57 protein-coding genes, 1 tRNA gene and 1 pseudogene are annotated in these 57,340 nt (G+C 45.8%); 25 read left to right on the forward strand and 34 right to left on the reverse strand.

Features of this window, described 5'->3' with window-relative positions; all coding sequences use genetic code 11:
* The first annotated feature begins 89 nt into the window (after positions 1-89).
* The 3 genes from QUB14_RS18685 (at position 90) to QUB14_RS18695 (ending at position 3,297) form a co-directional block, all read left to right on the forward strand.
* Positions 90-551, forward strand: a complete 462-nt coding sequence (locus QUB14_RS18685; protein WP_190656764.1) for an SH3 domain-containing protein — start codon at positions 90-92, stop codon at positions 549-551.
* 447 nt (positions 552-998) lie between these two features.
* On the forward strand, positions 999-1,175 hold the full coding sequence (locus QUB14_RS18690) for a hypothetical protein (RefSeq protein WP_333218596.1): 177 nt from the start codon (positions 999-1,001) through the stop codon (positions 1,173-1,175).
* A 529-nt stretch (positions 1,176-1,704) separates the two neighbouring features.
* On the forward strand, positions 1,705-3,297 hold the full coding sequence (locus QUB14_RS18695) for a peptidoglycan-binding protein (RefSeq protein ID WP_333218595.1): 1,593 nt from the start codon (positions 1,705-1,707) through the stop codon (positions 3,295-3,297).
* A gap of 177 nt (positions 3,298-3,474) precedes the next feature.
* Here the strand turns inward: QUB14_RS18695 and QUB14_RS18700 are convergent, their stop codons facing one another.
* From QUB14_RS18700 to lipA, 3 genes and pseudogenes are all read right to left on the reverse strand, one after another.
* Positions 3,475-4,002: a transcriptional repressor gene (locus tag QUB14_RS18700; protein ID WP_333218594.1), complete on the reverse strand. Its 528-nt coding sequence runs from the start codon at positions 4,000-4,002 to the stop codon at positions 3,475-3,477.
* Positions 4,003-4,423: 421 nt separating this feature from the next.
* Positions 4,424-5,689 (reverse strand): RNA polymerase sigma factor SigC, encoded by a 1,266-nt coding sequence (gene sigC, locus QUB14_RS18705; RefSeq protein WP_333218593.1) that lies wholly within the window; start codon positions 5,687-5,689, stop codon positions 4,424-4,426.
* Between the two features lie 786 nt (positions 5,690-6,475).
* Positions 6,476-7,351: pseudogene (gene lipA / locus QUB14_RS18710) on the reverse strand (lipoyl synthase); the annotation flags it as partial.
* Positions 7,352-7,442: 91 nt separating this feature from the next.
* Between lipA and QUB14_RS18715 the strand changes: the two are divergent.
* Positions 7,443-7,516 (forward strand) — tRNA-Pro (locus QUB14_RS18715).
* A 477-nt stretch (positions 7,517-7,993) separates the two neighbouring features.
* Positions 7,994-9,115, forward strand: a complete 1,122-nt coding sequence (locus QUB14_RS18720; RefSeq protein WP_333218592.1) for an EAL domain-containing protein — start codon at positions 7,994-7,996, stop codon at positions 9,113-9,115.
* Between the two features lie 169 nt (positions 9,116-9,284).
* On the opposite strand, the gene QUB14_RS18725 is transcribed toward QUB14_RS18720, so the two are convergent.
* The 3 genes from QUB14_RS18725 to QUB14_RS18735 all read right to left on the reverse strand — a co-directional run bounded on the left by QUB14_RS18725 (position 9,285) and on the right by QUB14_RS18735 (position 12,502).
* The gene (locus QUB14_RS18725; RefSeq protein ID WP_333218591.1) at positions 9,285-10,160 is read right to left on the reverse strand and encodes an SDR family oxidoreductase; all 876 of its coding nucleotides are present in this window, start codon (positions 10,158-10,160) and stop codon (positions 9,285-9,287) included.
* A gap of 147 nt (positions 10,161-10,307) precedes the next feature.
* Positions 10,308-11,093 carry an exodeoxyribonuclease III gene (xth, locus tag QUB14_RS18730; protein WP_333218590.1) on the reverse strand — a complete coding sequence of 262 codons (786 nt, stop codon included), beginning with the start codon at positions 11,091-11,093 and terminating at the stop codon, positions 10,308-10,310.
* The gene (locus QUB14_RS18735) at positions 11,090-12,502 is read right to left on the reverse strand and encodes an NB-ARC domain-containing protein (protein WP_333218589.1); all 1,413 of its coding nucleotides are present in this window, start codon (positions 12,500-12,502) and stop codon (positions 11,090-11,092) included. The genes xth and QUB14_RS18735 overlap by 4 nt, the downstream gene beginning before the upstream one ends.
* 324 nt (positions 12,503-12,826) lie before the next feature.
* Here QUB14_RS18735 and QUB14_RS18740 point away from each other — a divergent pair, with 324 nt between their 5' ends.
* Positions 12,827-13,363, forward strand: a complete 537-nt coding sequence (locus QUB14_RS18740; protein WP_333218588.1) for a DUF6232 family protein — start codon at positions 12,827-12,829, stop codon at positions 13,361-13,363.
* Positions 13,364-13,389: 26 nt separating this feature from the next.
* Positions 13,390-13,770, forward strand: a complete 381-nt coding sequence (locus QUB14_RS18745) for a hypothetical protein (protein WP_333218587.1) — start codon at positions 13,390-13,392, stop codon at positions 13,768-13,770.
* Positions 13,771-13,855: 85 nt separating this feature from the next.
* On the opposite strand, the gene QUB14_RS18750 is transcribed toward QUB14_RS18745, so the two are convergent.
* From QUB14_RS18750 to QUB14_RS18770, 5 genes are all read right to left on the reverse strand, one after another.
* Positions 13,856-14,083, reverse strand: coding sequence for a hypothetical protein (locus tag QUB14_RS18750; RefSeq protein WP_445250970.1), 228 nt, complete (start codon positions 14,081-14,083; stop codon positions 13,856-13,858).
* Positions 14,073-14,411, reverse strand: coding sequence for a DUF6972 family protein (locus QUB14_RS18755; protein WP_333218586.1), 339 nt, complete (start codon positions 14,409-14,411; stop codon positions 14,073-14,075). The genes QUB14_RS18750 and QUB14_RS18755 overlap by 11 nt, the downstream gene beginning before the upstream one ends.
* Before the next feature lie 437 nt (positions 14,412-14,848).
* Positions 14,849-15,277 (reverse strand): heavy metal-responsive transcriptional regulator, encoded by a 429-nt coding sequence (locus QUB14_RS18760; RefSeq protein WP_006632299.1) that lies wholly within the window; start codon positions 15,275-15,277, stop codon positions 14,849-14,851.
* A 103-nt stretch (positions 15,278-15,380) separates the two neighbouring features.
* Entirely contained in the window at positions 15,381-15,674 is a 294-nt protein-coding gene (locus QUB14_RS18765; protein WP_333120947.1) for a hypothetical protein, read from the reverse strand.
* 354 nt (positions 15,675-16,028) lie between these two features.
* Positions 16,029-16,199: a hypothetical protein gene (locus tag QUB14_RS18770; RefSeq protein WP_172186391.1), complete on the reverse strand. Its 171-nt coding sequence runs from the start codon at positions 16,197-16,199 to the stop codon at positions 16,029-16,031.
* A 167-nt stretch (positions 16,200-16,366) separates the two neighbouring features.
* Between QUB14_RS18770 and QUB14_RS18775 the strand changes: the two genes are divergently transcribed.
* The 3 genes from QUB14_RS18775 (at position 16,367) to speA (ending at position 21,009) form a co-directional block, all read left to right on the forward strand.
* Entirely contained in the window at positions 16,367-16,957 is a 591-nt protein-coding gene (locus tag QUB14_RS18775; protein WP_333218585.1) for a DUF3611 family protein, read from the forward strand.
* Positions 16,958-17,147: 190 nt separating this feature from the next.
* Positions 17,148-18,299: a helix-turn-helix domain-containing protein gene (locus tag QUB14_RS18780; protein ID WP_333218584.1), complete on the forward strand. Its 1,152-nt coding sequence runs from the start codon at positions 17,148-17,150 to the stop codon at positions 18,297-18,299.
* A gap of 700 nt (positions 18,300-18,999) precedes the next feature.
* Positions 19,000-21,009, forward strand: a complete 2,010-nt coding sequence (gene speA, locus QUB14_RS18785; RefSeq protein WP_333218583.1) for a biosynthetic arginine decarboxylase — start codon at positions 19,000-19,002, stop codon at positions 21,007-21,009.
* 101 nt (positions 21,010-21,110) lie between these two features.
* Here the strand turns inward: speA and QUB14_RS18790 are convergent, their stop codons facing one another.
* The 8 genes from QUB14_RS18790 to QUB14_RS18825 all read right to left on the reverse strand — a co-directional run bounded on the left by QUB14_RS18790 (position 21,111) and on the right by QUB14_RS18825 (position 28,241).
* Complete coding sequence (locus tag QUB14_RS18790) at positions 21,111-22,271, reverse strand: NDP-sugar synthase (protein ID WP_333218582.1); 1,161 nt, start codon at positions 22,269-22,271, stop codon at positions 21,111-21,113.
* A 317-nt stretch (positions 22,272-22,588) separates the two neighbouring features.
* The gene (locus tag QUB14_RS18795) at positions 22,589-23,404 is read right to left on the reverse strand and encodes a segregation/condensation protein A (protein ID WP_333218581.1); all 816 of its coding nucleotides are present in this window, start codon (positions 23,402-23,404) and stop codon (positions 22,589-22,591) included.
* A 66-nt stretch (positions 23,405-23,470) separates the two neighbouring features.
* The gene (locus tag QUB14_RS18800; RefSeq protein ID WP_333218580.1) at positions 23,471-23,860 is read right to left on the reverse strand and encodes a LapA family protein; all 390 of its coding nucleotides are present in this window, start codon (positions 23,858-23,860) and stop codon (positions 23,471-23,473) included.
* 200 nt (positions 23,861-24,060) lie between these two features.
* Positions 24,061-24,885, reverse strand: coding sequence for a DUF3153 domain-containing protein (locus QUB14_RS18805; RefSeq protein ID WP_333218579.1), 825 nt, complete (start codon positions 24,883-24,885; stop codon positions 24,061-24,063).
* A gap of 242 nt (positions 24,886-25,127) precedes the next feature.
* Positions 25,128-26,432, reverse strand: coding sequence for a metallopeptidase TldD-related protein (locus tag QUB14_RS18810; RefSeq protein WP_333218578.1), 1,305 nt, complete (start codon positions 26,430-26,432; stop codon positions 25,128-25,130).
* Between the two features lie 197 nt (positions 26,433-26,629).
* Positions 26,630-27,235, reverse strand: a complete 606-nt coding sequence (locus QUB14_RS18815; RefSeq protein ID WP_333218577.1) for a hypothetical protein — start codon at positions 27,233-27,235, stop codon at positions 26,630-26,632.
* A gap of 77 nt (positions 27,236-27,312) precedes the next feature.
* Positions 27,313-27,834: a tetratricopeptide repeat protein gene (locus QUB14_RS18820; RefSeq protein ID WP_333218576.1), complete on the reverse strand. Its 522-nt coding sequence runs from the start codon at positions 27,832-27,834 to the stop codon at positions 27,313-27,315.
* 47 nt (positions 27,835-27,881) lie between these two features.
* Positions 27,882-28,241 carry a single-stranded DNA-binding protein gene (locus tag QUB14_RS18825; RefSeq protein ID WP_190663675.1) on the reverse strand — a complete coding sequence of 120 codons (360 nt, stop codon included), beginning with the start codon at positions 28,239-28,241 and terminating at the stop codon, positions 27,882-27,884.
* 330 nt (positions 28,242-28,571) lie between these two features.
* Here QUB14_RS18825 and QUB14_RS18830 point away from each other — a divergent pair, with 330 nt between their 5' ends.
* The 3 genes from QUB14_RS18830 to mreD all read left to right on the forward strand — a co-directional run bounded on the left by QUB14_RS18830 (position 28,572) and on the right by mreD (position 31,036).
* Complete coding sequence (locus QUB14_RS18830) at positions 28,572-29,579, forward strand: rod shape-determining protein (protein ID WP_006632285.1); 1,008 nt, start codon at positions 28,572-28,574, stop codon at positions 29,577-29,579.
* 87 nt (positions 29,580-29,666) lie between these two features.
* Positions 29,667-30,473, forward strand: a complete 807-nt coding sequence (gene mreC / locus QUB14_RS18835) for a rod shape-determining protein MreC (protein ID WP_333218575.1) — start codon at positions 29,667-29,669, stop codon at positions 30,471-30,473.
* Positions 30,470-31,036, forward strand: a complete 567-nt coding sequence (gene mreD / locus QUB14_RS18840; protein ID WP_190663673.1) for a rod shape-determining protein MreD — start codon at positions 30,470-30,472, stop codon at positions 31,034-31,036. Before mreC ends, mreD begins: the two co-directional genes overlap by 4 nt.
* Before the next feature lie 91 nt (positions 31,037-31,127).
* Here mreD and QUB14_RS18845 read toward each other — a convergent pair whose 3' ends face one another.
* Complete coding sequence (locus tag QUB14_RS18845; RefSeq protein WP_190738043.1) at positions 31,128-31,919, reverse strand: HAD family hydrolase; 792 nt, start codon at positions 31,917-31,919, stop codon at positions 31,128-31,130.
* A gap of 246 nt (positions 31,920-32,165) precedes the next feature.
* Here QUB14_RS18845 and argB point away from each other — a divergent pair, with 246 nt between their 5' ends.
* The 5 genes from argB to QUB14_RS18865 all read left to right on the forward strand — a co-directional run bounded on the left by argB (position 32,166) and on the right by QUB14_RS18865 (position 34,794).
* Positions 32,166-33,077: an acetylglutamate kinase gene (argB, locus tag QUB14_RS18850; protein WP_333218574.1), complete on the forward strand. Its 912-nt coding sequence runs from the start codon at positions 32,166-32,168 to the stop codon at positions 33,075-33,077.
* A gap of 235 nt (positions 33,078-33,312) precedes the next feature.
* On the forward strand, positions 33,313-33,429 hold the full coding sequence (locus QUB14_RS28770; RefSeq protein ID WP_445251854.1) for a DUF4926 domain-containing protein: 117 nt from the start codon (positions 33,313-33,315) through the stop codon (positions 33,427-33,429).
* 478 nt (positions 33,430-33,907) lie between these two features.
* Positions 33,908-34,081, forward strand: a complete 174-nt coding sequence (locus QUB14_RS18855; protein ID WP_333218573.1) for a type II toxin-antitoxin system VapB family antitoxin — start codon at positions 33,908-33,910, stop codon at positions 34,079-34,081.
* 78 nt (positions 34,082-34,159) lie between these two features.
* Entirely contained in the window at positions 34,160-34,453 is a 294-nt protein-coding gene (locus tag QUB14_RS18860) for a DUF433 domain-containing protein (RefSeq protein WP_333218572.1), read from the forward strand.
* Positions 34,450-34,794: a DUF5615 family PIN-like protein gene (locus QUB14_RS18865; RefSeq protein ID WP_333218571.1), complete on the forward strand. Its 345-nt coding sequence runs from the start codon at positions 34,450-34,452 to the stop codon at positions 34,792-34,794. Before QUB14_RS18860 ends, QUB14_RS18865 begins: the two co-directional genes overlap by 4 nt.
* Positions 34,795-34,862: 68 nt before the next feature.
* Here the strand turns inward: QUB14_RS18865 and QUB14_RS18870 are convergent, their stop codons facing one another.
* Together QUB14_RS18870 and QUB14_RS18875 are read right to left on the reverse strand one after the other, a co-directional pair.
* Positions 34,863-37,217: a dynamin family protein gene (locus QUB14_RS18870; RefSeq protein ID WP_333218570.1), complete on the reverse strand. Its 2,355-nt coding sequence runs from the start codon at positions 37,215-37,217 to the stop codon at positions 34,863-34,865.
* A 114-nt stretch (positions 37,218-37,331) separates the two neighbouring features.
* Positions 37,332-37,544: a hypothetical protein gene (locus QUB14_RS18875; protein WP_190738034.1), complete on the reverse strand. Its 213-nt coding sequence runs from the start codon at positions 37,542-37,544 to the stop codon at positions 37,332-37,334.
* Between the two features lie 227 nt (positions 37,545-37,771).
* Here QUB14_RS18875 and QUB14_RS18880 point away from each other — a divergent pair, with 227 nt between their 5' ends.
* A complete protein-coding gene (locus QUB14_RS18880) occupies positions 37,772-38,272 on the forward strand; it encodes a DNA-binding response regulator (protein WP_333218569.1) in 501 nt (166 codons plus the stop codon).
* A gap of 216 nt (positions 38,273-38,488) precedes the next feature.
* The gene (locus QUB14_RS18885; RefSeq protein ID WP_445251880.1) at positions 38,489-40,231 is read left to right on the forward strand and encodes a cellulose-binding protein; all 1,743 of its coding nucleotides are present in this window, start codon (positions 38,489-38,491) and stop codon (positions 40,229-40,231) included.
* Between the two features lie 17 nt (positions 40,232-40,248).
* On the opposite strand, the gene QUB14_RS18890 is transcribed toward QUB14_RS18885, so the two are convergent.
* The 4 genes from QUB14_RS18890 to msrA all read right to left on the reverse strand — a co-directional run bounded on the left by QUB14_RS18890 (position 40,249) and on the right by msrA (position 42,462).
* On the reverse strand, positions 40,249-40,830 hold the full coding sequence (locus QUB14_RS18890; protein WP_333218567.1) for a DUF948 domain-containing protein: 582 nt from the start codon (positions 40,828-40,830) through the stop codon (positions 40,249-40,251).
* A 37-nt stretch (positions 40,831-40,867) separates the two neighbouring features.
* The gene (locus QUB14_RS18895; protein ID WP_190663664.1) at positions 40,868-41,209 is read right to left on the reverse strand and encodes a YtxH domain-containing protein; all 342 of its coding nucleotides are present in this window, start codon (positions 41,207-41,209) and stop codon (positions 40,868-40,870) included.
* Between the two features lie 121 nt (positions 41,210-41,330).
* Positions 41,331-41,570 (reverse strand): hypothetical protein, encoded by a 240-nt coding sequence (locus tag QUB14_RS18900; RefSeq protein ID WP_333218566.1) that lies wholly within the window; start codon positions 41,568-41,570, stop codon positions 41,331-41,333.
* A 238-nt stretch (positions 41,571-41,808) separates the two neighbouring features.
* On the reverse strand, positions 41,809-42,462 hold the full coding sequence (gene msrA, locus QUB14_RS18905; protein WP_190731749.1) for a peptide-methionine (S)-S-oxide reductase MsrA: 654 nt from the start codon (positions 42,460-42,462) through the stop codon (positions 41,809-41,811).
* A 317-nt stretch (positions 42,463-42,779) separates the two neighbouring features.
* On the opposite strand from msrA, the gene QUB14_RS18910 reads away from it, so the two are divergent.
* On the forward strand, positions 42,780-42,917 hold the full coding sequence (locus tag QUB14_RS18910; protein WP_333218565.1) for a hypothetical protein: 138 nt from the start codon (positions 42,780-42,782) through the stop codon (positions 42,915-42,917).
* 123 nt (positions 42,918-43,040) lie between these two features.
* On the opposite strand, the gene QUB14_RS28775 is transcribed toward QUB14_RS18910, so the two are convergent.
* Entirely contained in the window at positions 43,041-43,229 is a 189-nt protein-coding gene (locus tag QUB14_RS28775; RefSeq protein WP_445251853.1) for a DUF6999 family protein, read from the reverse strand.
* Positions 43,175-43,651 (reverse strand): 3-oxoacyl-[acyl-carrier-protein] synthase III C-terminal domain-containing protein, encoded by a 477-nt coding sequence (locus QUB14_RS18915; RefSeq protein WP_333218564.1) that lies wholly within the window; start codon positions 43,649-43,651, stop codon positions 43,175-43,177. Before QUB14_RS18915 ends, QUB14_RS28775 begins: the two co-directional genes overlap by 55 nt.
* Positions 43,652-43,792: 141 nt before the next feature.
* Here QUB14_RS18915 and QUB14_RS18920 point away from each other — a divergent pair, with 141 nt between their 5' ends.
* Positions 43,793-44,809: a hypothetical protein gene (locus tag QUB14_RS18920; protein WP_333218563.1), complete on the forward strand. Its 1,017-nt coding sequence runs from the start codon at positions 43,793-43,795 to the stop codon at positions 44,807-44,809.
* Between the two features lie 41 nt (positions 44,810-44,850).
* On the opposite strand, the gene serS is transcribed toward QUB14_RS18920, so the two are convergent.
* From serS to QUB14_RS18945, 5 genes are all read right to left on the reverse strand, one after another.
* Positions 44,851-46,131, reverse strand: coding sequence for a serine--tRNA ligase (gene serS, locus QUB14_RS18925; RefSeq protein ID WP_333218562.1), 1,281 nt, complete (start codon positions 46,129-46,131; stop codon positions 44,851-44,853).
* A gap of 368 nt (positions 46,132-46,499) precedes the next feature.
* Positions 46,500-48,134 carry an iron uptake porin gene (locus tag QUB14_RS18930; protein ID WP_333218561.1) on the reverse strand — a complete coding sequence of 545 codons (1,635 nt, stop codon included), beginning with the start codon at positions 48,132-48,134 and terminating at the stop codon, positions 46,500-46,502.
* A 45-nt stretch (positions 48,135-48,179) separates the two neighbouring features.
* Complete coding sequence (locus QUB14_RS18935) at positions 48,180-49,184, reverse strand: ABC transporter permease subunit (protein ID WP_333218560.1); 1,005 nt, start codon at positions 49,182-49,184, stop codon at positions 48,180-48,182.
* A complete protein-coding gene (locus QUB14_RS18940; RefSeq protein WP_333218559.1) occupies positions 49,181-50,725 on the reverse strand; it encodes a sugar ABC transporter ATP-binding protein in 1,545 nt (514 codons plus the stop codon). The genes QUB14_RS18935 and QUB14_RS18940 overlap by 4 nt, the downstream gene beginning before the upstream one ends.
* 181 nt (positions 50,726-50,906) lie before the next feature.
* The gene (locus QUB14_RS18945; RefSeq protein WP_333218558.1) at positions 50,907-51,887 is read right to left on the reverse strand and encodes an ABC transporter substrate-binding protein; all 981 of its coding nucleotides are present in this window, start codon (positions 51,885-51,887) and stop codon (positions 50,907-50,909) included.
* Between the two features lie 931 nt (positions 51,888-52,818).
* Between QUB14_RS18945 and QUB14_RS18950 the strand changes: the two genes are divergently transcribed.
* Positions 52,819-54,012 carry a glycosyltransferase family 4 protein gene (locus QUB14_RS18950; protein ID WP_333218557.1) on the forward strand — a complete coding sequence of 398 codons (1,194 nt, stop codon included), beginning with the start codon at positions 52,819-52,821 and terminating at the stop codon, positions 54,010-54,012.
* A 106-nt stretch (positions 54,013-54,118) separates the two neighbouring features.
* Entirely contained in the window at positions 54,119-54,499 is a 381-nt protein-coding gene (locus QUB14_RS18955) for a hypothetical protein (RefSeq protein ID WP_333082950.1), read from the forward strand.
* 166 nt (positions 54,500-54,665) lie between these two features.
* Here QUB14_RS18955 and QUB14_RS18960 read toward each other — a convergent pair whose 3' ends face one another.
* Positions 54,666-54,914 (reverse strand): chlororespiratory reduction protein 7, encoded by a 249-nt coding sequence (locus QUB14_RS18960; RefSeq protein WP_006632267.1) that lies wholly within the window; start codon positions 54,912-54,914, stop codon positions 54,666-54,668.
* A gap of 297 nt (positions 54,915-55,211) precedes the next feature.
* On the opposite strand from QUB14_RS18960, the gene sir reads away from it, so the two are divergent.
* Complete coding sequence (sir, locus tag QUB14_RS18965) at positions 55,212-57,203, forward strand: sulfite reductase, ferredoxin dependent (protein WP_333218556.1); 1,992 nt, start codon at positions 55,212-55,214, stop codon at positions 57,201-57,203.
* Positions 57,204-57,340 lie beyond the last annotated feature (137 nt).

Raw genomic sequence — 57,340 nt, forward strand, 5'->3', positions numbered from 1 at the left:
TTCCTTCTTCCTTCTTCCTTCTTCCTTCTTCCTTCTTCCTTCTTCCTTCTTCCTTCTTCCTTCTTCCTTCTTCCTTCATTTGCGGTTTTATGAACAGTGTATATAGCGTTTTCAAATTTTTAGTGGGTTTTCTGCTCGCGATCGTCCTGATGGCAGGTGCTAGCGTGGCTGCTGCACTTTACTTTGCCGCTAAGCTAACTACTGTGCCCGAAAAACCTGTTTTTCCCAACGACAAAACAGCAGTTCAGGTTGCCGGCGCTGGGCCCAAGTCAACAGCCCAGGCTAGCCCAGTTTCTACATCTAGCGATGCCCCGTCTCCGAAACCCCTGGAACCGGGAGCTTACCGAGCTGTGGTGACTCAGCCGATCGGCTTAATTCTCCGGGATACTGGTAGCCGAGACTCGAACCGCATTGGCGGTGTTGGTTACAAGGAAAAAGTCGTAGTTTTGGAAGAGTCGCCCGACAAAGAGTGGCAGCGAATTCGGATTGAGGATGGCAATCGCGAAGGTTGGGTCAAAGGTGGCAATACTGAAAGAGTTGAGGGCGAATAGGACTTAGACAAAAAATATACTCCTCTGATTGTGAGGGCAGCGAAGCAATCGTAGTGTGCAGGTTGTTTACCAACCCCGGGTTTTTCCCTGTCTCTGGTTCCAAATAGCGAGATACATATTTATAAATAAAAGTCAAGTTAAATTTATTTACGATATTTGCGATAGCAGTTTGAGGCGCTGACACTGCGGGTGCGATCGCCCCTGCAAAATCCTGAATTTGACATAAAAGCCCAGCAGACAAAAGGTTTCAACAGCTAAAACTCAACAGAAAAACTCGAAAATACATAATCCTAACTTATGTTATTCAGGAGAGTATGTTAAGAAACTTAGCAAAATTTTAAGGTTAGTTGCAAAACCCAGGCTGTTGTCACTGGCGCAGAGGCAAGAGTGGTAGCTTGGATTACAAGATGTAAGTTTTCAGCTTAACAGCTACCAACAATAAAAAATATGTACGACAAACGTCCCGATCGAGATTTGGCGACTGCTGCTGTTACTGCGGCTTTGGGAGCTGGGGTCGTTACCTCTTTTGCGGTGAGCAGAGGGCAAAACCCGCTGGTAGCCATCGCAATTACTGTTTTTGCAGCGGCAGTAGCTGTAATTTGCGATCGGTTCGGCTTAATTTAAGCGATGGTCGATTTTTTAATACAAAGTCAACTTATCAAGAAATCCCCGCCCTATTTGCAACTAGCAAAAGTGGGGATTTTTAGTGGCTAGTTTTTTGGTTAATCAGCGGTACTTTCCTAGACGCAATCGCCACATGAAGAAGCCGCGTTTCTTAACAAAAAACCTGCGATTTCAGGCTCTTTACCAGACCACAAATTAAGGTGATGACCGCCTGCTCGCAAGTCTTGTGGTAATTTCAGCGGCAGCCAGATAAAATATTAGCCAGCACTACCCCACAACTTATTCTCCTTTGACCTTAAAGGCTAAGACTATACCTGCAAACTTTTTTGCTGAGTCTCGCGTCTCTAGAAGCAGCGATGCTATCTTGGTTATTACCTGTAATTATTTTTGACGGTATTTAAAAAAAAAAACGGGTGCTTCGCGCTTTTCATGTAGAACTTAGCGTTGGTAGAATCCAAGCCAAGCGTGCCAAAAATCATTTTTGGCAGCTTGCTCACACAACCCACCCACAATTTCACACTAAAAAATTATGGAATCTCTTGCTTACCTCGAACTTGCTCTTGTTTGCGAAGCACCCGCAGAGTCGAAAATTTTTGATGAGCTCAAGTGGCAAAACCTATCGAGTCAGACTTACGTCCGTTTGCTGTCTCTGGCTTTGATGCTGTCGGTTTTGAGTGCAGCCGGTTCGGCTTTTGCTCAAATAGATCCGGGATATCCAAATTTGCGCTCTGTTCAAGACAGGTTGCGGGAACTCGGCTATTTTCCCAGATCTTCGACTGGTCAACTCGGCCCGGTTACTAAACAAGCGCTGACTAACTTTCAGCGAGACTATCAACTGTCGCTGACTGGTAGGCCCGATCGAGCTACTGTGATAGCACTCAACAGTTTTGCCAGGGACGATCGACCTTTTAATACTATTTATACAAATTATCGGGAGCTGCGTTTTGGAGACGCAGGTGCAGGTGTTTCTGCTCTCCAGCGCAGGTTGCAGCAGCTAGGCTACTTCAGCGCGCGTCCCACAGGGAGTTTTCGCGAAGTTACTCAAAATGCCGTTAGATACTTCCAGCGAATTAATCGACTGCGGGTGACGGGAGTTGCCGATAGGCAAACTTTAGCTTTGCTGTTTGGTTCCACCCGGCCTGTTCCCCCCGTTACGCTTCCAGGGAATATTTCGGGAAATGGCGGTTGCAAAGGGCTGCGGTTCGGGGACACAGGGGCGACGGTAGACTTGATCCAGCGGCAATTAAAAGCTTTGGGCTATTTTGAAGGCGGCGTTGACGGCAAGTTTCGGGAACGCACTCTCTACGCTGTGACTCGTTTTCAGCAAGATTACAATCTGGTTTCTGACGGCTGCGCTGACACTGCTACTTTGACTGCTATCGATGCCCAGATGAGGGCAGCTCAAATTACCTCATTGACTGAGGAAAATGACCAACAGACTAATTCCGGAGATTTTCTGGAGTTGGGCGACAGAGGCCGACAAGTAGAATTTGTGCAGCGGCGGCTGCAAGAATTGGGTTATTACAGGAGCCAGATTCACGGTTGGTTCGATCGACCAACTCAAGCAGCTTTGATCCGCTTTCAGAGAGATAGCGGGCTGTTCGGGACTGGAAGGGTCGATCGCAGCACTCGATCGGCTTTGCGGCAAGGCAACAGGCAGGCAGCAGCGCCTGTGCCGCAAATCGCCACTGGTCTGCGACGGGGCGATACTGGGCCTGCTGTCCGACAACTTCAGTCTTCGCTCAGAAGTCTCGGCAAAAACCCCGGCCCGGTGAACGGAGTATTTGGAGCCGAGACCGAGTTTGCACTGCTGTCGTTTCAGCAGGAACGCAATTTGTCACCGGCGACGGGTATTGCCACTCCGGCAACTTTGGCGGATCTCCAAAACGGATTAGCTGGGCGGTTAGCTGTTCCTGCTGTTCCTGCTGTTCCTGCTGTTCCAATTAGCAGTAGTTTGAACTCTCGATCGAGCATTCAGCAATTACAAAGGCGGCTGCAAGACCTCGGCTTTTACACAGGCTCGATCAGCGGAGTTTTTGATACTCCGACGAGAGACGCCCTCGATCGAGCTCAGCGCAGTTACGGGGTCAGCAGCGACGATTTGTTGAGCCAAACTTTTTAGTCCCAGCCTTGCGGACGCTACATCAAAGAAATCGGGTTTCTCGTTTCCGACTCATTCCTGAAATGATGTATTTTTCTTAAGAAACCCGGTTTCCCCGTAACTGCGATCGCACTTGGGCTACCGATTTTTGTTAAAACTTGTAACAAGCCGTACTTGAAATGCGAAAATAGTGTACTATCACTCGACTGAATCCGGGGCGCTGCTGCCGTTGTGGGCGATCGACCTCGGACAAGACCAATTGCTGGAAACCAAAGACGGCCATCCCATCCGCAAAGCTTCGTGGCAAACCGTATGAATCGTTAGCTGGCAGTCTAGCAGGTGCAACCCAGACTTTTCAGCTTGCTTCATGCCAATTTTCAGAATCGAGTCGTTGTTAAATTCGATCGTTCTGTTGCACTGAACGCAGACTAGGTGATGGTGGTGGTGGGGGTAAGGTTGATTTATTTCATAGTGTTTGTGACCTTCTGCTAGTTCGAGTTCGCGGAGGAGGCTCATCCTTGCCATTAACTTTAAAGTTCGGTAAATGGTGGACAAGCTAATGTTTTCGCCGCGATTTTTTAACAAAGTGTACAAATCCTCGGCACTCAGGTGATTGCCTTTGGGGAGGTTCTGAAACACGTGCAAGATGGTTTCCCGTTGGGGAGTCATCCGCCAGCCTTTGTCATTGAGTTCGGATTTGAATGAAGACGCGGTGTAAAGTGCCATAGTGACCCTCTCAAGAAAGTCTGCCTATTGACAATAATACACAACGATCGAGATATTTTGCAAATATCGCAGCTTATTGAAAAAAGATTGAGGAAAAAATTTGGTTTTTGATATTTTTTGAATTTTAACCAGCTTTATGACTGAAAGCATCCAGGATACAAGCCCCCGGATTCATCCGTCCAGAAATAAAAAACCTGTATCCGATGAAACTTGCCCCCCGAATTTATGCGTGGGGTCAATGCTTCAATCCTTTAATCTAAAATCTAAAATCTAAAATCTAAAATCGATTGACTTGCTGCAGAGGACAGAGAAGCGGTTTAGAAGTAAATATAGTTACTTCTGCCGAATGCCTCATGCCTTCTGCACAAGTGCGGAATGCCTTGCTCCCTGATTAATAATCGCGCTGACTGACCGGCTCAATTTAAGTTAGAGACTCCAGATAGTCGCGGACGCGGTTGCGACGCTTGGGTTGGCGGAGTTTTTGCAAAGCTTTGGCTTCAATTTGGCGGACTCGTTCGCGGGACAAGTCGAGCGCGCGACCGATTTCTGCCAGCGAATAGGGGTGTCCGTCGCCCAAACCAAAGCGCATCAGAATTACATCTCGCTCGCGGCTGGTCAAATCTGCCAGCAGTTGCTGCAAGTCGCGGTGCAGAGCTTCTCGCATCAGCATTTCTTCTGGGGAGATGCTGTCGGTTTCGAGCAAGTCGCCCAACTCTGTATCTTTTTCGTTGCCCACTTTAGTTTCCAAAGAAACAGAACGGGGGACTCGCAGCAAAACTTCTCGGACTTGGGGCGCCGTCATGTCCAACTCGACAGCGATATCTTCGATCGTAGCTGTCCGACCTTTTTCTTGAGAAATTTTGCGCTGGGCTTTTTTGATTTTGTTAAGTTTTTCGGTGATGTGGACGGGGAGGCGAATGGTGCGGCTTTGAGTGGCGATAGCCCGCGTAATTCCCTGCCGAATCCACCAGTAGGCATAGGTGCTAAACCGATAGCCCCGCGTCGGGTCAAACTTTTCTACAGCTCGCTCCAGTCCGAGAGTACCTTCTTGTATTAAGTCGAGCAATTCTAAACCGCGATTTTGATATTTTTTCGCCACCGAAACCACTAGGCGCAGGTTCGCCTTAATCATGTGGTCTTTCGCTTCGATGCCTTCAGCTTGAATTCTTTCGATCGCCTCGACTGTCATCTCTGCTAACTCTGCCCAGTGGCGCTTGCCTTCGGACATAATTCGCTTGAGTTCTGGCACGTCACCGACGCCGGCGGTTAATGCCCAGCGTTCCAGGGAAGGCTTATGTCCCAACTGTGCTGCTAACCGATCGCGCACTTCAATTAAATGCACGAAGCGCCCAATTAGCCCTTCTTCCTGGGAGGCGACGGTGTTGCGTAATTCCAGCAATTTGATATAGCGCTGAACTTTTTGAGCTTCCGAGACTTCTTCGTCTCTACCCAAGAGACGAACCCGACCTATTTCTTGGAGGTACAGGCGCACTAAATCTGTAGTGCGGCGGCTGGCATTTTTTTGCAATTTTGCTGCTGGGTCTGCATCTTCTGTCTCTGCTGGGTCTTGGTCGAGCAGTTCGTCTCCAGCTTCTTCAGCATCTTCATCCAACACATCACCTTGCAAGGGATTGACTTGCAGTTGTTCGTCGAATTCAGCTTCAGCGTAAAAAGAGGTGGCTGGCATAGTGATTTTCTCAGTTGCTCCGGGTGAAAAGATGCTACGCTTAGCGGTTATTTATAATTAAGATGCCCATTTGGTTAAGACGAAGCATCACCGCTTTGTGTTTCTTTACTAACTTTTCTGACTTTTCTGCTGTTGTTCGATCGAACTTTTGCTGCCCCACTTGTTTTACCAAGATTCTGGAAAACGCTAAGAACTTTCTGATGTAACAGGTTGAAGCCCCGAAAAGTGTGTTGTACTTCTTTGTTTATGTAGCTAGTATAGATAGTGACTGGCTAGAAACAAGTGACGTTAGTCAGAAGTTAAGTTAATCTTCATCACCAATAACCTGGTTCCCGATCACTTCGGAAAATTAGCCATTTTTTTAATAAAACTTTATATAACTCGGCGCTCTTGATTAAATACGCTGTTGTGAGCGCAGAACTTTAATCCATTACAGCATATGAGCTTCAGAGTTGCTATAGTCCGCAGTACCGAGTTATTGACTGACGCAAAAACCGGGTTTATTCCTCAAATTTCTGGATTAAAACCTAGAAGTTTGAGGAAGAAACCCGGTTTCGGGATCTCTTTTGCCTAAGTCGCGACTTTGAGGCGGCGATCGACCGATAATTGTTGTGCTGTTGCGTGCTGCTTCGGGCTTAACATCACGCCCCTAACACCAGCATCTGAAACCGGGTTTTTTGCCCAAGGCCTGCATATCAAGCGCAGGTTTTTCCTCGCTGTTACCGGGTTGATCTAGTTTTAGTGAGAATGGTGCGATCGGGCGCGAGTCAACTCAAATTAAAATTGCTAGCGTGGGTAAAGTTTCATTAGTTCCCTCACCTGTTCGGCGTGATAGGAACTGCGAGTTAAGGGAGAAGCGACAACTTGCAAGAATCCCAAAGATTCGCCAAACTTTCTCCAAGCATCAAACTGTTCTGGAGGCACAAAGTTTTCTACGTTCAAGTGCTTTTGAGTCGGTTGCAGGTACTGTCCAACTGTTAAAATATCGCACCCGACAGCCCGTAAGTCCTGCATCGCCTCTCGAATTTCGGTGTCTGTTTCTCCCAGTCCCACCATGATGCCGGATTTGGTGTAAACCCCAGGTGCGAGTTCGCGGCTTCGCTGCAATAGTTCCAAGCTGCGATCGTACTTTCCTTGCGGCCGCACCTTGCGGTAAAGTCGCTTTACGGTTTCGGTATTGTGGTTGAGTACCTCTGGCCGGGCTGCGAGAATGATTTCTAAAGCCTGCCAGTTGCCGCACAAGTCGGGAATCAAAACTTCTATAGTTGTATCGGGCATCGCCGATCGCACTGCTTGAATGCACTCGACAAACTGAGACGCGCCCCCATCCGGCAAATCGTCCCGGTTAACAGAGGTAATCACGACGTGGTTGAGTTTGAGCCGCTGCACCGCTTGCGCCAATCTTTGGGGTTCCGTGGGATCTAAAGGTTGGGGCTTTTTCTCAAAATCGATGTCGCAGTAAGGACAGGCGCGGGTACAAGCCGGGCCCATAATCAAAAATGTCGCAGTACCTGCGTTGAAGCATTCGCCGATGTTCGGACACGACGCCTCCTCGCAAACCGTATTCAGGGATAAATCCCGCAAAATTTCTTTGACGTTGCCGACGCGCTCCCACTGGGGGGCTTTAACTCGCAACCACTGGGGCTTAACTGTCACGTCTGTCTCCGCCTGAGTAGTATTTTACAAATCATTATATACGAGGTTGCTAAATTTTAACTTGAATGTGATAGCCTTAAAATATAGTGACTAATTTCGGGATGTAGCGCAGCTTGGTAGCGCACCTCGTTCGGGACGAGGGGGTCGCAGGTTCAAATCCTGTCATCCCGATTATAAAATTAAATTGGATATGCCCCAACAAGTGAGTGTGTTTTGGGCGATCGTCCGGCTGTGTATATTTGTGGTTGGGATAAATTAATGGAGCGGGCGATTCCCTACGGGATAGCTGCGCTTCATGGGCGTGTTAATTCGCCTTTGCTAAAAAATTAACTGTAGCGACTGTGTTGGCAAAGGGAATTAGAGAATAAGGCGTAAAGAATCACAGCAGCAGTAGAGAGTAGCCAACAAGTCTTTGCCTTCTCCCTCTGTGAGGATTTGGGACTGTCTTTAATCACACGTACTTGCTCAATGCTGAGAACTTTGACCAAGGTTTAAAACCGGAGGCAAGTATAAATACTGCAAGAATTCTTAAATACAAGTTCATCACGATTTACATCTTGAGATAGATGAATTAATAGGTGAATGAGCTTATAATAAAAGTTAATTCTTAGAGTCTCTTAAATTAACCCAAAACCGGAGGATATTCCAATGCAAATAAGTGGCAAAGCCTTCGGCTCCTGCTCTCGCTGCGAAACATTACCCGCCAAAATAGAGGGCAGGGGAGGTCTATACCTGTGGTTTCCAGTATCGCACACGCTGACCAAGGTTATTTCTGCACTAACCAAGGCTGAACTTGAATTTCGGCTGTTAGAAGAGAGCAAGTGTTTGTACATTATGCTTGAGGGAATAGCCAAAGAAAAGTTTAACGCCCTAGCATCATCTGCGCTGACAAATCAAGAGTTGAAAGAGACCAAAGTTTTGTGGATGCACGAAGTTGAACAGCCAAAACTTAGCGATTTTTATCGCAGCACTTCCTTAGACTCTTTTATTAATTTGAGTAACTCGGATTGGCTGTTAGATTTATTGTCCGAAGAACGCATTACTACACATTTTCAGCCAATTGTTTATACCTCAGATACTTCTAAAATTTTTGCCCACGAAGCGCTGCTCCGAGGAATTGACGAGCAAGGAAACTTAATTTATCCGGGTCGGATTTTTGCCCAAGCAGAATCAGCAGGCCTAATTTTTCAACTAGATGTTTTAGCCCGGACTCGCGCTATCCGCGAAGCCCATGTTTACGATATCAAAGAACTACTTTTTATTAATTTTTCTCCGACTTCAGTTTACGATCCCGCTACGTGCCTGCGAAGAACAGTACAGGCTATTGATGAAGCGGGAATTCCTCACAGCAATATTGTTTTTGAAGTAGCGGAATCTCAGCACCCTCCTGATATCGATCACTTGATTAATATTCTGAGGTTTTACCGAGAGGCGGGATTTTTAATTGCCCTGGACGATTTTGGCAGCGGTTCTTCTAATTTAAATTTGATGCACCAACTGCGTCCCGATTTTATTAAGTTGGATATGCAATTGATTCGCAACGTCCATCAAGATTATTATAAGGCACTCATTACGGAAAAGATGTTAGAAATTGCTGCTCAATTAGAAATTAAAACTGTTGCTGAAGGTGTGGAAACTTTGGAGGAGTTTGAGTGGGTGCGGGAACGGGGAGCAACTTTTGTTCAAGGTTATTTGATTGCTAAGCCGACTTCTCCGCCGATCGCAGTTACCAGCTATATTGGTGCTGAACCACTACCTATTTCTGCTTAAATGCTTTCCAGTTGCGATTTGGCGCTACATTTTGTTCGTTTCCATGCAGAGCCGGGAGACGCATATCGGGATGCTTGGCCTCCATTAAAATGAGACAAGAATTTGGAGGCAGAGCCTCCCGATATTCATTACCAGGCAGAGCCTGGTAACGAGAATTACTAGCAGCACTTTAGACGCTCAAATTGCGTCGCAAAAAGCTTTCTAAGGATTCCATTCTCATGCCGTAGGTTGATTCCAAGTTTTGCACTTCTTCGGGAGTGCAGAAATACTCGTTACCCAGCAATACCCGCAAAGTTCCTAAGTCTTTTTGAGCTTGAGGATTCAATAAACCCAAGGCATTTCTCAAACCGTCAAACACAACCAGCGGCGGGTTGATTACCATCGGTTCGCGATTGAATATCCGTCCAAAAATCCGGGGAATGTCGTCTCTTGTCAGCACATCCGGGCCACCGACTCGCAGAATTTGGTTGCGGGCGCCTTCGACTGTTGGCGAGTCTGCGGCAATCTTTGCTAAGTCGTCGGTACTGACAACAGATGTGCGGTTTTTGCCATCGCCAATCAGCAGGTAAAGTCCGGTTTCTCGAAATCTTTCTGCTAGCGGTAACAAGCTGGAAGCAAAACCGGCAGGCCGCAAGATTGTATAATTCAATCCGCTGTTTTGCAGGTATTTTTCTACTTCTCGCTTGGCTTTGAATACTGCGGAATCTTCGTATCCTCGATCGACTCCCAGTACCGAAATAAAGACAAAGTGCAGCACTCCGGCTTCTTTGGCGCAGTCGATTAATTCTATGTTAGCGCGGTAGTGTACTGCTTGAACGTCGCCGCCGGTGCCGTGGCTGCTGATGATGTATTGCACTCCTTGGCAGGCTTTTTTAATATCTTTGTCTTGTTTTAAGTCGCCGATAAAAATCTCGGCGCCTCGGTTTTCTAGTTCAGAGTAGCGAGATGCGAGGCGAACGAATGCGCGGACAGGCTTTTCTTGCTGTCTGATTTCTCGTACAATTCGGCGGCCTAGTGCGCCTGTTGCTCCGGTTACTAAGAACATGATTTTTAGTTGTTGGTTGTTATTAACTGGATCGGGACTTACGCATAGGATCGAGAAACCTGGTTTCTTAAATTTATCGTTGCTAAACCTAAGATTTATGGTAGAAACCGGGTTTCTTTTGCCTTAGTTTTATTTATAACTCATAAATCAAATTTCGACAATTACGGGGGCGTGGTCGCTGGGTTTGATTAATTTTCTGGGAGCAATGTCTATTGTACAGTTTTTTGCTTGTTCGTACAGGGGAGGGCTGAGATAATGGTGGTCGATTCTCCAGCCGTTGTTGCGGGGAAATGCGGCGGCCCGGTAGTCCCACCAGCTATAATGACCTCCTTCTGTGGTGAATTTGCGAAAGGGGTCGTTTAATCCTAATTCTATTATTTCTGTTAGTGCGAGGCGCTCGGCGACAGACAAGCCGACGGAGTTAGCATTGGCTTTGGGATTGTGGATATCTCGATCGTCCGGGACGATGTTGAAGTCCCCGCAAATGCACAAGTTGGGGGATTTATCTAGTGCTATTTTGAGGTATTCTTGCAGCAGTTTGAGCCACTTTAGCTTGTACTCATATTTCTCGCTGCCAACTTCGGAACCGTTGGGAACGTATACGCAAATAATGCAAATATCGTCTATAATCCCCGCTATTAGGCGTTTTTGTTCGTCAAAAATACCTGTGGTTTCGTCGCCGAGAAGGGGGGTAAATCCGGTGCTGATTTGCGTTAGGGGCGATCGGCTGAGAATGGCTACGCCGTTGTAGGATTTTTGACCAGAAATGTAGCAGTTGTAGCCGAGGTTGATGAAGGGTTCTAGGGGGAAGTCTTTGTCTGTAACTTTGGTTTCTTGGAGGCATAGAACGTCTGGGGAGTTTGTTTGCAACCAGCTAGTAACGTGTTCTATGCGGGTGCGGATTGAGTTGACGTTCCAGGTTGCGATTTTCATTTTTTGTTGGTTATATACTCTCTGATTACTGGCGCGATCGTAAAGTGCGATCGCCCATTTTGTTTTACTGTTTCAACTAATGACCGTCGTCCTAAAGATTGCATGACTTTCAAGAGTTCTGGCGGTGATAGTTGCAGGTTTTCTGGTATTTTTGAGATGTCGGCTGGTTCGGGGGTATTGGCTAGCCATGCGATCGCCTGTTGTTCGGATGCGGTTAGGCGAGCGAAATGCTGGTGCAGGAGTGATTCTAAGTCTCCCAAGAATAGGGTATCATAGGAGAGGAATTCGGAAACGCTACCGCCGAATAAGTCTTGAATCAATGTGGCAACTATATTTAACCATAAGGGATTGCCTCGGTAAAGGTCGATCAGTTCTGACCATTTCTCCGGTTCTGCTAAACATTTTTCTCTGAATATTTCTTGTGCTTCGGGGCCTAAGCCGTTGAGTGGCAGAGATTTGCAGGGGCGGTTTTCGCCTTCTAAGGCGGCTATTTCTCTGGGTTTTTCCCAACTCAGGAGGATTAAGCAACTGTTGTGGGATGATTCTGTTATTTGTTTGAAGAATGCGCCGTAATTTTCATATCCAGGTTGGTAATTTCCTGCGAGTTGTCCGCTGCTGAAAATGGTTTGGATATCATCGAGGATGATCAGACAGCGGTGCGATCGTAAATATTCTAGTAGGGGCAATCCCCCCGTGGTTGCCCTTTCTTCTGGATAGGGGGCGGGCAGGGAGGGGGCGGGCACGGGGGCATCGCCCCTACAGAATTTAATTAAGTCGGTTTGGAGTGATGCCAGCGGTGGAGAGTTGCGGAGACTTCGCCAGATGATGTAGTCGAATTCGTGTTGAATTTGTGAGATTAGTTGGAGAGTAAGGGCGGTTTTGCCAATACCGGATAAGCCTAAGATGGTGATGAGGCGGGTGCGGCCTAAAATCCAGTTTTCGAGGGTGGTGAGTTCGGATGTGCGGTTATAGAATAGGTTGGGTTCTGGTGCGTCAGCTAAATCTTGACGAACTTTTGATTTAGTTTGGTTATAAATTGCCTGATTAGGTTTTTCTGTATTTGAGATTTCTGAGGGATGCGACTTGTTCTCACAAACACTGAAATTATCAATTTGTGCATAATAGTTTCCAAAGTTTGATTCAACTATGGATAATTGCAGTCTTTCCATTGTGTATCGAAAGTTGGATTGATTGATATCTTCGCCTAATGTTTCTGATAAAACTTTCCATAATTTTGATGCCATCTTCTTAACATGAGCTTCGCTACGGTAGCAATTTTTGGCAATTTCTGGGTATTTCTGGCGTTGCCAAGTGCCACGCAATATAGCTTCCTGTAGATGATCGAGGTGTTTTCCTGTCTTAGCGAATACGATTTCGTCAGCGATTTTTAAGACTTCCTGAACTTCCATAGGTGGAGTGGGGGGGTTTAGTTTGGCTGATTGCTATCCTACTCTATCCTACCGTTTGATACTTTAGCAACTAAATTATACTATTTGCTACTGATTCACGGTAATAAAAATTAATAAATACCAGCTAAATCCTACTTTGTTTTACTAGACAAAATTTATAAAATCGGGCAAAATGATAATAACTAAACCGTTACCAAATCATTACTTTTACTCAAACTATAGTGGTGCGCTACGCAGGTCAAATTTGAAAAATATTAAGTTGAGTCAGTATATCGGACTTGCAAGATAATAACACCATTAAATAAACTAGGTAGGAGAAAAGGTATGAGTACAAGTATGGGAAACAACATACAGCGGCAAAATGATAAAGTTATTGTAATAGACAAACCAGAAGCTATAGTCGTCACTAAAAAAGTAGTTAAATTTGGCTCTTATGTTTATCAATTTCGTAACGTTACTGGATTTGGATTTGCAAATGTAAAAACGCCTTATAAAGTACATCCTCTAGTTATCTTGATATTCCTTATTTTAGGCACCGGTTTAGTTTACCAAAGCGACAAAACGACACAAGGATTTGGAATACTAATCCTTTTATTAGGATGTGCTGGAGTTATTGACAACCTTTTGCAGCCAAAACGAATAGGGCTTGAATTATACGTAAATTCTGGAGACAATGTAATATTTGTCACTACCGATAAATCAGGCGTCAGAGATGTAATTTCACAACTATGCCAATTTATGGAGAGTGACATAGAAGATATCAAGGTAATTAATATTAACCAAAATCATGCCACAATAGGTGTTGGCTATGCTGAGCAACTGCAATCTGGACAAATAGGTGGCAAAATAGATAATAGATAATAGTTAATACTAGGTAAGGAGAGATTATGACAGAACGCAAAGTAAATATTGATTCAAGTCACGCCTCAATAGGTGTTGGCTACAGTGAAAAAGTAGAGGCTGAGCAAATAGGTGGGACTATTAATAATTACTCACCCGAACAAAAGCAAACTCTAGCCGAAGCAGCAAAAGAAGTTCAGGAGCTTTTAGATCAGTTATCTGAGACATACCCAACAAAAACTGTTGCCGAGAAATCAGCAGTTGCAGCGAAAGCTATCGAAGAAATTGAAAAAAAACCTGATGTGAAGGGAAAGGTGCTTAAAGCTTTGAAAGCTGGTGGAGTAGCAGCACTAATGGAACTTACAAATAATCCCGTCGTGAAAATTCTAACTCCAATGCTTGAAAGTTTACTGGAAGAAAGTAAGTAAGCCTTACTATCCCCATTTTAGAAGAAGAGCGATCGCCCTTACATCCCAAATTGTCAAAAAGCGCGATCGCCCCTACATGAATTATTCAAACTAACTCCGACACACTCAGCCGCCCTTCTACGGGTTCATACTCATCCTCTAAAAGCCAATACTGCGCCTCATCATAACTCTGACTAGAAAACACAACTTTATAACCCTCAGCCGGATCGTATATCCGACAATTTCCCTCAGCGTCACTTAGTAACAAAAGCAGATAAGGCGGTGAAAGATTTGGATCGATCCATACCTCTGTAAATTCCCAGTTATTCTTCACTAAATCGGCTTCGAGGCGTAACGTGGTATCGGTTTTCTGCATCAACTTTTATCTCTCCGTAGTAAAGTAAAAGACGGCTACCATCCGGGTCAACTCTATAACCAATTGATTCAGCAAAAAACATACCATAACGATCGTAGCCCCGAATCGTACCTGTAAATTCTCCATCTTCTATTATGGCTTGAGCTACCTGATTCATAGTAGCCTCATCGTTAAAAATATGAGCAGCACGTCCTTTATTAAGCAGTCTTCTCATTTGTGGCGTGTCTGGCAAGTGTTTAGCAATGTGCCTGCTGTCAAGGGTGATTTGGCGATTAATTCCACTCATTAATTAATTACTGAGCATACAAGTATGATTAAATCATGCGATCGCCCTTACATCCCAAATTGTCAAAAAGCCTGTAGGCGTAACCAGCCGCAGGCAATGGGCGCAGCATCGCTATGTCTGTAGCAAATCCCCATCAGTCAAGAGTTCATACTAGGAAATATCGCTCTCAAAAATACTTGACAGTGAAAATCTGGCGGTGTACTATAGAAGTAGTGCAAACAATGAAAAACATGAGACTAAAAAGTTGGGAGTCTCCCCGCAGCGAGGGTAGAAACTCCAAAGGTAAAGGCGGCTCAGCCAGAGCTCGGCAACTCAAAAAGCAACAGCAAACTCTGCGAAAACAGTTAAAAGCTCAACACGATCGACAAAACCACCAACAAAACCATCAAGGGAAGGAAACCGATAATTCCTTCCCTTTTTTTGTATCTTTCTGCTGCTCAATCCCGCTGAATGTTCGGACAAATCGTGCGAGTAATGCTCGCCTGCGAAGGTTGCTCTTGCCAGCAGTTGAGAATGCCTTGCAACTCCCTCTTCAAAGTTTCTAAGGCTGCAATTTGCACGGAAATTTCCTCTACCTTAGCCGTGAGATGCTGCTTCGCTTCAGAGCAAGGCAACTCCCCCCGATCGCGAACTTGTAAAATATCCTTAATCTCCTGAAGGCTCAAACCCAGAGTCTGAGATCGTTTAATAAACGCCAACCTGTTAAATACCGTTTCGCCAAACAAGCGATAACCAGCGGGCGATCGCTTTACCGCAGGAGACAGCAAGCCCATCTCCTCATAGTAACGAACAGTTTTCACCGACAAACCACTACAGGCAGCTACAGAGCCAATTTTGTACAGTTTCTCGGCAACAGAAATATTCATAAACCAAGCATCCAAGATCGAAAGACTTTCTTGCCCTATCTTTTAGTGCCTCAGATCCAGGGAGTCGATCGGCACATCGCCCAGTCACCATTGCCCCGTAATCTTAATAAGGAGGATTTTTTTTAGACACATTAAGCACGGGCAACTGAGGTCTAGAAGACTGAGGAGGAAGATAGTATTCGGGAGCAGGTGCGGGTTGTTCGGCTCCAGAGCGGTAAAATTGCCACCAGCGGAGAGCCATCGCCACCCCAGCGGTGCCAAGCCCAAAAGCCAATAAAGAGCCACTCGCACCGATGCTGCCGATGGCTGCATCGACAACGCCGACTGTCACAACAAAGCTGGTAATTGGTTCTCTACGGTAAGCTGACCTCAAAAGTCGCGTCCACGAAGCATTCATTTGGTTTTACTCTGTTCTATATTTATTTACAATCTCTAAAACTTAGAGTTGGCGGAACGATCGGGATTTCTAGCTCAAAGACTAGCTTCACCTAAATTAATCTTCTCGCCTGTGGGGAATTGTACGGGAGCGAGGCAAAATTGCCAAGCTTGTCAAATCAAAATTCCACCCCATATACACCTCCAAAAGCCAGCTATTGCATTCGGGAACAGATCTCTCTCGGCAGAAAAGTCGCTGGGCTTGTTTCTAATTAATATTTTAATCAATTCCCGAATGTGTCGCGGTCAGCAGAAGTCACACCCGCTGCCGGAAGAGTCAAGGCAAAGTGTAACGCTGACCGCGCCGTTGCTAAAATTAGTTGAGACCTAACCAGGACAGCAAGCCCTGGCCTGTGACATACTCGATAATTAAAGTTAAAGAAAAACCGATCATCGCGGCTCGACCGTTAAGACGTTCCGCGTAGCTGTTGAAGCCAAACTTTGGCTGTTCCAGTTTGGGAGTGACGGTGGGTTGTAGTTGTGTCATTGCTTTGGGTACCTGGCGATCGACGCTATTCAAATGTGAAATCCAATGTTAGTTACAAATCTTAAACATTGCTACTTCTATTATAAAGAGGGTTAACCGCCGTCAACCGTCCCCGAAGAGAAAAAACTGCTGCCAACTAATGCCAATTAATTATACCCGCTCAAAATATGACTAATCAGTTAGATAACGATAAGCTTCCTGTCGCGGTACAGCGAGTAGCCTTTGCCCTTCGTACAACAGGCTGGGTTTGCTTCTGGGTACAGGTAGTGCTAGGGGTGGTAGCGGCGATCATTTTGCTCTTTGCCATCCCCTTCGCCATCCCCAGGGCTACCGCCGCTGCGGGTTCAACCAGTGCCGGCACGGGCGGCGGCGTATTTTTTGCCATTTGCGGGCTGGCCGTACTCGCTTACAGCGTATATCGCTCTTTCCGCTTCACCCGCTTGTCGAGACAACTGCGATCGCCCGCTAACGCTGTCCGTCCCAAAAAAGCAGACACCATCAAAGAAGTGCGGCTGGCACTTTGGAGCAACTTATCCGGAATGGTGCTGACGCTGATCGGCGCAGAAGCCATCAGCGGCACGCTTTTAGCCAAATCTCTAGCTCAGCCGCAAGCCTTGTTCGGTGCCGCAGTTGATTTGGGCCGATTTATTCAGCCGCTAGATATATTTGTGGTACTCGCCAATACTCACGCCACTGTTGCCCATTTTGTCGGGATTTTCGGGGCTCTTTTTTTGCTCGATCGCATCCACAAACAATAGTTATTGGTGAGGGGCAACCGATGCCCGATGCCCGATGCCCGATGCCCGATGCCCGATGCCCGATGCCCGATGCCCAATGCCCGATGCCCGATGCCCCACTCTCCCACTCTCCCCCAACCCACATCCGGAATCACTGCCAACCTGTCGAAGAACGTACTCAGATACCTTCTACTAAGACAACATGAATATCATGGCACTGAAACCCGAGGCTTATTTTGGGGTGACAGATCACCCAACTATTGAAATTTCTCAAGAAAGTTTTCGTTCTGTCCTAGGTCAAATAGAAACTGAACTCCTCTGTAGCGACACCTATAGCCAAGCTCTAGCAAGCCTGCAAACAATGTTGGGCGAAGCAGCCTCCGCTGCCGAAATTTTAATTAGAGCAGTTAGCAGAGAAGCCGTCAAGCTCGCATTTGACCGATTTCCCAAACAAAACAAAATTGAACCGCAAGTAGCCGAACAGAGTTTTCCTGCTTTAAGTCCCGCCTTTGATACCGTGACAGAAATTCAAGAATTGGAGCCACCAGTAGCTGCTCCTGTTTTCTATTGGCGCAGCGCTAGTGTGGAAGCGCCGCCCCAAACCGAGTCCGACACAGAAAATTCCGATCGAGACACTAACACTTCTGAAGACAGCAAACAAGCGCCCCAAGACGAAATTAAAGTCGAGTCTGCTCCACCTGCAACTGTCACCGTCCCCGGAAAATCCTTCCCAGGGTTCGGTTTTCCCAAGAAGCCGAAAAAACTCACCAAGGAAGAAGAAGCAGCAAAAGCAGTTCAAGAGCGAGAAGAGTGCCTGCGGGAGTTGGGTAGAGAATTGCGTAAGGGACGGCAAGTTCGCTCCCTATCCCTGCAGCAACTCCACAGTCAAACTCTCGTGCCGCTGCACCACATCGAATCGATCGAAAATGGGGAAATCGACAAACTGCCCCAAGATATTTACGTTAGAGGTTTTATCCGCAGACTTGGCGACGCCTTGGGACTAGACGGCAGCGCTATGGCAAATGCTTTGCCCAAACCCGCTCCGAGTCCAATTCCCAGTATGTATGTGTCTGTTTCCGATTCCGACTCAAGCGAAGGCTTTCAAATGCGTCCGGTGCATTTGTACATCGGCTACACCGCTTTGATGGCTGGGGCTGTAGGGGGTTTGGGTTGGCTGTCGCAGCAACCCGTGGTGCCAGGAGCACAGGCAGTACCTCAACCGCAGGTGACACCGCCAGCCTCAGTTGCACCGGCTCAGAAGACCCCAGAAAAAGCACCTCAACCGGGCTTGAAGAAGTCTAATAGTCACGGGAGAATCATTGTGGGGGCTGACATGGCGCCGCCGGAGGTGATTTTTGGTTAGTGTGTGTCGGGCGAGCGATCGTCCGACAACTCTCTTGGTGCAGGTGAACTCGCAAACCCGGTTTCCGAGTTCACCTGCATAGGGATACTTGGTTGAAGAAAGGAGTCCAGCAGAGCTATTACGGTTGAGATTTTTGTTCAATCCCCCACCTTCATCCATCTGTAGAGTCAATTCTAAAATCTAAAATCTAAAATCTAAAATCTAAAATCTAAAATCTAAAATCTAAAATCGCCGGCCCGTGTAGCCAAAGTGATTTTTCAACTGGATCAGGAAACCCGATATATGCGATAAACTATCTATTTGACCACTCCTAAAAGAGGTTTCCGATAAGGTCAGTAACTCAGGGCTAAAGCCACTGAGCTTGTAAGAGAGATCAAGCAAGCTGTGCTGACCAGCCTAAGTCTTAGCTGACTACGTTATTCAGGTCATAACACCGGAGAATGCGACGCTAGTTTTCCGCTCTGTTGTTTACAGTTAAACAGTCTTAAAGTCACTGAGACAGTGCTGTAAGCGTGACAAGCCTTTATAACCTTGGCGAAGCGAACATTACCCCGAAAGGGAGACGGGGCAACCATACCCCGTATTGGAGAGGCAATCATACCTCTCCAACCCCGCAAGGGGATTCAAGGCGATTGAAATCGCCGCGCCGTTTTCCTCTCTTGGCTCAAGCCAGTGAGTTTCCCACTTACCGAGTATTTTTATGAGTTCCCCAGCCACCGCTGCTTTCTCCGATCTCGATCCCCTATCGACTCACTCGCCAACAGTCACGAGTTTGGCGGCACCAGACAGTGCTTTGGTAACGGCGGCTCAACTGCCACAAAAATCTTGGACAATAGAAGATAGTGAGAAACTCTACCGCATTCAAGGTTGGGGCGAACCGTATTTTTCGATCAATGCAGCCGGTCACGTTACAGTTTCTCCCAAGGGCGATCGCGGCGGTTCCCTCGACTTGTGCGAACTGGTAGAATCCCTGAAACAGCGAAATTTGGCTTTGCCCCTGCTGATTCGATTTTCTGATATTTTGGAAGACCGGATCGAGCGCTTAAATTCGTGTTTTGCCAGAGCGATCGCTCGGTACAATTACAAAAATGTCTATCGCGGTGTCTTTCCAGTTAAATGCAACCAGCACCGACAATTAATTGAAGATTTGGTGCGTTTCGGTCAACCCCATCACTTCGGGCTCGAAGCCGGCTCCAAACCGGAATTAATGATAGCTTTGGCGACCTTAAAAAACCCAGGCGCTTTGTTAATTTGTAATGGTTACAAAGACCGCGAATACATCGAAACTGCTATTTTGGCGCAGCGGCTAGGGCAAACTTCCGTAATTGTACTGGAGCAAATAGAGGAAGTAGAACTCGCAATTGTCGCGAGCAAAGCATTAGGAATTAAACCGATTTTGGGAGTGCGAGCAAAACTCACTACAAAAGGGGTTGGCCGCTGGGGAGGTTCCACGGGCGATCGGGCAAAATTTGGCTTGACAATTCCTGAAATTATCCGTGCAGTCGGCGAACTAGAAAAAGCTGGAATGCTCGATTGTTTGCAGTTATTGCACTTCCACATCGGCTCTCAAATTTCCTCAATTAGTGTCATCAAAGACGCCATTCGAGAAGCCAGCCACATTTATGTAGAATTAGCTAAATTGGGAGCTAATATGAACTACTTGGACGTAGGCGGTGGACTCGGCGTTGACTACGACGGGTCTAAAACAAACTTCCACGCTTCCAAAAACTACAATATGCAAAACTACGCTAACGACGTAGTAGCGGGAGTGAAAGATGCCTGCGACGAGCGCAAAATCCCCGTTCCAATTATCATTAGCGAAAGCGGGCGGGCGATCGCTTCTCACCAATCAGTGTTAGTTTTTGACGTACTCGGTACTAGCGATGTCCCCAGAGAAGTACCAGAACCAGTAGATGAAAACGCGCACCAAATTCCGCGCAATCTCTACGAAATTTACCAATCTATCAGTCCCGAAAATTACCAAGAAGTTTATCACGATGCTATCCAATTCAAGGAAGAAGCAGTCAGTTTATTTAACTTAGGCTATTTGGGAATGGCGGAACGGGCGAAAACCGAACAGTTGTACTGGGCTTGCTGCGATAAAATACAGGCGATCGCGCGGCAAAAACAATATGTATCGGAGGATTTGGAAGACCTAGAAAAGGTGATGGCGTCCATTTATTACATCAACTTATCTGTTTTCCAGTCAGTACCAGACAGTTGGGCAATTAACCAATTGTTCCCTATTATGCCAATTAACCGACTCGAAGAAGAACCAACTCAGCGCGGTATTTTAGCCGATATCACCTGCGACAGCGACGGCAAAATCGACCAATTTATTGATTTGCGAGATGTGAAGTCGGTTTTGGAACTGCATAGTCTCAAACCTGGAGAACCTTACTATTTGGCGCTCTTTTTGGGAGGTGCTTATCAAGAAATTATGGGCAACCTTCACAACTTATTCGGCGATGCTAATGCAGTTCACATTCAGCTAACACCTTCTGGCTATCATATCGAACACGTTGTGAAAGGAGACACTATGAAAGAAGTCCTCAGCTACGTACAGTACGATTCAGAAAATTTGGTGGAAAGCATCCGCCGTCAGACAGAAGCAGCTTTGCAGCAAAATAAAATTACTCTTTCCGAGGCCCAACTTTTGCTGCAAAATTACGAGCGGAGTCTCAGCCAATATACTTATCTTCAGTCTTAAAATGTAGGGTGCAACTTAAGCACATTACCAGAATTAAAAGCTGAGATCATCAATGTAAAAGTAGGGTGCGCCTAGCGCACCTTACCTTGAGCAATTAGCAATTATTCAGGACGGAGAATTTCTGCGATCGCCCGCCGCTCCTCTCCGTCTTGAGTCGGTAAAACTTGGCGAGCGTCAGTAATCAGCCAATCGAGAGCCGCCGCTTGCAAATCGATCGCAGCCCCGGTTTTATCAACGCAGTAGCGCCCGAACACCAGTTTGTCAACCAACCGCACCTCCGGGCCCAAACGGGAATACTCAAAAATCACGCTGTTTTCCACAGTGGCGCCACTGCAAAGCCAACAATTTGGGCCGATCATTGTCGGGCCGATAATTGTTGCTCCATCCTCAATGATCGTCATCCCGCCAATGTAAACAGGCCCAGTAATATCAACCTTATCCCAGTTAACAGCTACATTCAAACCAGCGTAAATGCCGGGGCGTACTTCAATTCCGGGAATCGAAACATTTTTAACTTGTCCCAGGAGCACGCTCTGAATTGCCCGCCAATAGTCAGGAACTTTGCCGATATCCACCCACTCAAAGTCCATGCTAATCCCGTAAAAAGGGGCGCCTTCTGCTACTAGCGCGGGGAATAACTGCGAACCGATATCGTATTCCTCACCCGAGGGGATGTAATCGAATATTTCCGGTTCAAAAATATAAATACCAGTGTTAATGTCGGTACTCAGAGCTTCCTCTACAGAAGGTTTTTCTTGGAAAGCTTTTATTTTGCCAGACTCGTCTGTTACCACCACTCCGTAACTGGGAACCTCCTCGCGGGGAACCGATTTCATAACAATAGTAGCGATCGCTCCTTTTTCGCGGTGCCACTTCACAGCAGCAGTCAAGTCCAAGTCAATCAAAGCGTCGCCGCACAGCACCACAAAAGTATCGTCAAAAAACGGCGAGAAGTCTTGAATTCGTTTCATGCCACCAGCCGAACCGAGAGCCTCTCCAATCATTTCTCCGTCCTCAATTCGCCCTTCAAAAGAATAGGCAATTTGTACCCCAAACTTTTGACCGTCGCGGAAGTAGTTTTCAATCACGTCTGCCAGGTGGGAAACATTGACCATAATTTCGTCAAATCCGTGCTGGCGGAGCAATTCGACCAAAAACTCCATCACTGGCTTTTGCAGGATGGGAATCATCGGTTTGGGTATTGTCTGAGTAATGGGACGGACGCGAGTGCCTTTACCGGCCGCCAGAATCATCGCTTTCATTATTAACTTCCTCAACCCTCTGTTAATTGATATAAACTCAACAATTAGATGCTAGCGGTTGCGATCGTTGAATCGATCGAGCACAGCAAAATCCTGACCTGTTTATAGGCGACATCGTACCAGGCTATCAATCATTTATTCCGAATTTACCTGGATTTAAGAAACCAGGTATCGGGAATCACCAAGAACTTCACACTCCCGCTCTCCGCATTCGGGACTCAGCAACAGAATGCCATAGAGCGAGATTCTGTCTGGAATCTTAACCGACGCAGTGCCATAGTTATTAGTTTCCCCCGAGAACCTAATACCCTGCAAGCTCAAAGCGCGCGGATTTTCAGGTCTTGGTAAAACTCCTCTTGAAGCAACTCTACTTTAGACTGAGCCGACAGCAGCAACAACGCCCAAAAGATACCCACGCGGTCGTGATTTGGCAAGTGAACTTCCCCAGTCGATATTGGGTGTTCTGGGTTGACAGGAGAGTGCAAATCGTTATGATGCCAGAGTTCTAGCAATTTGTCCAAGTCCAGCCAACCCTCGTCAATTTCCGAACCCCGCTGAGCCAGAAACCGTTCGAGTTCACTAGCGGTTTCTACGAGATTTTCTTGGTGAGCTAGCTCAAAGATAGCCTGGGCCGCTTGCGATCGCATTTTTGAGGTAGGGCGGCGCCGGGGGGTCACAGTCTGCTCCATTGCTGCTTTCATTAGCTGCAACTGCTCAATCAGTTCTGGGAGAGTCACCGGGCGTTTTTGCGGTAGTTGAGCTACACCGCGACGGCGCAATTGCCGCTCTAAATGCTGCGGCAAGTGTCGCCCGCCTGAGTGCTCTGCGTCTTCTAGCGTCGCCTCCTCGGCCGAGTCGGGATTAGGGGGGGGTTCGGAGAGGACGATACTTTCTGCTTTGAGCAACACCAGCATTGAAGCGTACAAAAACGCTTGGCCGGAGTGGGACAAATCGGAGAAATCCTTACTCTGATCTGCATCGCAGGCGTTCGTAAGCTTGCTCAGACATCGATCGAACACTTCAATTACCTTAACGTCCCAAGGATCAATTTCTCCCCGTTCCGCTAGGTCAATTAAAATTGCGATCCCCTCGGAAATCGTTTCTAAGCCATCTTGGTCTCGGGAAACGGCCATTCGATTTTAGATTTTAGATTTTAGATTTTAGATTTTCCCTCTGAGAAAACGAGAGAGCATATCAAGTTAATTGGCGGTTATTTCAGCAGTTGTGCCCTCAATGGCTGCTATTTCTAAACTTATCGGTTCTGCACTTTCTAACAAAGGTTGTTTGGCTTCTACTTCTGCTTTATAGCGTTCAAGATTTTGTTCTAATTCCTGAATCCGCTGCTCTTTTTCGCGAACTTGGCGGAGCTGTTGGCGCGACGCGAGGGTTCGCTGCATTCTCGACCACAGACTGAACAGCCACGCTAGTGTTGCCCCTAATCCGGTCGCTACAATTAGTTCTACGCACAGCGGAGCTTTAACTTGGACGCCTTGGATAACTTGAATCGCGACGGGCTGTGTATTTTCGATACTGAAAAATACTAGAGCCAAGCAAATCAGAAAGATGAAGAAGAAATTTAGCGCTCGCATTTTCTCTGTTCCTAATTCTCAATTCAGGTTAAGCAAATTCTTGATCATTTGTCAACTGGTTTTTGGCAGATACTGCTAGTTTTTTTGATAAGCTCAAATCTGGTCAATTAACCATAATATCCGGGGAGGGGCGGGTTTATTGGAACTGTGAGAGTTGATTGAAGAGATTGGTTAACCCGCCCCAGCAGGACATATCCTCTTTAGGTTTGACCGATGTTTTGGGGTTTCTTGGCGATTAAGAGTGCTGGCAATATTTGATATTTCAAAGCAATGCCCGCAGCCACAAATAAGGCAATAATCAGCGCCCCAATTCCTACGGGACTGGGAATCCAGAATATCGCCTCCAAATAGTTAACTTCTCCGGGTTTGAGCTTCCAAACTAACTGTTTTCCTTGCTGATAGGTTTCGGGAACCAGCGCACCGGCGACAGTTTCAATACTTTTTGCGCCCCAAGGGGTGTTCAAGCTAAAGTCTAGCTCCAAAAGTCCCCCCGGACTCAGCAGCAGACTGCCATTAGAAGAAAGCAGTGAAAGAGAGCGCAAATCCAATTCCAAACTCAACCGATTTCGCAGCACCAATAACAAATTATTCTGCTTGACACTAAGGTGAGATTCAAACTTGGGCAAATCTGTTTCTAGCGGACTTCCGGTCCGATATTTTGTGGTTGGTGCGATCGGATTGTAAAATTGGTTGAACTTGTCTTGCAACTCTGCTCCATTATTGAAAGGAATCCTCACTAGAACTTCTGTGGGGGAAAGCCGTTTAGTTTTTCCGTCCAGCAACCTCACCCGGCTTTCTACGCTTTTCAACCATTCTGCAACAGTTTCGCTGCTGAAGCTCGTCAACCTTTCCCCCAGTTTAATGTGCTGCACGATTTCGCCGCGAGTTTGACTCTCAAAGTTAACCCCGACATCGTACTGAACGCATCCAGTCACTAGAGTTAAAAGGCAAAAAACCAAAGGTAAAAGAAAGAAAAAGTGCTTTTTCTTCTTCCGAGTTCCATCCTTGACATTTTGCTCTTTCATTGTACCTTTTTCCCTGTTTTTCCCTATTTGCATGAATTAGCAAAGCGTTGAATTGTCGGCACTGTTTCTGTGTTTTTATTTCCACGTCTGGACTTGCGAACCGCATACCAAAAACCCGGTTTAGGGGCTAGCGAAGGGCAGTTTCACAGATTCTTGGTGGCAGAAACCGGGTTTTTTTGATGTGAGTGCTAATATTTTTCTAGCAACAGTATCAGCGTCACCTGGAATTAACCGCACTGAACTTATTGCCTGGAAGCTACACCCAACTGTTGAAACAGCATACTCGGCAAATAGGCTGCACCGCCTACCCATTCGGCTTCGCTACTCAAATCTGCCAAATTTTTAAACGCTTCAAAAATGCTGCCTGCCACCATTGTATTCTTGACGCGACCCACAATTTTGCCTTTTTCTACTTTATAGCCTAAGTCCAAATTGACAGAAAATTCGCCAGCTAACTGATTGGACTGACCGGCACCTAAAACCTGCTCTACTATTAGACCTTCGTCCATGCTAGCAATCAAGTCTTGAGTGGCGGTATTTCCGGGGGAAATGCAAAAGTTAGTCAAATCAGGGCCTGGGCGAGACAATCCGCCACGAAAACCGTTGCCGGTTGATTGTACACCGGCGCGAGCTGCCCACCTGCGATCCCAATAAAATCCGGTGACAGTACCTTTGTCTATCAAGATTTTGCGGGTGGTGGGTGTACCTTCGTCGTCAAAGGGACAAGCAGAAGGGCCTAAAGTGGGGTCTTCAAAAAAGGTAAAGCGTTCGTCAAATAAGGTTTCGCCGATTTTGTCCGCTAGGGGAGAGGCTTTTTGAACTACTGCTTGACCTGAAAGGATGGTATCAAAGAGGCCGCCGAGGGTGCTAGCGGCGGCTCTGGGGGTAAATAATACTGGGTAGGAACCGCTGGTGATGGTGGCTGAATGTTCGGCGAGGCGGTATTTTTCCAGGAGTGATTCGAGGATGCTGTTGGTGTCGAGGGGACGATCGCGCGCTACGTCGTAACTGTATGCTTGCATAAAGTCTTCTCCCTTGACCAAATTTCCCGCGATCGAGCCGCTGATTATTTGGCTGCTTCTTTCGGCATACAAATCTTGCGTGGTGGCAATTTTCACGATGCCGCTGCGGACGTGAAAGCCGACATCTACCATAATATCGGGATTGTAGGCGTGAACTTGCTCGATCAGGTTTTTGCCGTTTTCGACTAATTCTTGAGTTGTGGGCGGAGTGTAGGTGGTTTCCGGGCCTTTTAGGTGGAAGTTGGAGGCGAGTTCAAATTCTGCGGGGTCGCCGATTTCGGCTGTTTGAATTGCTGCATCTACTAAATCGTCTATCCGCGTTAAATCAGTGGAACTGGCAAAACCGATTTTGCCTGAGTGAATCAGCCGGAGTGCTACGCCTTGCAGTGCTTTGGTTTGTAGGGATTTGAGGCGATTGTTTTCAAATTCGATGGGGGTGTCTTGACTCGACAGGTAGTATACCTCAGCCGCATCGGCGCGCTGAGAGGCCAATTTCAAAATCTGGTCTACGGTTGAATCGCTCACAATAATCGCCTTTCTGGTTTGGTCTTTTTTTTATTTTAGCAATTATCGCTATTCAACATCTGACTCCTGCCTCATGCTCGATAATTAATCCGTGTATCCGTGTCTAAATCACTGGTGGTGCCTTCCTTATTCCTTCTTCCTAACCTCAGCTACATCCGTTACATCCGTTAAGTAATCCGTTGCCGAACTTCCTTCTCCTATAATTGTAATTCACACTGTTTAAAAACATAGTTAACGGCTGCAAACAGTCGCTCTAAGTCCTGAATTGTATAGAAAAATTTATTTTGAGTAAACATTTCTAATTTGAGCTTGCCAAACTGCCACATTACCCCATTAGAAACACTACCAAAGATAGTTTGTTCTGGCTCATTGTTAAGTCGCTGCACGGCGATCATTTCTGCCAAACACTGCCCCCATCCTTCATCAAATGCGCTCTCTTTCTTGGCTTCAACTAATATGAAATAGGGCTTGTCAAAAACTACTGTGCCGAGGGGGGAGCGCTTCGCCAATATATAATCTGGAATTCCTGACAGATTCTCATTATAGACTAAGGTTTGGTGACTCCAGAGGATAAAATTACTTCGATAATTTTTCCAAACTTCTTTTAATACAGGATAAATGATATTTTCACAAATGGCGATTTCCGAGTTGTCAAATACTCCCTCATTGAAAATCAATTCTAATTCATTCCGAAAAACTTCGCTGACTGCAAATTCTGTTTCGACAATGAAATTATCCCGCAGGTAATTAATTTGGAATTCTTTGGCGACCGCACTGATACTTTTATAATTGCTAAAAGGCATTGCTTAACTTCTCTCAGTAGGGTTGAGGTGCGCCGAGGCGCACCCAAGAGATAGAGTTTGTGCGAATGAAAAAATGATTAATAACTAATAAATAAGCCGCCTAAAATTAGCCCGATCGCAATTAACGCCACCCAGATAAACCTATTATCTTTTGTATTAACCTGACTCAAATCTACAGGCTCTGGTACGATGGGCTTGGGTTTAGCGTACTTGATATCAGCTTTTGGATTAGCTTGAAAACTGATTGATTGATTTTCATCTAAAGCTGCCAAATCAGGGATTTTCACCATCCATTCAGGAGGGATAGTGAGTTTGGGAGCTTCGAGAATGAACAGCAAGCGCTTTGCTTGCTGGCGAGTTTCTTGGCGGGGATGGCGGGTGAGCGCACGGCAAAGCTCGATCGCCCTTTCTGTATTGCCAGAGGCTTCGTAGGCTGTCACTAACCACATCTGCACCTCACCGCCCAACCGGGAATTTCGATCGACTAAACCGGTAGCTGTTTCTAAACTCTGCACAGCTTGAGCATACCGGCCACTCTCAAAAGCTACTTGCCCAGCTTGGTACTCAGTTTGAACAATTTCTAACTTTTCTGGAGTCACGAGCACCCACCCAATTCACAAATATTAATTCCCAAATTCCCCAAACGCTAGAATTCGCTGTTGTGTTGCGACATACCGGACTCGTTGTCGCGTTTGGAACCCAGCAAATCTAAATGGTCTACTTTAATTACCGGCTTCGAGCGATTTGAACCCGTATTGCGGTCTTGCCAGCGATCGAACTTCAAAGAGCCTGTTACGCCAATTAGAGAGCCTTTGCGAACGTAGTCAGCCGCAATCTGCGCTGTTTTGCCCCAGATTTCCAGATTGAACCAGTCTGGTTGATCGCTGTTCTTGGTTCTGCGATTCACTGCCAGCGTCAAACTACACTTAACTGTACCCGACTCAAAATACTTAACGTCCGGGTCGCCGCCGACGCGGCCTACTAAAGTCACAACATTAAGACTCATAAACTTTTTTGGGAATGTGGTCGATCGGTGATGTAGTTAAACAGTCCACACGCGCATTAGCCTCCAAACTTAACTTGGAACAACGCTTGTGAGGCTTCATCCTGATTGTACACCCAGTTAGGAGAACATATTGATGGTGGATGATTGGCAAGTCTGCGCTCAACCTGAGCTCGACAATGTACATTTCTGACTAGACTCAGGATGAAAAACGTAATAGAATCCACCTCGGTTACACTTTTGTAACAACATTATTGCACACAATAGTATTTTAGTTTTTGGGGGGGGTACGAATCAGTGGGTCTTCTCAATCGATTTTCGTTATCTAGAGATATGGGTATCGACCTCGGTACTGCTAACACGCTCGTTTATGTATCGGGCAAAGGTATTGTTCTGCAGGAACCTTCTGTAGTGGCGATCGACCAAGATTTAAAAATACCGCTGGCTGTTGGAGAAGAAGCCAAAAAAATGCTCGGGCGCACGCCAGGGAATGTCATAGCACTGCGCCCGCTTCGCGACGGGGTAATTGCAGACTTCGATACGGCGGAACTGATGCTCAAAACTTTTATCCGCAGGGTTCACGAAGGCCGAAGCTTAGTTTCGCCGCGGATAATTATTGGCATCCCCAGCGGTGTCACCGGAGTAGAGAGGCGTGCTGTCATTGAGGCGGCGACTCAGGCCGGTGCTAGAGAAGTACGGTTAATTGATGAACCCATCGCTGCGGCGATCGGGGCTGGACTGCCTGTTGCTGAGGCGACTGGCAATATGATTATAGATATAGGCGGAGGTACGACGGAAGTTGCGGTTTTGAGTTTGCAAGGTACGGTGATCAGTGAGTCTGTGCGGGTAGCCGGCGACGAACTCAATGAGGCGATCGTCCAATACATGAAAAAAGTTCACAATTTGGTCATCGGCGAACGCACTGCTGAAGAAATTAAGATTCAGGTGGGTTCTGCATATCCCACTCCAGAGGATGACGATGTAATGATGGAAGTGCGGGGCTTGCACTTACTGTCTGGTTTGCCGCGAACTGTTACTATCAAAGGCCCAGAAATTCGCGAAAGTATGTCGGAACCGCTTTCAGTAATTGTGGAAGCTGTCAAGCGTACTTTGGAACGCACCCCCCCGGAATTAGCAGCAGATATTATTGACAGGGGAATTATGCTGGCTGGTGGTGGCGCGCTGATGAAAGGTTTAGATACTCTGATCAGTCACGAAACAGGAATTGTCACTCACGTGGCAGCCGATCCGCTGTGCTGCGTGGTTTTGGGAACTGGTAGGGTATTGGAAAACAAACAGTTGGAACGGGTTTTCAGCGGGCAGTCGTCGCGTAATATGTAGTTAACAAATTTGGGATTGTGGATTTAGAAATACGGCTGCAATCTCAAATCTAAAATCCTGACTTAACAATTTTAGATTAGTGAAATTATGCTAAAAAATACATTCCGAAAGTGGTGGGATCTGCGGCTGCAAATTGCTCTTTTAGGTTTAGCTGTAACTGCAGCTTGGGGAGTTCGGCAAACACAAGGTGCGGCAGTATTTGAAGTTTACAATTGGGTGACTCGTCCGTTTCACGCCAACGGCTCGGGGCAAGAGGAACTCATCTCGGCGCGCACTCAAGAATTGCAAGCGCAGCTATTAGAATTAGAAAATCAAAATCAGAAGCTAAAAGAGCTTTTAGGTTACGTTTCGGCTAAGAAACCAGCAGGGATTGTAGCTCCTATTGTCGGTCGCAGCGCCGACCACTGGTGGCAGCAAGTAACCTTGGGGCGCGGCAGTAACGATGGCATCAAAACAGATTTTACTGTGATGGGTCCCGGCGGTTTAGTAGGTAGAGTTGTCAGCGTTACTCCTAATACTAGCTTGGTGCTGTTAGTCAGCGACGCTACGAGTCAATTGGGTGTGGGAATTACCCGCAGTCGCCACATGGGTTTTATGCGCGGGAAAGGCGGAAATAAGGCTGTGATGGAGTTTTTTGAGAATGTTCCCAATGTCAAGCCTGGGGATGTGGTTTCAACTTCTTCTTACAGTCAGTTGTTCCCTCCTGGTTTGCCGGTGGGAAAAGTGGTTTCGGTGGATATGAATAAAACTCCGGCTCCAGAAGCTGTTGTTGAGTTCTCTGCACCGATGAATTCTCTGGAGTGGGCGGTGGTTTACCCGCACTCTAAGCAAGCCGAACCGAATGAGTCGCAGAGTCAATCTTCAGCAGCATCTGAGGGAGCACAGCAACAATGAAAGCTTTATCTCGGATGTCTTCGCGATCGCGCCAATTTCTCAACTTCGCAGTTACATTTCTATCTGTGATGCTGTGCATACTGATATTGCCCACTCGGATGCCGGGAATGGAATTGCTCGGAATTGGACCGAACTGGCTGTTAATTTGGTTGGTAGCTTGGAGTATTAAGCGGAAACGTACAGTTTGGGGAGCTGCTAGCATGGGCTTGGTTTTGGGGTTCCTTCAAGATGCGATGACGGCTCCTCATCCCACCCATGCTGTAAGTCTAGTTGTTGTAGGAGTCTTAACAGTTGTTTTGCAAAAAACCTGGTCGATTCCGGTAGATATTGTTGAGAGAGATCCGATCCCGATGGCGCTAATTGTGTTTGGGATGGCGGTGGTAGCGGAAACGGTGATGGGGCTGCAATTTTTTACTATGGGCGATCGGGCTTTACTGGAAATTTGGAGCTATCACCAGCGAGTGGCTTTGTGTTCTGCTATTCTTAGCAGTCTTTGGGCTCCGGTGATTTATTTTCCGCTCAATCGCTTGTGGGAAATGACCAGGAATGTAGAAAAGCCTTAGTCAGCCATTACTCATCAGTCATTAGTCCTTAGTCCTTAGTCAACAGTTAACAGTCAACAGTTAACTGTTAACTAATTACTGTTAACTGTAGTCATTCTACTATTACTTGTTGGCCGGAACCTAATAAGTGATTAACGGCAATAATCAAGTTGCTGAGAATGAAATTAGGCTGGTGCTTTTGGAGTTGATAGCGGCTGCGAATTCCGCAGGTAACGGCAATTGTAGGTATTCCCAATGCTTTTCCTGCGAGGATGTCTGCTTCTGTATCTCCGATCATCCAAGCCGAACCCAGCGATGACTCAAATTCTTCTGCAACTTCAGCCAACAATTCAGTTTTTAAGGCTGTATAGTTGTGATAGGCGGCATCCGCCATCTGAGTTCCGCGAATGCTGGTAAACAGTCTGGCTAAACCGTAATTTTGTAACAGTTGAACGGCTTGATTTCTCGGCCGCAGGGTGACTAAAATCAGCCGCACGCCGCGGGAGTGCAGAAGTCCGATCGCCCATTGCACTCCCGGCTGGATGCGATCTAAGTGCAACAAATCTGGCTGATTGACAATCTGACTGACGCATCCGAGAAAAACGTGAATTTCTTCTCCCCACAAGCCGGAACTTTTGGCTATTTCAGCATCGGGCACTCGGTTTTGTTTCATTTGCCAAAACTGCTGTTTGCTGAGGATTTGAAGGTTGAGGTTGATTCCCCTAGCAAGATAAGCTGCTTGAGTATCGGCTAATCCTTGTTGATATGTGGCATAGTAGCGATCGGACACATCGACGATCGGCCCGTCTAAATCGCAAAATACCGTCATCCGGGGGGACGAGTCAGCCTCTGAGGGTAGCTTGTACTGAAGGTTTTCGGAGTTTTGGGCGACAGCAGTTAACATAAAACGTTAAGTAAATCAAGGGAGCTATACATTTCTTGACTGTAGCAAGAAATGTATAAGTTATAATACATAATTTTAAATGACATCATTAAAAAAACCTATTAAATTTTTGAGAATGGGGTTCAATAAAGGCGATCGAGCCTGTGCGTCCATAACTTCAAGGGAAAAAGTGATTTTTGTGGCTGTTAATATGTGCTTTAGCCATTAAAGTTTAGAATTAAGTTTTTAGTCTTTTGTAATTTACCCATGCTCAAACAAAGCGATTTTGTTAGGAATTCGGACACTAATCGAGTAGAGGTGCTGTCCGAAGCACTACCTTACATTCAACACTTTGCCGGTCGCACCATTGTGGTCAAATATGGCGGTGCGGCGATGAAAGATAGCAATCTCAAAGACAAGGTGGTTCGGGATATTGTGCTGCTAGCTTGCGTGGGGATGCGTCCGGTTGTGGTTCACGGCGGCGGCCCGGAAATTAATATTTGGCTGGAAAAATTGGGAATTGAGCCGCAATTCAAAGATGGTTTGCGTGTGACTGATGCGGCGACGATGGAAGTTGTAGAAATGGTTTTGGTGGGGAAGGTAAATAAGGAAATTGTTTCGTTAATCAACCAAGCTGGCGGCAAAGCAGTGGGACTGTGCGGCAAGGATGCCAATCTGATTCAAGCTCGTCCGGACGGCAGGGAAGGAATTGGGTTTGTTGGTGAAGTCAGCGGCGTGAAAATAAATATTTTGGAGTCTTTGGTGAACAGCGGTTATATTCCGGTGGTGTCTAGCGTGGCGGCCGATGAAAAGGGTCAATCTTACAACATTAATGCTGACACGGTGGCGGGGGAAATTGCTGCTGGTTTGGGAGCGGAAAAGTTGATTTTGATGACTGATACGGCGGGAATTTTGGAGGATTATCACAAGCCAGAGACTCTGATTGCTAAGTTAGATATTCAGGAAGCGAGACAGTTGGTTGAGTCGGGAGTTGTGTCTGGGGGGATGATTCCGAAAGTTAATTGTTGTGTGCGGAGTTTGGCTCAGGGTGTGAATGGTGCTCACATTATTGACGGTAGAATTCCTCATGCTTTGCTGCAAGAAATATTTACGGATGCGGGAATTGGGTCGATGATTGTGGCTTCTGAGTTTAGCAGCGCGAACTTAAGGCCTAAATAAGGGGTAAATCCTAGCGTGGGGAGGGCGGGTGCGTGAAAGGGGTAAACTCGCTGCGATCGTTTATATCCTAACTAAACCTGCCCCTAAAAACCTAGAGAAGGTACTTCTGGGAAATTACTTCAACTAATTCTAACCGTTGTTGGATTTCAGCTTTTGTTAAACTACGATCAAAACCTTTAGACTTTTGGATTCGGTTGCGATTTTCAAGCCGATTTCAAATACGCGATTAGCGCTAGTGGAACCAGAACACGCATCTATTTCTAGTTTGCCAGTTGGACTTGTGGGAACTATTGTTGAAGTGTATGATACGGGAAATGAATGTCAGTATTTAGTGGAGTTTGCTGATAGTTAAGGGAGTGAATATGCTATGGCTATGTTAAAAGCAGATGCAATTTTAGTTCTGCAATATGAACTTGCATTTGCTTAGTAATGTGAGGGGAATAGAAGTTAGATAAGGGCGCTTCCCTACGGGATAGCTCCGCTTCACGCACTTTAGGAAAAAGAACAATTGCGTTACACCCAAAACATTAGGAAACTGCTTTGAGGTATTGCGTGACAGGCTTCAAATCGATGTCATCGTGGGAAGTCAGTATTTTAAATAAATGACGCGGGATGCCGGCTGCAATCAAAACTTCCAAATCGCGATCGAGCTTTGAGCAGTCCTCATAAATGCCGACTTGCCTGCTTTAAGCAAGCTAAACAGGCTTTTCATTCTCCCGTGAACTAAATGCGGAAAGCGATCGCCCATTGATAGAGTTTGAGCGCTACACTAAAATTACAGCATTGTTCGGTGGCAATTGCGTGATACCCTACTTGCACGAGGAGAATATATGGTAACTACGCTCGAAATTGACAAAACTCTCCTTCAAGAAGCCCTTGATTTGAGTAACCATCCAACACCTACTACATTAATTGAAGCAGCTTTACGCGAGTACATTCAACGTCGCAAACAACTAAAAGTAATGGAATTGTTTGGTACTATTGACTACGACAATGAAAATTAGGTGAGGTTAAAGTGTCATCAACACAACCGACTTTTAGGGTAAGTTATAATCAAGATCGATGTGTCCGGTTAATTTATCATGACTACACAATCTGCTTCGCGTTATGTTGCACGTCACCCTGAAATCTTGCAAGGGGAACCAATTATCGCAGGAACGAGAACTTCCGTTCGTGCGATCGTGGAATTGTGGCGCTTGGGTATCACTCCTGAAGAAATCCCGATGCACTTACCTCATCTGAAATTAGCTCAAATTTTTGACGCACTGAGCTTTTATTTGGATAACCAAGAAGAAATAAATACTTATATTGAGCGGAATCGAATTCCTGAAGAATTGATTCATCCTGCTGTAAAAGCTGCCCTGAAAAAACCGTGAAACTATTTGCAACTATTCATACGGATGAAGATGTTTCTAGGCGGGTAGCTACTTTGCTTCGGGCTAGGGGTTTTGATGTGACGACAACGAGCGAACAGGGAATGTTGAGTCAATTTGATACCCAACAATTGGCTTATGCTGCATCTGTCGATCGATGTTTGCTGACTCATAATCGCGTGGATTTTGAGCGGTTACACCTAGAATATATGACAGAAGGACGGGAACATTCTGGGATTATTGTGACTCCTCAAAAGAACGCCTATGAAATTGTCCAACGGGTTGCTATTCTGTTAAATACCTTAACGGCTGATGAAATCGCCAATCAGCTTTTATATGTGTAAATTGAGCGTCTATTGAAAGATTAGCGATCGCACTTTGGGAAAAAAGGGCGATCGTACTTTCTCTAACTTTACTTAACGGGCTTCCAACTATTGAGAGATTCCCGAATCGAACTTAATTGACTGAGGTACTCAATAAGCTTGGCTTTTTGATACTCAAGACGAGCTAGAATTTCCGGCGCTTCTGCTTCTTTCGTTTCCCGTTCCTTCAAAACGCGATCGAAGTCATTTTGAAACCTGTTGATATAATCATTGATTTGCCGTTCTGCACTTCGGAAATCAGCTTCCACCTGTTTTCCAATGACTCGCTCTAACAGTTTTTTATTTCTAGCTGTCTGCTCATCTATTTTGCGGTCGATCGAATCTAATGTTTGGCGTAAATCAACTTCAAAGAAGGAGCGATTTTCCGTTACAGGAACATCAGCATGATAGACTTCATCTGAATTGCAACAGCGACTTTTTCTCCCTGTTTCTTTCTTGCTAGTTCCGACAACTACTGCTAATTGGACATCTTTAATCCGTGCATCAATTCCGGGAAAATCAAAGCTGGGAAATTGAATCGGGTTGATGTTTAGTTTCACCTGCAAAGCATCGCCCAGATAAGCAGACAGTTCATCTGAGATTTTTTGGATATCTTTTTGAATTATTTTGGCTAACTCTTTGCGAATATTTGTTCCATCTCGAACAAGCTCATCTTGAGTATCTATCCACCAATTATGAATGTGTGGCGCACAAAACTCATTGATAGTTCCAACAATTTTCCCAGCTTCTGCCTTCGTTTTACACCGAAAAATGCACGGATCGAACTCTTCACTATCAACAATCTGTTCAGAGGCAGAGGTACTGAAAGCTTGTGGAATAGACTCACCCAGTATATCCAACAAGGATGCACCTAACTTAAAGACTCTCCCTAGGCTTTGACCAAAGCCAGGGATTAATTCTAATACGGCTTCTCCCATGTCTCCTACTCTTTGTCCCCAGCCTATATTATCAGATGTTGCTGGTGGTAGTTGACGACTTTGTTGAGTTTTTTTTGGCTTTGGAGAGTTGGCGGAACGAGACTTTGCAATTTTATCTATCTCACTGGCTATCTGAGCTTTAGCCTCATTAGCAAATGTGTTAATGCCTTGACTAAATCCTTTGATTAGTGTTTGCTTCTGTTCCTCTACAGTTTTCTTTACAGATTCAATGTTCGCCCTCGCATTCTCCGAACGTCTTCTGTAGTCTTCTACTTTTTCTTTTAGGGCTTCAATCCCCATTTCCCAACCCCTGATATCTGTATTCAGAGTATCTTCAATTGCCTTAGCAGCTTTATCAATTTCTGCCACCACCTCACTCAATAAATTCCAGCCTGAATTTTGAGTAATCCTTTGAATGACTGTTTCTTGAATGCTCGAAATACCGCTATCTTGCAAAGCTCTTGGTGCAATCTCTTCAGGTAAAGGAATTACTCTCCTGCCTTTTTCATCTCTCTCAGCATATTTGGCACTAAAGAAATCCTCAAAATCTTTTATCTCCTTGTCAGTTGCTTTTCCTTGCTGAATCAGTTTCGCTAGAAGTCCTTGTCGAGAACTAGCAGGGTAAATAACTGGATTGCAAAAGCCAAAGCCAACTAACTCTCGCTCTAAATCTTTAATGACATCAGCAATTTCTTTGTCTCTCTCTGTTTTTTGGTCAACTTTATTCAAAATAAAGTAAATTTTTCCCGTGTTCTCAGCTATAAAATCCTTACGATTTTCAACAACATCCTTAAACAAATCAGCAACTGCATTATCTTTGTAGGATGCGTAGTTTAAAATAAACAGAATGGCATTGCAGGTTCGCAGTGCTTCTAGTGCTGTCTGCTTCAGTGCATTTATGTTGAAGTTTGCAGACTCCCACTCATTAGGGCCGGGAGTATCAACTAAGGTAAAGCCTGTGAGAGAAGATAATTGGCTAATTGCTTCAATCGGATGCTCTATCTCAAAGCGTGTAGTGTTATCAGGATTGCCTTGTTCTCTGATTTCACGGGTACGTAGCAGGAATTTTTCCTGAATTTTGCCAGCGTCACCCTCAACAAGAATGACTGGTTTTCTTTGTCCTTCTCGATACTCTAAAAGTTTAGGAGTTTCGCCTGGTTTAATGTGTCGGACATCTGTACGGCAGATAGTACAGGCGGCCGTTTCACTCGCCAGTACATCAGCACCAATGATAGAATTTAAGAAGGTGCTTTTGCCAGCTTTCATTGCTGCAATGACAGCTACTTGATACTTCTGATCTTGCAAAGCCTTTAAAGCTTTTTTAATTTCATCTTCAATGCTTTGTAGCCCTTGACTTTCATCTCCCTGAATGCCGAGCCCCTCTCGAAATTCTGTAAGATATTGTAAGAGGCGATAACCTGTGTCCTTGATGCTGTTGTAGGCTGCTTGGAATTCTTGAGAAGACATAAATTAATAATGGTGAAAAAAAATGACACAAAGATAATTGCCCGCTCATTTCAGTCGGTTTCAACCGACTTTAGTTATTAGCCAGGGACTTAAGTCCCTGGCGCGATTCAAGCTTTAATCAGAAAAAGCCTTGCTGATCCCATAAAATGCCAAACCAGCCAACGCACCTACGGCTACACCAACGGGCCCAGCAGCAGCACCAATACCAGCACCTCCGCCAACGGCACCAACTGCCGTCAAACCTGTAGCAGCTACCACACCAGCACCCACAGCACCACCCGCAGCAGCGGAACCTGCCGCTTTCGCTATTTCATCACCCTTAGCCATTGAAATACCTCAGTGTAAGGAACAAAAACTAACTGTTTGACTAACGAAAGTTAATTAAACAGGCAAAATTTGAAATATCGCGATCGCACTTTCCCGCTTTTCTAAGTATTTGCACTTAGACAATGAGTCGGTAATTTAATCCTAGACTACCTATTGTTAGCAAACCACTAACAGACGCTATCAACTTCGGTTATGCTATCGTTAGCCACATCTCAACACACCCGAAAATGGCATCAAAAGAAGACTTATTTGCCGAAGCCGCGAAACACTGGGACTTAGAAAGGCTGTACCAAGCTTTTGCAGAAGCTAAACGGCAAATCTCTCCTCGATCGCGCAGGGGACTAACCGAAACAGAAAAACTTTACCTGCGAGGATTGCTTTCCGGTTGCAGTCCCGCCGAAATCGCCCGCCAACTGTTTCAGAGTTCCAAAAGTGCAGAGGTTTATTTATGTAAAACTTTATACCAATATGTTAAAAAAATCGCAGATGTACCTAACGAACCTGTAGGAAATTGGCGCAATATTTGCGATCGGCTACAGGAAGCCGGATATAAAACTCAGTCTTCTCCTGAATTTAAAATAAATAACTCTGTACCTACAGAAGCATTAGTAAAAATAGTTAATATAGGTTTTAAAGAAAGTACAGTATCAATTGATATTAACATTCGACTAGAATTTCCCTCAACTTCAGAAGCGCCGAAAACAGAAGATTTGGATAAAAACGGTTAGATGGGCGATCGCACTTGGGGACAGAAAGGGATCTCGCCCCTCCACTGAGAGGCCAAAATGTTAATAATCTTATAGCTGATAGTTTTAGAAGGAAGTTTTTGATAAAATATCAAAATTAAAACTGCCTCACCCGCTTCGATTTTACCTAAAACACTCAAATTACTCAAATTTATGTCTCGATTAAGTATCCTATCAAAAAATAAAGCTCTGGGCTTTGTGCTGGGTTTATTAATTTTTGTCATTTTCATTCCCGGATGTTGGGCTTTAACCACTAATATTTCTCCCACAGCAGCACGGCAAGTAGATAACAAAGTAGCTGTGCGGGCAGATGTACAAAATACGTCAAATTCTCGCTATTCTTTAGGAGTTGGGCTTAATGGTATTGCTGACTACTCCACACAATTACCCTTTTTAGATGCTTTCAAATCTTCTAGACAATGGATAACTCAATGCGTCAGCGGACAACCAAACTGTAACGGTGAATGGGATACAGAGGAGTATAATCTTTTAAATCTTGATGAAAATGGGTGGGTGAAATCTCTCCCATCTCCCGAAGATGCTCCTAAATATACTAGGGTAAGTACCCTATTACTTAGGGAAATCCCCAATCGCTATCCTTCAGGGCAATATATTGTTAGTTATGAGGGTGAAGGTGCGATCGAATATAGCTTTGATTCCAAAAAAGATGAGGCTGCGTCGAAACCCGGGAGGGATATCATTAATGTAGATGCCACACAAGGCGGAGGCATCATGATTATAATTACTGCTACCGATCCCAAGAAAACAGGGAACTATATCCGCAATATTAAAGTTGTTCGCTCCCAAGATGAACAGCTTTATCAAAGTGGTGAAATATTTAATCCGCTGTTTATAGACAAGATTAAAAAATTTAGAGTCTTGCGTTTTATGGACTGGATGGGGACAAATGGTTCAGAACAAAAAGACTGGTCAAACCGACCTAAACCAGAGAGTGCATCCTATTCTTACCGAGGAAATGTTCCCATAGAAGTTATGGTGAATTTATCTAACAAAGTGCAAGCCGATCCCTGGTTTAATATGCCACATCAGGCTACGGATGAATACATGACTAACTTTGCTAAAATGGTCAAAGATAGTTTAGATCCGAAGCTGAAAGTTAATGTAGAGTATTCTAATGAGGTTTGGAATTGGTCATTTCCACAAGCGACTTATGCTTTGCAACAAGGTAAAGCGAGGTGGGGAGATAAAGGCGATGCTTTTATGCAATGGCACGGAATGCGTAGTGCTCAAATGTGCGATATCTGGAAAGGCGTCTTTGGGGATCAAAAGAATCGAGTTGTCTGCGTGTTAGGAACTCAAAGAGCCTGGAGAGAGTTAGAAACTTATTCTTTAGAGTGCTCCTATTGGGTGGCTGAGGGCAATAAACCTTGTTATCAACACGGTATTGATGCCGTAGCCATAGCTGGATATTTTAGCGGAAACTTGGGCGGGAAAGAAAGTGTCAGCACAGTAGAGTCTTGGTTGAAGGACGCAGATGGCGGGTTTGGCAAAGCTTTTAAGCAATTAAGAGAGGGCGGGTTACTTCCTGGCTTCAAAGATAGTTTGCCCGATGTTGAGAATGACTTTAAGTATTTCTTAGATGTGGCTCAAAGAAAAGGTCTCAAGTTATTTGTTTACGAGGGCGGTCAACATATTGTAGGTATTGAAGGAGTGGAGAATAACGAAAAACTGACCAAGTTTTTTATGGAATTAAATAGGCGTCCAGAAATGTATGATATCTACACCCAATTACTGAATAGTTGGAAACAAGTTGGAGGTAGTCTCTTCATGCACTTTGTGGATGTGAGTTCATTTAGTAAGTGGGGAAGTTGGGGGGCTTTGGAATATGTGGAACAAAAGGGTTCGCCTAAGTATGATGCTTTGATGGATTTTATTGATAAGAATCCTTGCTGGTGGGATGGCTGTGCTGTGGAGGGATGATGAGGAATTGGGTGCAATCAAGAATCGTTCGATCGCACTTCCTCAAACTCTTCCGCATCCCCCGGCAAACGCGAACCCTCGCTACTCCTCAACCGGGGCGATTCCCCATTACTCGCACCAGCACCGTAAACCCCAGAATACCTATCCTCCAAACCCGAATCCCTTAGCGAAAGCGCACTTCTTTGACTCGGCGACAATCTATCTGTTGACCGGCGATTTGTCCCAGAAATCGGTGGCTTCCGAGTTAAAGTTTTCCAAGCAGCCTTAATCCCAGTCACCACGCTGCGAGTAGTTACCTGCACGTTTTGCGCCTGCTTTTTGGCACTACCAATACTTCGATCGACCTGTTTGACAACCTCGCCCGCACTTTGTACTCCCTCGCTGACATCATCGGTCAACTCGCTAATTTCCAGCCCCGTCAACCGAATCGCCTCCAAAGTGGGCGGAAATTCGCGAGAAAGCGTGTCAGCGAGCTTTTCCACGCTGCGGGCCGCCCGGGCGAGCGCTTGCACCGCAGGTATTAAAGTCACTAAAACAGCAGTCAGGCTAACTGCCACTAGCAAAATCGAAAGTCCTAGCCAAAATATGGGATCGCTCACTGGAATCTGGGATTGGGGGTTGAGAATTTCATGCCATTTAGCGGATGGGAGGGCGCGACGGGGGACTCACTTCAGCTTCAGCTTCCGACAGGGTTTGGCGTTCACGCTGAGTCGCTTCCAAACCTGCCGCGATCGCCTCTTTGAGTCTAATCAAAGTTTCGTCCCAATTTCGGATTGCAGTTTCAGAAAGTCGATCGGCCTGCAACTGCACGCTAGTCGATAAATCTTCCGCCAACTCCGGCAAAGCATCGGCCGATTTTTTCAATATCTGCCGCGTCTCCTTGCCTGGTCGCGGTGCCATCAGCAAGCCAGTCACGGCCCCGATCGCAGAACCCACAAGCAAACCGCCAATAAATAATCCTGAACGTTTAGTTGACATTTTTATAGCTTCTCTCCATACACCAATTTTAGGCACGTTTGCCCGATCGCGGCCCTTTGCAAAGGTAGAAATATTGTTGACAATCCTACGGAGTCAGCAGGGGCGGCAGTTTTAGGATAGCTTACCTCAAACGTCGATCGCGCCTGGACCAAAGCATCCGTCCGAAACCCAGCAATCCCAAAAGTTGCTGAACCTGTTGCAGTTGCAATTCCAGTTGTTGATAGCGCCGTCGCAGTTGGCGGGCACCTTGCTGCCTTTTAGCAAGGAAACCGGGCGACGTGCTGAGGACATTGCTGCTGCGGCGTTCCATTCCTGCGATCCGAATTTCCAAACGTGCGATCGTCCCCCTGATTTTCCACACTTTCGCAGCGATATAAAAGCAGACCCCAGATATTAGTAGATTGATAATTACAACAGCAGTCAGCATTTATTACCTATGTTCAATTACTAACATCTTCCGCTTTTTGTGGCGGGCTAGAAGCCCGCCCCACCAGATATTTCGTAGGGACAAAACATTGTTGTGTCCCGATTTTTTGTGTAGGGACACAACAATGTTTTTTCCTGAACTATGTCTCCCTATCCATAAGCTGGGTCAATTTTTAAGCCTGAGACATAGCAGGCAAACAAACCTTAGTACCGCCCAAACCGCAATAACCGTTCGGGTTTTTAGCAAGATACTGCTGATGATAGCTTTCTGCGTAATAAAACTCAGGAGCATCAATAATTTCAGTGGTAATCTTGCCGTAACCGGCCGCAGTCAAAGCCTGCTGGTAAGCATCGCGCGAAGCTTCAGCTAGCTGCTTTTGGCTGGCTGAATACGTGTAAATTCCCGATCGGTACTGAGTACCCGAATCATTACCCTGACGCATTCCTTGAGTAGGATTGTGACTTTCCCAAAAAACTTTGAGCAGCGTTTCGTAACTAATTACTTTGGGATCGAACACAACCAGAACTACTTCATTATGTCCCGTCATCCCGCTGCAAACTTCGTTGTAAGTAGGATTCGGAGTAATCCCGGCCGCGTAGCCAACAGCCGTCGAAAAAACTCCATTTTGTTGCCAAAATTTGCGTTCTGCTCCCCAAAAACAGCCCAGGCCAAACAAGGCAGTCTCCATGCCGTTTGGAAAGGGAGGTTTGAGCGGATTGCCGTTAACAAAGTGAGTTGCCGGTACCGACATCGACTCTGCCCGTCCCGGCAAGGCCTCTTGGGGAGAGGGCAGGCTCGACTTTTTGCCAAATCCAAATAGCACCATAAGTTTGTGAGGGGATCTCTGATAAACGTCTTTACCTTACTTAATAATATCAGATGTATACTGAAAATAGTGGCCCTCTTAAAGGTAGAAGGTAAAAACCAGAAGGCAGATTTTTTTTACGGAAGGTTTTTGGTGATACTGCTCACTGCCAACGCAGTTTTAAATCACATTAGGCAGTGTTTTCTGTCACCAAAACCTACCTAAAATATCACCTATTGTTGAGGTAAAAATCACGCGGATTTTAGGCAAAATAGCCGATTATTAAAGGTATGGTGTTGTAGTAGTTATTCAATACCATTTAGTGGGAGTGTGTAGAAATGGGCGCTAAACCTTGCAGCCAACCTTTAAAATCTAATCCGTTTATTACTTACCGCGATCCAATTACAGGCAAGTGGATTGTGGTAAATCAGACTTTGCCCAAAGCAGTAGAACAAGCACAGTTAGCAGCAGCTTGAGTTCTCCTATTAATTTTTTACCTGAAAATTAACCATTCTTTCAAACTTCAGGACTTACGCAAAAAGTTATTGGACGCGCTACTTATATTCGTAAGGTGCTTACGTTGCACCTACCTAAGCACCTTACTTTGAAACATTTCTCATTTCTTTTTGCAGTTCCAAATACCGATAGAGATATTCCGCAATTATTTCGTGCAAAAACAAGTCCTGTGCCGCATTAAACGGACTGTTGGGCGCTAGCGGATGGCGATTGACAATTACATGATTCCAGTCGCAATTTCGGGTAATATCGCTGACGTAAGCCAAATCCATACTAACTCCCGCAACAAATAAGCTTGCGGAGAGTTGGGTTGTTCCGGTTTAAAGCTTTCGAGAGTCGAAGATGCGGGAACCTCAAGAAAGTTATAAATTGGAGAAATCATAGGTTTATTGGTATTTTCCACAGCAGTTAACATCATGTATGCCGTTGTAAAGCGACCGCTTTCCGGCACGAAACAAAAGATTTTCTGTCGAGGCTGCAACTTGCCAGAATTTAACCATTCCTCTAACATTAAATAAATCGAGGCGCAGCCTGTATTTCCCCGACTATACAAGTTGGTAAACCATTTTTCTTCAGGAATCATGCAGCCTGCTTGTTCCAGAAGTTCTACAATTTGTCCCCGGAAAAAGTGAGACGAATAGTGGCACAGCAGCCAGTCGATTTCCTGCGGACAAACTCTCCCTGCTTTAATCAAATGAGCAAGCAGCTATCTTGTAGAGTCGCCGGAAATCAGGCAAGTTGAGCAACAGCGGCAACAAGTAACCTGAAGCGGGGTGAAGTTTATTGTAATTGAGCCAATATGTAAGTAGAGTTCTTTCACGGCTTGGCAACTACCATGGATTTTGAAGAAATAAATGTTTGGTATGCTCAATCTCAACGACGAACGGCTGTCTCGCTGTTGATGAAACGAGTCGGCGTAACTCGCACTAGGGCTGAATGCTTTATCAGGCTGTGGATTTATTTATTGGTTAAACAGCTTCAGGAAAGCCAGCCCCGTCTCAAACCACCGCTGGCGAAACTGGAAGTGCCAGCAACAGAAGTGCAGTGCACTCACCGGGAAGCCGCCGAACTATTTTACTCCGATTCCGATCGCGGGAGCGATCGCGCTGCCGGAATGATGTTAGATAAATTAGCAGCACTCGGATTAATCGAAAAACACTTTGATGGTAACGCTACCACAATTCAAATTCAACCAGTTTCAGAAATTTTAGATACCGCCGAACCTCAAAAGCCTGTCCAACTCCAATTAGATGATTTCAGCGCTCGGTGCGACGCGATTCCCGTTGCCAATTTATTAGCCACCAATTACAACTGGATGAACCGCAACACGAACGCCGTTCCCCACAAAATTGCTAAAATACTCCGGCTTTTTGCCAGTCACTACTCAAAGGGAATGCGAGTTTTGCGCCGCTCCGATAATCTCAATCCAGTCGGATTTTACTTACTTTATCCCACAGCTAGCGAATCTGAGGTAAATTTTTTTAATGCTGCTAGTAAAGGGCTTCATTTAAGTTCTATTTCTGATATCGATCCTTTCAATATGGCGCTACCAGGAGATCTAAATTGCCAGTCAGTATTTGTCCGTAGTTGGATGATCGATCCGCAGTATTTGTCAGAATACCGGATTACTTTTCTGGAAGACACACAGAAAGTTTTAGGCGAAATGCAAACAGATTTTCCGAATCTTTGCGACTTGTACACGCTGATGATTCACCCCATGTACGAAAAACAGTCCCTGGCTTTGGGATTTCAGAAGACTAGCAGTGATAGTCAGTTATCTGTTTATTGGATGTATTTAGCGTTGGATAGATTTTTGGCGCTCGATATCAAGGAAGCATTAGTTAAACTGTAAGATAACTCGGCGGTTTCAATCGCCGAGTGACGACAAACAGCTTACAAAGTCTCGCGACCCAAATAAGATTGCAGCACTTCCGGCACTTTTACTGTCCCGTCTGGCTGCTGGTAATTCTCCAAAATTGCCGCCATTGTGCGACCTATAGCTAAACCGGAACCATTCAGCGCGTGAACAAATTGAGTGCCTTTTTTACCCGCTTCTTTAAAGCGAATATTCGCCCGCCGCGCCTGAAAATCTGCGACGTTGGAACAACTGGAAATCTCGCGGTATTTGCCTGCCGATGGCAGCCACACCTCTAAATCGTAGGTTTTGGCTGCCGCGAAACCCAAGTCGCCGGTACACAGTGCGATCGCCCGATAAGGCAATTTCAGCGCCTGCAAAACTCCCTCAGCATCCTGCACTAATTTTTCGTGTTCTGCTTCGGAGGTACTCGGATGCACGAGTTTTACCAATTCAACTTTATTAAATTGGTGCAATCGAATTAATCCCCTCGTATCTTTGCCGTAACTGCCAGCTTCGCGGCGAAAGCAAGGAGTATAAGAACAGTGATAAATTGGCAACTGTTCGGCTGTCAAAATTTCACCTCTGTACAAATTGACAACGGGAACTTCGGAAGTAGGAATCAGCCACAAATCATCTTGGTCGCACTTGAAACTTTCTTCAGCAAATTTGGGCAGTTGACCAGTAGCAGTGAGGGATTCAGTGTTAACTAAAAGTGGGGGAATCACTTCTACATAACCAGCCTTTGTGTGGCGATCGAGCATAAATTGAATTATCGCTCTTTCCAGGGCTGCACCAGCTCCAATTAAGGTAACAAAGCGGGGCTGAGCGATTTTTACTGCCCGTTCAAAGTTGAGAATTCCTAATTTTTCGCCGATTTCCCAGTGCGGTAAAATACCGGGATTTTGGGGTATGTATTCGTCTCCCCAGCGCCGGATTTCGACGTTTTCATCTTCATTTTTGCCGATCGGCGTTGAGGAACCCGGCAAGTTTGGCAGCGGCAGCAATAAAGCTTCTATTTGAGCTTTTAGATCTTTTTCCTGTGCTTGCAGTTCGTTCGACTCGGTGCCGACAGCGTTGCCTTCTCCCTGCAGTTCCTGAATTTCGGGAGATTCGAGGGGTAAACCCGATTTTCTTTTTTGACCGATGAGTTTGGCAATTTCGTTACTGCGGGCTTGTAGTTGCGATCGCTTGCTTTCCAACTCCCGCTGCTGTTTGTCTAATTGCAAAATCGGCTCGATTTCATAGTTACCTCCGCGCAGGTTGAGGCTTTCTTGCACGGCTTGCGGGTTTTCTCGGATTAATTTGAGGTCTAGCACAGATTTATTCTAAATCTTAAATTTTAGAGCGGCTGGGACAGAACGAGATGATATAAAAGCTTTGTTAATCATTGGCATATTAAACCATAATTTATTCTGACCTAAATTCCTAGTTGGGTGTCACCCATGAAGGGTGACACCCCACAAATCTATGTTATAGTTGCAAATATTAGTAGATGCACCCTGATAATTTTCTACCCCAGCCAGCGATGGTAGGGGTTTTTTGTTGTGTGGCATGGAATTGAAGCCCTGGATGCACTATCAGTCTAAAAAACCCGGTTTCTCGCGATTATCGTCTCAAATGAGGCAATTACGTCAAGAAACTGGGTTTTTGCGTCCAAGACTAGGTTACTCAAATATCTTTCGGCTTAAAAGTTAAAGCCAGTGCGAAGCAACCAAACCCATTGAGTGTCGTTGCGACTGTCATTCTCAGGATTAACAACGACCCAAGCAGCAGGGGTGATAGAAATGTTGTCGTTGACCTGAAAGCGATAGAACGCTTCAATGTGATAGGAAGTATCTCGCTCGCGGCGCACATTACTGCTCGTCACGCGACCTGGCAAACCCACCAAAATCCCGGGTAGGTTGCCTTGACCTCCGACATCTGGGAAACTTATCCCGATCGCTGCATACACAACATCGGCGCGATCGTCACCGTCAACATTTAGCAAAACCACGCCACCCCTACCATCAGAAACGCTGCTAACACCGGAATTTTCTGCATTGGCGCGAGTATAAACGCCCCAACCGTGAACTTGTAAGCGGGGAGCAAGGCGGTAGAATCCTTGTAGGCCAACAGAATCGCTGGATGTAGCAATATTGTTGCCAAACGGTCGCGCAGCCAGAAAACTGCCCGTACCGCCTGTGATATCGGCTTTACCGCTTGGTGCAAAGGTACGAGAATAGGCTACGCCAATGGCTCCGCGATCGCCCCGGTAGGCAAGCTGAACCAGAGCATTGTAGGAACCGTTGAATAAACCGTTACTTTGCTGCGAGAGATTGGGATTTCCGCCTACATAGCCCACAGTCAGGGTGAGGTTTTTGACGATCGTCCAGTTGACAGCAGCACCGCCACCTCCCCGGCGGTAGAGGGGATTGTATTGTCCGAACTTCGAGGGAATTCCCTGACTATCGCTGGCGATCGTTGGAGGAGTCAGCAAATCCGTAATATCGGGATAGCCAACACCTGTGGGGCCGACAGTCAGCGCCAGATTAGAGGTCAGCGGCGTTACATATAATACGTGAGGGACGGTGATTGTGTTATCGACATTGCCATCAAAGTTCAAGGCCGTCATATTTGTACCCGTCTCATCGGCAATCCTCCTGCCCAAGTTGCCGAATTCCAAACGGGTTCTCAGCATATCGCGACCGGTGAAGCTGGTTTCCAAATTTAATCTGCCCCGGTTGGCAACAATAGTGTTGGTGCGATCGCGCGAATCCCCAACACTGTTACCGGAGGTATCTGTTACCACCACGATAATTTCCGCATTCAGCTTAGTTGTGGTGGAGAACTGATTCGCTTCTAGTTCTGCTGTGCGTGCATCGAGAGAATCGACTCGACCACGCAACACCGATAATTCAGTTGCAAATTCTTCTTGCAGTTTTTGGACGATCGCTAAATCTTCCCCAGTAATCAGGTTGGTTGTTCCTGTGGCAATTAGTTCGCTGACTCGATCGAGACAGCTATTCAATCCTGCTGCAAATTCGTACCGCGTCAGCGCCCGGTTTCCTCTGTAAGTTCCGTCGGGATAACCGACAATGCAGCCGTAGCGTTCAACTAGAGATTGCAGCGCCTGAAACGCCCAATCAGTCGGTTTTACATCCGAGAGTTGAGAGACAGAATTCACCTGCGCGAAGGGTTTTTCTGCCAAGGTATTTAACGGTTCAGGCGCAACTAATCTATCAATTGGGGCCGCAAAAGTTGGGGATGATGTTAGTAGAAATACACCAGGTGTTCCCAGTATAAAAGCAGTAATCAGGTGAGGAAAATGCTGGATGTGCATAGGACAAAGCTCCGCATAAGGAACCGATCGACCGAATTAGCAATATTACGCTGCGCTTGAACCGGTGCGAACTTTGTCAATCGTCACTGCGATAATTATCACCAGACCTTTGACAACTAACTGCCAGAAGAAAGACACGTTCATGAGAGTTAGTCCATTGTTGAGCAGGGCAATAATTAAAGCCCCCAGCAAAGTACCCCAAATAGTGCCAATTCCACCTGTGAAACTCGTTCCTCCCAAAATTACAGCAGCGATCGCATCTAATTCGTAGCCTTGCCCCAACATCCCCGTCGCACTGTAGAGGCGCGAGGCGCTCATAATTCCACCTAAACCAGAAAGCAACCCGCTCACGCCATAGACAAATAACAGCACGCGACTCACCTTAATACCTGTCAATCGTGCTGCCCGAATGTTGCCTCCCACGGCGTAAATATGCCTCCCGAGAACCGTCCGCCGCAAGACAAACCAACTCGCTAAAACTGCGAGGAAAGCGATAACAACTAACCAGGGAATTGGGCCGAGATAATTGTTACCTACCCAAGCAAAATTCAGATTTCTATTGATAACGGTAGTGCCGTTAGCTACTAAATAAGCAACTCCCCGCAAAGCTGTGTAAGAACCGAGGGTGACGATGAACGGAGGCAAACCTAAATAGGCAACTAGCGAGCCGTTAAGCAATCCCAAAAAGACTCCGGCTATTAACGCAGCCGGTACGGCAAACCAACCCAGACCTGGAACTAAGGAAACCAGCACCCCGACAACTGCCGTCACACCCAAAATTGACCCGACTGAAAGGTCAATTCCGCCAGTCAAAATCACAAAAGTCATGCCAGTAGCTAGGACAATATTGATTGATGCTTGCCGGATGACATTAATCAAATTTCCTACGGAAAGAAAGTTGGGCGTTACCAGGGAAAAAATTACACAGATGGCAACCAAAATCGGCAGGATACCGGCAACTTGGATGAAATTTTTCCAAGCTTGAGCTTTACTTGTTTTCTGCCGATCGCTCCCTGAATTTCTGCTGGTTTTTGTTTGCGTTTGACTCATGATTTTACTACCTCTTTTGCACCAGTGGCATAAGCCATAATGTTTTCTTGCGTAATCTTTTCCCCAGTCGAGCCGCCTACTTCACCGACGAGGCTTCCCGATCGCATCACTAAGACGCGATCGCTCATTCCCACAATTTCCGGCAGTTCGCTGGAAATCATTAAAATACCTACACCTTTGGCTGCCAAATCGCTAATAATTCGATAAATTTCGCTTTTTGCGCCAATGTCTACACCCCGCGTCGGTTCATCTAGCAAAAGTACCTTTGGGTTGATAGCCAACCAACGCGCTAGCAGCAACTTCTGCTGATTTCCCCCAGAAAGATCCATTGCCCTGATGCTCGGGCTTGCCAGGCGAATCTGCAAATTATTAATAGCATCATTGACAATTTTCAACAGAAAATTTGAGTTAATAATGCCAGCTTTTGCTTCTCGATCGAGGACATTCATGGTGATATTTTCACCCGAACTGGCCTCCAAAAATAGTCCGAGAGCTTTGCGATCTTCTGGCACGTAAGCAATTCCGGCTGCCATTCCTTCATTGGGTGTCGAGACATTTAGATGACGACCTTCCAGTTTTATTTCACCGCTTACCTTCCGATCTGCACCAAAAATCAGGCGGGCAAGTTCTGTTCTGCCGGCGCCAACTAAACCCGCTAAACCCAAAATTTCGCCCGCATGAAGTTGAAAACTGGCAGGCTTTACTTTGTGGCCGTCGCTTAAATTTGTTACCTCAAGAACAACTGCACCCGGTGTTATTTGATGCTTGTTTTCGTACAAATCCTGTAAAGAACGGCCCACCATCATTTCCACCAGGCGCTCTGCCGAAATTTCGTGCTTTTCAAGAGAGCCAATATACCCGCCATCTCGGATGACGCTCACGCGATCGGCAAGGGCATAAATTTCTGCCATTCTGTGGCTGATATAAATAATAGCAATCCCCTCATTCCGCAAGCGGCGAACCACTTCAAAAAGCTTATCGGTTTCGCGGTCTGAAAGCGCCGCTGTCGGCTCGTCCATCACTAAAATTCGGCTATTGTGTTTGAGCGCCCTAGCTATTTCCACTTGCTGCTGTTCGGCAATTGAAAGTGTCGAAACCAGGTCTCCAGCCTCAAAATTTGCATCGAGGTTTTTCAAGACCTCAGATGCCTTGCGCCGCATTTCATCTTGGTCTAGAAATGTACCTCCTTTCTTCAGCTCGCTGCCCATAAAAATGTTTTCAGCAACTGTCAGATTGGGGGCGAGATTGAGTTCTTGATAAATAATCGCTATCCCTAAATCTCTGGCTTGAGCAGGGTCTGTCATCTTAACAGCTTGACCGTCAATTCTGATTTCGCCTGCATCGGCTATGTAGGCTCCTGCCAGAATTTTCATCAGCGTGCTTTTACCCGCGCCGTTTTCCCCCATGAGGGCGTGGACTTCGCCCGGGTAAACGGTGATATTTACATCGTGCAAGGCTACAAAACCGTTAAAGGTTTTTTTAATACCTTGCATTTCGAGGACGGGCTGAGTTTTAATTGAATCTTGAGTGCTATTTACCATCGTAAATACCGTAAGGAAATCTGCTTGACTATTAAACTTAGATCCCCCCTAGCCCCCCTTCTTAAGGGGGGGAGAAGATTCTTCTCAAAGTGGGTCTTCTTAAGGGGGATTTAGGGGGCTCTAGACTCGGGGAAAAACGGGATTCCTCAAGGGTTTTAGTCTTAACTGGACATGAAGAAGGTCACTCGCTAGTCCAGCCTTTATGTTGATTGACGTTTTCGCGAGTAATCAGCGCGACTGGAATCAGAATGTTTGGATTGGCTGGCTTTTTTCCTTTCAGAATGTCGTTCCCGACTTCAACTGCCTTGGCGGCCATGCGAAATGGATCTTGAGCTGCTGTCGCCACAAAGAGACTGTTGTTCTGTTTGAGCGCATCTAAAGCTTCAGGTGCACCATCGACTCCCACAATAAAGAACTCACTTCTTTGTGCTTGTTTGGCTGCTAATTCTGCACCAATGGCACAGGGGTCATTAATTGCAAAAACAGCATCAATTTTTGGGAAGGAAGTAAGCAAATCGCTCATCACTCTCAATCCGCCATCGCGGCTGCCTTCTGCGTTCTGATCTTTGGAAAGAACTTTGAGATTTGGATATTTGGAGAAGACACTCTGGCACCCCTGAACTCGCTCGACTACTGAAGCGACGGGAGGCCCGTTGATAATCACAACGCTGCCTTTTCCTTTCAAGCGATCGGCTATATATTGACAGCTTACTTCGCCAGCTTGCACGTTATTTGAAGTAACTGTCGCATCAACGCCTCCCTCGGCGGCGGTATCAACTGCAATTATCGGAATTCCGGCTTGCTTGGCTTTTTCGACAGCGGGTGCAATGCCTTTGGTGTCAGCAGCATTGAGTACAATCATGCTGACCTTAGAGGCAATAAAGTTTTCGATTTGATTAAATTGCTGATTTAAATCGTCGCCGCTGGAAACGAGAGTTGTCCTCACGTTTGCACCGCCGATTTTCTTGGCTGCGGCCTCAGCGCCCTTGCCAACTTGTACGAAGAATGGATTGCCGAGGTCGCGGACTGCTACAGCAACTGATGAAAGTTCGGAGCTGCTTGGTTGTATGCTGTTTTGAGCGTTCTGAGAAGCTGCGGTGCAACTTGCCAGAGTGCTGCTGAGTAGACTAAAAAGACTGAGTGCGATCGTTACTCGTTTCACCTCAAACTCCAATGAAAGCTCGTTTGGAGAGAGTCGCTCGTAAATATGACTTGCCCACCTAACATTAGCTTTTGTTAGGTTTAAGCTCGCATACCTAATGTTTTAGGTGAGCGGCTTTTCTTTGTACATGATTGTACGAGATAGTGTTTATTTTCTGCTCGTGAAATTTTCTCGCTCGGCTCGGCAGACTACTTTTGTAAACCGAAAAGATATGAATATCCAATCGGTCTCCTCGATTCAAAAATAATCAACCATCTTAATTTTTTTAATGCTTTATGAGCATTGATTTTTTAGCAAGGCGTGAGAAAATTTTAGGAGGATATTTTAGACAAAATCTTTCAGAAATTGTTTTTTAAACCAGGCAGAGTCATATTTAATTTAACTCTCTATGTTGTTGATGATAACAGTTACCTACTGGCTCTATATCTATCTTTAGATAGACCATACTTTCACCAAAAACTAAAAATGCGATCGCCTCGATCGGCACCCATCTGCTAATCCTCAGTCTGGTCGGATGCGCCGCACCAACTCAATAAATCTTAAATTTTGCTTGGGGTAGGATATTGTAAAAAATCATTAAGTTTAGAGTTAACAACCGTAGATCGTAGTAAACTGAAAGCAAAGCCTCGCGCTCACCCATGCAGCCGGTTAAAAAGCCCTAGTTAAAAAGCAGATAGTCGCTCAAAACCAACGGTGAAAGTAGGCGAGTCAAATATTTTCCTGTAAAACCTGCCACTACAGTCATCATGACATGGTTTAAAAGCTCTGGATAATGGCGATCGCCCGGATTGGCAAAATCACTATAGCAATCCTTGCAGGAGTCGTAAATTTTTTACCCCACCCCAACCCTCCCCGAACTCGCGGGGAGGGAGTAAGAAATTCACAGATGATTTAGGATTGCTATATACTGCAATAATTGTCTGCGCTGTCAATGGGTAAATCTGAGATGCGATCGACAAATTACCTGTTCTGTTTCCTAGAAATATTTGCCAGCGAAGGCGGCATTCAATCCTACGTTCAAGACATTTTGAAAGCTTACCTGTCCATAACCGCAGGGACAAACTCAGCGCCACAAGCTGAAATATTGCTGTTGCGAGATTCCCCAGACTGCAGCAACAATCCTTACGAGTCAAAAAATCTGAAATTTTATTATCTCAAAACTCAGCGTCCCTGGTTTGGCCGTCTTAAGTTTGCTACAATATTACTAACTCGCTTGCTGCAAAAACGACCGAAACGGGTTTTTTGCGGTCACATCAAACTCGCACCGCTAATTCAAATTCTGTGCCAACCCTTGGGAATTCCCTACACTATTTTAACTTACGGCAAGGAAGTGTGGGAACCGCTTCCGCCCAAATATCAAACAGCAATGAGTAAAGCTGACAGTATTTGGACTATTAGCAGGTACACGCGCGATTCCCTACGGGATAGCTTCGCTTCACGCACTTGCGAAATTAACAACTTAAATCCCGAAAAATTCCACATAGTGCCTTGTACTGTAGATGAAAATATATTTACCACTGGGCCCAAGCCACAGGATTTATTAGAGCAGTACAATCTGGTTGGTGCTAAAATATTGATGACTGTAGCCAGATTGCGATCGACGGATATTTACAAAGGCGTGGATGTCACAATCAAAGCTTTGCCGCAAATAGCCAAAACTTTTCCGAATGTGAAATACTTAGTTATTGGACGCGGAGACGATCGATCTAGATTAGCCAAACTCGCTGATGATTTGGGAGTTACCGAAAGAGTAATATTTGCGGGTTTTGTACCGACAGAAAATTTAGCAGCACATTACCAGTTGGCCGATGCTTATGTAATGCCCTCCCAGGAAGGCTTCGGTATAGTTTATCTGGAAGCGCTGGCTTGCGGAGTACCCGTGCTCGCGGGGGACGCGGACGGGTCAGCCGATCCGCTGCAAGATGGTAAACTTGGATGGCGAGTTCCCCACCGAGATTCAGCAGCAGTAGCGGTTGCTTGTGTGGAAATGCTGCGAGGGGAGGATAAAAGGTGCGATCGCCACTGGTTGAGGGAACAAACCCTCGCAAGATTTAGTTTTGAATCCCTTTGTCAATCCTTACAAGGAATTTTTCAACCCTCTGACTCAGATAAACTTATGCCGTAGAGAGCGGTTTCTGGGTGTACAATGGGAAAATTAACTCGATCGACCGCCTGAATTTCTGAGTAGGATAGAGTTATGCCTACCTGCAAAGACACCCAAGGAGACCACCGTGAACCAAGGCACCCCCAAAATATCTTTCAAGCTACCCCGTATTAGCAATTGGTTGATACTGCTGGGCATCGCCTGTTTGTTGGTGTCAATTGGTTTGGGTTGGATAGTTAAATCAGTGTTGATTCTAGTAGCTTTTTTGTTGCTGACGCCTGTGGTCGCATTTTTCGCGCTTCAGTGGTGGCTGAAACGCAATTTAATTGAGGACAATTGTCCAGTTTGTCAATACGAATTTACAGCTTTAAATCAAACTCAGTTTCAGTGTGCCAACTGCGGCGAACCTCTGAAAATAGAGGAAGGTCATTTTAGTCGCTTGACACCGCCCGGTACGATCGATGTTACCGCAGTAGAAGTATCATCGGTTCAACAGTTAGAAGATTAATTAGAAAGAATAGGGCATTGGGCATTGGGCATTGGGCATTGGGCATCGGGCATTAGTTGGTTTTTATTGGTTATTTGTTACTTGTTACCTGTTATTTTTTATTTGTTACTTGTTACTTGTTGGTTCTAATAACCAATGCCCTATGCACGATGACCTATTTCCCAAATTACTTTTCCAAGCGTACTGCATACCACTGCAAATATTTTCCCTGCCCGACATCTAATTCACAATAAGTATCAATTAAATACTTGGCTTGAGCTTCCACGCCAGATATTTTATGCACGTCCTGCGGCAAATCTTCGTGTTCCTCGGCTAACACGGCTTTCAGCTTTTCTAACAGTTCCGCCGCAGTCAAAAACTGCTCTGGCTGGTTTGTTTCTAAGACCACAAACGTGTCTTCGTCATACAGTGACATAGTTTAAAAGGTTGAGGTTAATTATTTCTAAAGTTTCGTACACTTAAGCGAGCGAAAGTATAAACTCTTAATTACAATTTTCCAGCCCCGGCTCGATCGTGTTACAATTAGCACCATCAGAATTCCTAGCGGATTACCGTTATTAACTTACTTGTTAACTTAGTTGTTAACCGAGTTCTCAACAGATCCGACACAGCATTTCTGAGGAGATTTGTCAAGTGCAAATTTGTCAAGTGTCCAATTGTCAAGAAATATTCGATCGGCTGTATCTAATTATAACTGGCACTATACATTCCCATGATCACATCTTCCACTTCAACCCCTGTTGCGCGCAAGCCCTCTAAATCAGAAGGTCTCAAAGAACGCAGCAACTATTTACGAGAACCCGTTGCGACTGAACTGTTACAAGAAACTACCCACTTCACCGAAGAAGGGCTTCAGATTCTCAAATTTCACGGCTCGTACCAGCAAGACAACCGCGACAATCGAGTTAAAGGACAAGAAAAAGATTATCAGTTCATGCTCCGCACCCGCAATCCCGGCGGGTTCACTCCGCCGCAATTATACCTAGCGTTAGACAAGGTATCTGAAGAATACGGCAACCACACGCTCCGCGTCACAACGCGCCAAGGTTTCCAACTTCACGGCGTGTTGAAAAAAAATCTTAAAGCAGTGTTTTCCTCAATTATTAAAAATATGGGGTCAACCTTGGGAGCTTGCGGCGACTTGAACCGCAACATCATGGCACCTCCAGCACCGTACAAAAATCGCCCAGAATACCAGTATGCGCTGCAATACGCTAACAATGTCGCCGATTTGCTGACACCGCAAACCGGTGCTTATTATGAAATTTGGTTGGACGGCGAAAAAGCTGTTTCGGCCGAGGAAGACCCCGCAGTGAAGGCCGCGAGACAGAAAAACGGCAACGGCACAATCTTTAGCGACGACAAAGAAGAACCGATTTACGGCAGCCATTATATGCCGCGGAAGTTCAAGTGTTCCGTTACCGTACCCGGAGACAATTCAATTGACTTGTACTCTCAGGATTTGAGCTTGGTGGTAATTACCAATGAAGCTGGCGAGTTGCAAGGTTTTGACGTGTTTGCTGGCGGCGGTTTGGGCCGCACTCACAATAAAGAAGAGACTTTTGCGCGGGTTGCGGATGAGATTTGCTATGTTGCCAAGGATGATGTTTACGATTTGGTCAAGGCAATTGTAGCAACCCAAAGAGATTACGGCGATCGCACAGACAGACGGCACGCGCGGCTGAAGTACCTGATTAACGACAAAGGCGTACAGTGGTTCCGCGAAAAAGTAGCCGAATATTTTGGCAAGCCGCTAGAAGCCTTTAAACCGCTGCCTGAGTGGAAGTATTTTGATTTCTTGGGCTGGAATGACCAAGGAGACGGCAAGCTGTTTGTCGGCATTTCTGTGGATAATGGCCGGATTAAGGATGAAGGTTCATTTCAGCTAAAAACAGCTTTGCGGGAAATTGTGCAGAAGTACAACTTGCCGATACTGGCGACGCCACACCAAAACGTGCTGATTTACGATATTTCGCCGGATATTAAAGAAGAAATTCAGGGAATACTCGATCGATGCGGCATTCAGCGGGAAACTGCGATCGATCCATTGGTGCGCTATGGGATGGCGTGTCCAGCCATGCCGACTTGCGGGTTAGCGATTACCGAATCTGAGCGCGTGATGCCGAGCATTTTAGAGCGGATTCGCGCACTTTTGACCAAAGTTGGCTTGCAAGACGAGCATTTGGTGGTGCGGATGACTGGTTGCCCAAATGGATGCGCCCGCCCTTATATGGCAGAATTGGGGTTTGTCGGGAGTTCGCCGGAATCCTACCAGATTTGGCTGGGCGGTTCTCCCGAACAAACGCGGCTGGCAAAACCAATTGAGGAAAAGCTGCACGTCAATGATTTTGAAGCTTTTCTGGAGCCGATTTTTGTTTATTTCAAGCAAAAACGGCAACTGAGCGAGAGTTTTGGCAATTTTTGCGATCGCGTCGGGTTAGAATCTATCCGTCAATTTGTAACCAACTACCAATCTGCTGACTCGATGACAACTGAGATAAATGAATTAGAAGTTACGTCTAGTAACGATGACGGGAACGACGCTGCCACTGCTACCGGTGGCAAAGTCCGCCGTCGAATTAGCGTCCGCGATGAAATCTACAACGAGCTCAAGGAAGAAGCAGCCCGTCAGGGCAAGCCGATTACACAACTAGCTACAGAGGCGATTTCAACTTATTTAAAAAAGATTAAGGAGGAAGCATAAGCCGATTTTAAATTTGCGCTTTGTGATTTTCGATTGTATTCAATAGACTTCTGGCAACAATAATATAAAGGCAGAGCATTTGCAGAAAAAAACTTGAATTTGTAAAATAATTCCGGTTGTAGATGCTTTGCCTTTAT

Origin of the sequence: Microcoleus sp. B3-D2 (assembly GCF_036705345.1) — a bacterium.
Classification (GTDB): Bacteria; Cyanobacteriota; Cyanobacteriia; order Cyanobacteriales; family Microcoleaceae; genus Microcoleus.

Bases quoted from the DNA above. Each gene is read 5' to 3' on its own strand.
- QUB14_RS18685 (WP_190656764.1), top strand. From the start codon at position 90: ATGAACAGTGTATATAGCGTTTTCAAATTTTTAGTGGGTTTTCTGCTC.
- QUB14_RS18690 (WP_333218596.1), top strand. From the start codon at position 999: ATGTACGACAAACGTCCCGATCGAGATTTGGCGACTGCTGCTGTTACT.
- QUB14_RS18695 (WP_333218595.1), top strand. From the start codon at position 1,705: ATGGAATCTCTTGCTTACCTCGAACTTGCTCTTGTTTGCGAAGCACCC.
- QUB14_RS18700 (WP_333218594.1), bottom strand. From the start codon at position 4,002: ATGGCACTTTACACCGCGTCTTCATTCAAATCCGAACTCAATGACAAA.
- sigC (WP_333218593.1), bottom strand. From the start codon at position 5,689: ATGCCAGCCACCTCTTTTTACGCTGAAGCTGAATTCGACGAACAACTG.
- QUB14_RS18720 (WP_333218592.1), top strand. From the start codon at position 7,994: ATGCAAATAAGTGGCAAAGCCTTCGGCTCCTGCTCTCGCTGCGAAACA.
- QUB14_RS18725 (WP_333218591.1), bottom strand. From the start codon at position 10,160: ATGTTCTTAGTAACCGGAGCAACAGGCGCACTAGGCCGCCGAATTGTA.
- xth (WP_333218590.1), bottom strand. From the start codon at position 11,093: ATGAAAATCGCAACCTGGAACGTCAACTCAATCCGCACCCGCATAGAA.
- QUB14_RS18735 (WP_333218589.1), bottom strand. From the start codon at position 12,502: ATGGAAGTTCAGGAAGTCTTAAAAATCGCTGACGAAATCGTATTCGCT.
- QUB14_RS18740 (WP_333218588.1), top strand. From the start codon at position 12,827: ATGAGTACAAGTATGGGAAACAACATACAGCGGCAAAATGATAAAGTT.
- QUB14_RS18745 (WP_333218587.1), top strand. From the start codon at position 13,390: ATGACAGAACGCAAAGTAAATATTGATTCAAGTCACGCCTCAATAGGT.
- QUB14_RS18755 (WP_333218586.1), bottom strand. From the start codon at position 14,411: ATGAGTGGAATTAATCGCCAAATCACCCTTGACAGCAGGCACATTGCT.
- QUB14_RS18760 (WP_006632299.1), bottom strand. From the start codon at position 15,277: ATGAATATTTCTGTTGCCGAGAAACTGTACAAAATTGGCTCTGTAGCT.
- QUB14_RS18765 (WP_333120947.1), bottom strand. From the start codon at position 15,674: ATGAATGCTTCGTGGACGCGACTTTTGAGGTCAGCTTACCGTAGAGAA.
- QUB14_RS18770 (WP_172186391.1), bottom strand. From the start codon at position 16,199: ATGACACAACTACAACCCACCGTCACTCCCAAACTGGAACAGCCAAAG.
- QUB14_RS18775 (WP_333218585.1), top strand. From the start codon at position 16,367: ATGACTAATCAGTTAGATAACGATAAGCTTCCTGTCGCGGTACAGCGA.
- QUB14_RS18780 (WP_333218584.1), top strand. From the start codon at position 17,148: ATGGCACTGAAACCCGAGGCTTATTTTGGGGTGACAGATCACCCAACT.
- speA (WP_333218583.1), top strand. From the start codon at position 19,000: ATGAGTTCCCCAGCCACCGCTGCTTTCTCCGATCTCGATCCCCTATCG.
- QUB14_RS18790 (WP_333218582.1), bottom strand. From the start codon at position 22,271: ATGAAAGCGATGATTCTGGCGGCCGGTAAAGGCACTCGCGTCCGTCCC.
- QUB14_RS18795 (WP_333218581.1), bottom strand. From the start codon at position 23,404: ATGGCCGTTTCCCGAGACCAAGATGGCTTAGAAACGATTTCCGAGGGG.
- QUB14_RS18800 (WP_333218580.1), bottom strand. From the start codon at position 23,860: ATGCGAGCGCTAAATTTCTTCTTCATCTTTCTGATTTGCTTGGCTCTA.
- QUB14_RS18805 (WP_333218579.1), bottom strand. From the start codon at position 24,885: ATGAAAGAGCAAAATGTCAAGGATGGAACTCGGAAGAAGAAAAAGCAC.
- QUB14_RS18815 (WP_333218577.1), bottom strand. From the start codon at position 27,235: ATGCCTTTTAGCAATTATAAAAGTATCAGTGCGGTCGCCAAAGAATTC.
- QUB14_RS18825 (WP_190663675.1), bottom strand. From the start codon at position 28,241: ATGAGTCTTAATGTTGTGACTTTAGTAGGCCGCGTCGGCGGCGACCCG.
- QUB14_RS18830 (WP_006632285.1), top strand. From the start codon at position 28,572: ATGGGTATCGACCTCGGTACTGCTAACACGCTCGTTTATGTATCGGGC.
- mreC (WP_333218575.1), top strand. From the start codon at position 29,667: ATGCTAAAAAATACATTCCGAAAGTGGTGGGATCTGCGGCTGCAAATT.
- mreD (WP_190663673.1), top strand. From the start codon at position 30,470: ATGAAAGCTTTATCTCGGATGTCTTCGCGATCGCGCCAATTTCTCAAC.
- QUB14_RS18845 (WP_190738043.1), bottom strand. From the start codon at position 31,919: ATGTTAACTGCTGTCGCCCAAAACTCCGAAAACCTTCAGTACAAGCTA.
- argB (WP_333218574.1), top strand. From the start codon at position 32,166: ATGCTCAAACAAAGCGATTTTGTTAGGAATTCGGACACTAATCGAGTA.
- QUB14_RS18855 (WP_333218573.1), top strand. From the start codon at position 33,908: ATGGTAACTACGCTCGAAATTGACAAAACTCTCCTTCAAGAAGCCCTT.
- QUB14_RS18860 (WP_333218572.1), top strand. From the start codon at position 34,160: ATGACTACACAATCTGCTTCGCGTTATGTTGCACGTCACCCTGAAATC.
- QUB14_RS18870 (WP_333218570.1), bottom strand. From the start codon at position 37,217: ATGTCTTCTCAAGAATTCCAAGCAGCCTACAACAGCATCAAGGACACA.
- QUB14_RS18875 (WP_190738034.1), bottom strand. From the start codon at position 37,544: ATGGCTAAGGGTGATGAAATAGCGAAAGCGGCAGGTTCCGCTGCTGCG.
- QUB14_RS18880 (WP_333218569.1), top strand. From the start codon at position 37,772: ATGGCATCAAAAGAAGACTTATTTGCCGAAGCCGCGAAACACTGGGAC.
- QUB14_RS18895 (WP_190663664.1), bottom strand. From the start codon at position 41,209: ATGTCAACTAAACGTTCAGGATTATTTATTGGCGGTTTGCTTGTGGGT.
- msrA (WP_190731749.1), bottom strand. From the start codon at position 42,462: ATGGTGCTATTTGGATTTGGCAAAAAGTCGAGCCTGCCCTCTCCCCAA.
- QUB14_RS18910 (WP_333218565.1), top strand. From the start codon at position 42,780: ATGGGCGCTAAACCTTGCAGCCAACCTTTAAAATCTAATCCGTTTATT.
- QUB14_RS28775 (WP_445251853.1), bottom strand. From the start codon at position 43,229: ATGGATTTGGCTTACGTCAGCGATATTACCCGAAATTGCGACTGGAAT.
- QUB14_RS18920 (WP_333218563.1), top strand. From the start codon at position 43,793: ATGGATTTTGAAGAAATAAATGTTTGGTATGCTCAATCTCAACGACGA.
- QUB14_RS18930 (WP_333218561.1), bottom strand. From the start codon at position 48,134: ATGCACATCCAGCATTTTCCTCACCTGATTACTGCTTTTATACTGGGA.
- QUB14_RS18935 (WP_333218560.1), bottom strand. From the start codon at position 49,184: ATGAGTCAAACGCAAACAAAAACCAGCAGAAATTCAGGGAGCGATCGG.
- QUB14_RS18940 (WP_333218559.1), bottom strand. From the start codon at position 50,725: ATGGTAAATAGCACTCAAGATTCAATTAAAACTCAGCCCGTCCTCGAA.
- QUB14_RS18950 (WP_333218557.1), top strand. From the start codon at position 52,819: ATGGGTAAATCTGAGATGCGATCGACAAATTACCTGTTCTGTTTCCTA.
- QUB14_RS18960 (WP_006632267.1), bottom strand. From the start codon at position 54,914: ATGTCACTGTATGACGAAGACACGTTTGTGGTCTTAGAAACAAACCAG.
- sir (WP_333218556.1), top strand. From the start codon at position 55,212: ATGATCACATCTTCCACTTCAACCCCTGTTGCGCGCAAGCCCTCTAAA.